Source organism: Methylobacterium sp. WL1, from assembly GCF_008000895.1.
Taxonomy (GTDB): domain Bacteria; phylum Pseudomonadota; class Alphaproteobacteria; order Rhizobiales; family Beijerinckiaceae; genus Methylobacterium.
The window spans coordinates 5737010-5790776 of sequence record NZ_CP042823.1 but is presented as its reverse complement, the minus strand read 5'-3'; the positions used below and the strand labels follow the sequence as shown (position 1 = coordinate 5790776).

General features: G+C 70.2%; 59 protein-coding genes and 2 pseudogenes (2 of these 61 cut by a window edge). 28 read left to right on the top strand and 33 right to left on the bottom strand.

Annotation, left to right across the window (positions count from 1 at the left end):
• Window positions 1-38, bottom strand: the 5' end (the start) of a protein-coding gene (locus tag FVA80_RS28225; RefSeq protein WP_147907500.1) for a capsule biosynthesis protein. The gene continues 1276 nt to the left of window position 1, outside the view; only the first 38 of its 1314 coding nucleotides appear in the window; its start codon is at window positions 36-38; the stop codon falls past the left edge of the window.
• Between the two features lie 191 nt (window positions 39-229).
• Here FVA80_RS28225 and FVA80_RS28220 point away from each other — a divergent pair, with 191 nt between their 5' ends.
• The 6 genes from FVA80_RS28220 to FVA80_RS28195 all read left to right on the top strand — a co-directional run bounded on the left by FVA80_RS28220 (window position 230) and on the right by FVA80_RS28195 (window position 5554).
• Window positions 230-679, top strand: a complete 450-nt coding sequence (locus FVA80_RS28220; protein ID WP_246692180.1) for a hypothetical protein — start codon at window positions 230-232, stop codon at window positions 677-679.
• Between the two features lie 101 nt (window positions 680-780).
• On the top strand, window positions 781-1848 hold the full coding sequence (locus FVA80_RS28215; RefSeq protein WP_147907501.1) for a flippase-like domain-containing protein: 1068 nt from the start codon (window positions 781-783) through the stop codon (window positions 1846-1848).
• 77 nt (window positions 1849-1925) lie between these two features.
• Complete coding sequence (gene fliP, locus FVA80_RS28210) at window positions 1926-2630, top strand: flagellar type III secretion system pore protein FliP (RefSeq protein ID WP_147907553.1); 705 nt, start codon at window positions 1926-1928, stop codon at window positions 2628-2630.
• 247 nt (window positions 2631-2877) lie between these two features.
• On the top strand, window positions 2878-3354 hold the full coding sequence (locus FVA80_RS28205) for a pilus assembly protein (protein ID WP_246692476.1): 477 nt from the start codon (window positions 2878-2880) through the stop codon (window positions 3352-3354).
• Complete coding sequence (locus FVA80_RS28200; protein WP_246692179.1) at window positions 3354-4115, top strand: TadE/TadG family type IV pilus assembly protein; 762 nt, start codon at window positions 3354-3356, stop codon at window positions 4113-4115. The genes FVA80_RS28205 and FVA80_RS28200 overlap by 1 nt, the downstream gene beginning before the upstream one ends.
• Window positions 4100-5554: a pilus assembly protein TadG-related protein gene (locus FVA80_RS28195; RefSeq protein WP_147907503.1), complete on the top strand. Its 1455-nt coding sequence runs from the start codon at window positions 4100-4102 to the stop codon at window positions 5552-5554. Before FVA80_RS28200 ends, FVA80_RS28195 begins: the two co-directional genes overlap by 16 nt.
• A 9-nt stretch (window positions 5555-5563) precedes the next feature.
• On the opposite strand, the gene FVA80_RS28190 is transcribed toward FVA80_RS28195, so the two are convergent.
• The 5 genes from FVA80_RS28190 to FVA80_RS30810 form a co-directional block, all read right to left on the bottom strand.
• Window positions 5564-5881, bottom strand: coding sequence for an AAA family ATPase (locus tag FVA80_RS28190; RefSeq protein WP_246692178.1), 318 nt, complete (start codon window positions 5879-5881; stop codon window positions 5564-5566).
• 160 nt (window positions 5882-6041) lie between these two features.
• Complete coding sequence (locus tag FVA80_RS28185; RefSeq protein ID WP_246692177.1) at window positions 6042-8879, bottom strand: tetratricopeptide repeat protein; 2838 nt, start codon at window positions 8877-8879, stop codon at window positions 6042-6044.
• A gap of 8 nt (window positions 8880-8887) precedes the next feature.
• On the bottom strand, window positions 8888-9385 hold the full coding sequence (locus FVA80_RS31745; protein ID WP_246692176.1) for a hypothetical protein: 498 nt from the start codon (window positions 9383-9385) through the stop codon (window positions 8888-8890).
• Window positions 9386-9525: 140 nt separating this feature from the next.
• The gene (locus FVA80_RS28180; protein WP_147907505.1) at window positions 9526-10194 is read right to left on the bottom strand and encodes an invasion associated locus B family protein; all 669 of its coding nucleotides are present in this window, start codon (window positions 10192-10194) and stop codon (window positions 9526-9528) included.
• Window positions 10195-10296: 102 nt separating this feature from the next.
• Window positions 10297-10473 (bottom strand): hypothetical protein, encoded by a 177-nt coding sequence (locus FVA80_RS30810; RefSeq protein ID WP_187193533.1) that lies wholly within the window; start codon window positions 10471-10473, stop codon window positions 10297-10299.
• Window positions 10474-10847: 374 nt separating this feature from the next.
• Here FVA80_RS30810 and FVA80_RS28175 point away from each other — a divergent pair, with 374 nt between their 5' ends.
• Together FVA80_RS28175 and FVA80_RS28170 are read left to right on the top strand one after the other, a co-directional pair.
• Window positions 10848-12293 carry a saccharopine dehydrogenase NADP-binding domain-containing protein gene (locus FVA80_RS28175; protein ID WP_147907506.1) on the top strand — a complete coding sequence of 482 codons (1446 nt, stop codon included), beginning with the start codon at window positions 10848-10850 and terminating at the stop codon, window positions 12291-12293.
• 96 nt (window positions 12294-12389) lie between these two features.
• A complete protein-coding gene (locus FVA80_RS28170) occupies window positions 12390-12704 on the top strand; it encodes a TM2 domain-containing protein (RefSeq protein WP_147907507.1) in 315 nt (104 codons plus the stop codon).
• A 12-nt stretch (window positions 12705-12716) separates the two neighbouring features.
• On the opposite strand, the gene FVA80_RS28165 is transcribed toward FVA80_RS28170, so the two are convergent.
• The 3 genes from FVA80_RS28165 to FVA80_RS28155 all read right to left on the bottom strand — a co-directional run bounded on the left by FVA80_RS28165 (window position 12717) and on the right by FVA80_RS28155 (window position 15259).
• On the bottom strand, window positions 12717-13601 hold the full coding sequence (locus FVA80_RS28165) for a transporter (protein ID WP_147907508.1): 885 nt from the start codon (window positions 13599-13601) through the stop codon (window positions 12717-12719).
• Between the two features lie 174 nt (window positions 13602-13775).
• Complete coding sequence (locus FVA80_RS28160; protein WP_147907509.1) at window positions 13776-14630, bottom strand: metallophosphoesterase; 855 nt, start codon at window positions 14628-14630, stop codon at window positions 13776-13778.
• 8 nt (window positions 14631-14638) lie between these two features.
• The gene (locus tag FVA80_RS28155) at window positions 14639-15259 is read right to left on the bottom strand and encodes a cation transporter (protein WP_147907510.1); all 621 of its coding nucleotides are present in this window, start codon (window positions 15257-15259) and stop codon (window positions 14639-14641) included.
• Between the two features lie 178 nt (window positions 15260-15437).
• Between FVA80_RS28155 and croR the strand changes: the two genes are divergently transcribed.
• The 10 genes and pseudogenes from croR (at window position 15438) to FVA80_RS28105 (ending at window position 25811) form a co-directional block, all read left to right on the top strand.
• On the top strand, window positions 15438-15911 hold the full coding sequence (gene croR, locus FVA80_RS28150; protein ID WP_147907511.1) for a 3-hydroxybutyryl-CoA dehydratase: 474 nt from the start codon (window positions 15438-15440) through the stop codon (window positions 15909-15911).
• Between the two features lies 1 nt (window position 15912).
• Window positions 15913-16758, top strand: a complete 846-nt coding sequence (locus tag FVA80_RS28145; protein ID WP_147907512.1) for an RNA methyltransferase — start codon at window positions 15913-15915, stop codon at window positions 16756-16758.
• Window positions 16759-16873: 115 nt separating this feature from the next.
• The gene (gene crtI, locus FVA80_RS28140; RefSeq protein ID WP_147907513.1) at window positions 16874-18463 is read left to right on the top strand and encodes a phytoene desaturase family protein; all 1590 of its coding nucleotides are present in this window, start codon (window positions 16874-16876) and stop codon (window positions 18461-18463) included.
• Between the two features lie 71 nt (window positions 18464-18534).
• On the top strand, window positions 18535-18906 hold the full coding sequence (locus FVA80_RS28135; protein ID WP_147907555.1) for a DUF2141 domain-containing protein: 372 nt from the start codon (window positions 18535-18537) through the stop codon (window positions 18904-18906).
• 4 nt (window positions 18907-18910) lie between these two features.
• Window positions 18911-19893, top strand: a pseudogene (locus FVA80_RS28130) (ABC transporter ATP-binding protein).
• Entirely contained in the window at window positions 19890-21098 is a 1209-nt protein-coding gene (locus tag FVA80_RS28125) for an ABC transporter permease (protein ID WP_147907515.1), read from the top strand. Before FVA80_RS28130 ends, FVA80_RS28125 begins: the two are co-directional and overlap by 4 nt.
• Window positions 21099-21204: 106 nt before the next feature.
• Window positions 21205-22047 (top strand): type 1 glutamine amidotransferase, encoded by an 843-nt coding sequence (locus tag FVA80_RS28120; RefSeq protein WP_147907516.1) that lies wholly within the window; start codon window positions 21205-21207, stop codon window positions 22045-22047.
• Between the two features lie 103 nt (window positions 22048-22150).
• The gene (crtI, locus tag FVA80_RS28115) at window positions 22151-23680 is read left to right on the top strand and encodes a phytoene desaturase family protein (RefSeq protein ID WP_147907517.1); all 1530 of its coding nucleotides are present in this window, start codon (window positions 22151-22153) and stop codon (window positions 23678-23680) included.
• A 242-nt stretch (window positions 23681-23922) separates the two neighbouring features.
• Window positions 23923-24678: a lysophospholipid acyltransferase family protein gene (locus tag FVA80_RS28110; protein ID WP_147907518.1), complete on the top strand. Its 756-nt coding sequence runs from the start codon at window positions 23923-23925 to the stop codon at window positions 24676-24678.
• Entirely contained in the window at window positions 24675-25811 is a 1137-nt protein-coding gene (locus FVA80_RS28105) for a glycosyltransferase (RefSeq protein WP_147907519.1), read from the top strand. Before FVA80_RS28110 ends, FVA80_RS28105 begins: the two co-directional genes overlap by 4 nt.
• Before the next feature lie 69 nt (window positions 25812-25880).
• Here FVA80_RS28105 and FVA80_RS28100 read toward each other — a convergent pair whose 3' ends face one another.
• From FVA80_RS28100 to cutA, 5 genes are all read right to left on the bottom strand, one after another.
• Window positions 25881-26489, bottom strand: coding sequence for a hypothetical protein (locus FVA80_RS28100; RefSeq protein WP_147907520.1), 609 nt, complete (start codon window positions 26487-26489; stop codon window positions 25881-25883).
• 90 nt (window positions 26490-26579) lie between these two features.
• On the bottom strand, window positions 26580-26918 hold the full coding sequence (locus FVA80_RS30805; RefSeq protein ID WP_187193532.1) for a hypothetical protein: 339 nt from the start codon (window positions 26916-26918) through the stop codon (window positions 26580-26582).
• A 121-nt stretch (window positions 26919-27039) separates the two neighbouring features.
• On the bottom strand, window positions 27040-27474 hold the full coding sequence (locus tag FVA80_RS28090) for a DUF4440 domain-containing protein (RefSeq protein ID WP_147907521.1): 435 nt from the start codon (window positions 27472-27474) through the stop codon (window positions 27040-27042).
• A 32-nt stretch (window positions 27475-27506) separates the two neighbouring features.
• Complete coding sequence (locus FVA80_RS28085) at window positions 27507-27998, bottom strand: lipocalin-like domain-containing protein (protein ID WP_147907522.1); 492 nt, start codon at window positions 27996-27998, stop codon at window positions 27507-27509.
• 175 nt (window positions 27999-28173) lie between these two features.
• Window positions 28174-28506 (bottom strand): divalent-cation tolerance protein CutA, encoded by a 333-nt coding sequence (gene cutA / locus FVA80_RS28080; protein WP_147907523.1) that lies wholly within the window; start codon window positions 28504-28506, stop codon window positions 28174-28176.
• 146 nt (window positions 28507-28652) lie between these two features.
• On the opposite strand from cutA, the gene FVA80_RS28075 reads away from it, so the two are divergent.
• Both FVA80_RS28075 and FVA80_RS28070 read left to right on the top strand, forming a co-directional pair.
• A complete protein-coding gene (locus tag FVA80_RS28075) occupies window positions 28653-29420 on the top strand; it encodes an NAD kinase (RefSeq protein ID WP_147907524.1) in 768 nt (255 codons plus the stop codon).
• A complete protein-coding gene (locus FVA80_RS28070; protein WP_147907525.1) occupies window positions 29417-29905 on the top strand; it encodes a GNAT family N-acetyltransferase in 489 nt (162 codons plus the stop codon). The genes FVA80_RS28075 and FVA80_RS28070 overlap by 4 nt, the downstream gene beginning before the upstream one ends.
• 12 nt (window positions 29906-29917) lie before the next feature.
• Here the strand turns inward: FVA80_RS28070 and FVA80_RS28065 are convergent, their stop codons facing one another.
• The 6 genes from FVA80_RS28065 to FVA80_RS28040 all read right to left on the bottom strand — a co-directional run bounded on the left by FVA80_RS28065 (window position 29918) and on the right by FVA80_RS28040 (window position 33210).
• Window positions 29918-30118, bottom strand: a complete 201-nt coding sequence (locus FVA80_RS28065; RefSeq protein ID WP_147907526.1) for a hypothetical protein — start codon at window positions 30116-30118, stop codon at window positions 29918-29920.
• A gap of 133 nt (window positions 30119-30251) precedes the next feature.
• Window positions 30252-30620, bottom strand: a complete 369-nt coding sequence (locus FVA80_RS28060) for a DUF6481 family protein (RefSeq protein WP_147898657.1) — start codon at window positions 30618-30620, stop codon at window positions 30252-30254.
• A 109-nt stretch (window positions 30621-30729) separates the two neighbouring features.
• Complete coding sequence (locus FVA80_RS28055) at window positions 30730-30939, bottom strand: cold-shock protein (RefSeq protein WP_007568877.1); 210 nt, start codon at window positions 30937-30939, stop codon at window positions 30730-30732.
• A 346-nt stretch (window positions 30940-31285) separates the two neighbouring features.
• Entirely contained in the window at window positions 31286-32416 is a 1131-nt protein-coding gene (locus FVA80_RS28050) for a beta-ketoacyl-ACP synthase (protein ID WP_147907527.1), read from the bottom strand.
• Complete coding sequence (locus FVA80_RS28045; protein WP_147907528.1) at window positions 32413-32880, bottom strand: 3-hydroxyacyl-ACP dehydratase FabZ family protein; 468 nt, start codon at window positions 32878-32880, stop codon at window positions 32413-32415. Before FVA80_RS28045 ends, FVA80_RS28050 begins: the two co-directional genes overlap by 4 nt.
• 21 nt (window positions 32881-32901) lie before the next feature.
• Complete coding sequence (locus FVA80_RS28040) at window positions 32902-33210, bottom strand: acyl carrier protein (protein ID WP_147856187.1); 309 nt, start codon at window positions 33208-33210, stop codon at window positions 32902-32904.
• Between the two features lie 301 nt (window positions 33211-33511).
• Between FVA80_RS28040 and FVA80_RS28035 the strand changes: the two genes are divergently transcribed.
• Window positions 33512-34624, top strand: a complete 1113-nt coding sequence (locus FVA80_RS28035) for an AI-2E family transporter (RefSeq protein WP_147898653.1) — start codon at window positions 33512-33514, stop codon at window positions 34622-34624.
• 58 nt (window positions 34625-34682) lie between these two features.
• Here the strand turns inward: FVA80_RS28035 and FVA80_RS28030 are convergent, their stop codons facing one another.
• Both FVA80_RS28030 and FVA80_RS28025 read right to left on the bottom strand, forming a co-directional pair.
• A complete protein-coding gene (locus FVA80_RS28030; RefSeq protein ID WP_246692175.1) occupies window positions 34683-35174 on the bottom strand; it encodes a thermonuclease family protein in 492 nt (163 codons plus the stop codon).
• 272 nt (window positions 35175-35446) lie between these two features.
• Window positions 35447-36127 carry a L,D-transpeptidase gene (locus tag FVA80_RS28025; RefSeq protein WP_147907530.1) on the bottom strand — a complete coding sequence of 227 codons (681 nt, stop codon included), beginning with the start codon at window positions 36125-36127 and terminating at the stop codon, window positions 35447-35449.
• A gap of 226 nt (window positions 36128-36353) precedes the next feature.
• Between FVA80_RS28025 and FVA80_RS28020 the strand changes: the two genes are divergently transcribed.
• A complete protein-coding gene (locus FVA80_RS28020; protein WP_147907531.1) occupies window positions 36354-36797 on the top strand; it encodes a VOC family protein in 444 nt (147 codons plus the stop codon).
• A gap of 2 nt (window positions 36798-36799) precedes the next feature.
• Here the strand turns inward: FVA80_RS28020 and FVA80_RS28015 are convergent, their stop codons facing one another.
• A complete protein-coding gene (locus FVA80_RS28015) occupies window positions 36800-37243 on the bottom strand; it encodes a Crp/Fnr family transcriptional regulator (protein WP_147855109.1) in 444 nt (147 codons plus the stop codon).
• 79 nt (window positions 37244-37322) lie between these two features.
• On the opposite strand from FVA80_RS28015, the gene FVA80_RS28010 reads away from it, so the two are divergent.
• The gene (locus FVA80_RS28010) at window positions 37323-38162 is read left to right on the top strand and encodes an electron transporter (RefSeq protein ID WP_187193531.1); all 840 of its coding nucleotides are present in this window, start codon (window positions 37323-37325) and stop codon (window positions 38160-38162) included.
• Window positions 38163-38173: 11 nt separating this feature from the next.
• Here FVA80_RS28010 and FVA80_RS28005 read toward each other — a convergent pair whose 3' ends face one another.
• Window positions 38174-38380 (bottom strand): hypothetical protein, encoded by a 207-nt coding sequence (locus FVA80_RS28005; RefSeq protein ID WP_147907532.1) that lies wholly within the window; start codon window positions 38378-38380, stop codon window positions 38174-38176.
• 250 nt (window positions 38381-38630) lie between these two features.
• Here FVA80_RS28005 and FVA80_RS28000 point away from each other — a divergent pair, with 250 nt between their 5' ends.
• On the top strand, window positions 38631-38819 hold the full coding sequence (locus tag FVA80_RS28000) for a KGG domain-containing protein (protein WP_147907533.1): 189 nt from the start codon (window positions 38631-38633) through the stop codon (window positions 38817-38819).
• Window positions 38820-38991: 172 nt separating this feature from the next.
• On the opposite strand, the gene FVA80_RS27995 is transcribed toward FVA80_RS28000, so the two are convergent.
• Together FVA80_RS27995 and FVA80_RS27990 are read right to left on the bottom strand one after the other, a co-directional pair.
• The gene (locus FVA80_RS27995) at window positions 38992-39366 is read right to left on the bottom strand and encodes a hypothetical protein (RefSeq protein WP_147907534.1); all 375 of its coding nucleotides are present in this window, start codon (window positions 39364-39366) and stop codon (window positions 38992-38994) included.
• A gap of 461 nt (window positions 39367-39827) precedes the next feature.
• A complete protein-coding gene (locus FVA80_RS27990) occupies window positions 39828-40631 on the bottom strand; it encodes a response regulator (RefSeq protein ID WP_147907535.1) in 804 nt (267 codons plus the stop codon).
• A gap of 170 nt (window positions 40632-40801) precedes the next feature.
• Between FVA80_RS27990 and FVA80_RS27985 the strand changes: the two genes are divergently transcribed.
• Window positions 40802-41149: a NepR family anti-sigma factor gene (locus tag FVA80_RS27985; protein WP_246692174.1), complete on the top strand. Its 348-nt coding sequence runs from the start codon at window positions 40802-40804 to the stop codon at window positions 41147-41149.
• 167 nt (window positions 41150-41316) lie between these two features.
• Here the strand turns inward: FVA80_RS27985 and FVA80_RS27980 are convergent, their stop codons facing one another.
• Window positions 41317-41493 (bottom strand): DUF1328 domain-containing protein, encoded by a 177-nt coding sequence (locus FVA80_RS27980; protein WP_007568853.1) that lies wholly within the window; start codon window positions 41491-41493, stop codon window positions 41317-41319.
• A 520-nt stretch (window positions 41494-42013) separates the two neighbouring features.
• Between FVA80_RS27980 and FVA80_RS27970 the strand changes: the two genes are divergently transcribed.
• Complete coding sequence (locus FVA80_RS27970) at window positions 42014-42934, top strand: MBL fold metallo-hydrolase (RefSeq protein WP_147907536.1); 921 nt, start codon at window positions 42014-42016, stop codon at window positions 42932-42934.
• A gap of 2 nt (window positions 42935-42936) precedes the next feature.
• On the opposite strand, the pseudogene FVA80_RS27965 reads toward FVA80_RS27970, so the two are convergent.
• Window positions 42937-43712 (bottom strand): annotated as a pseudogene (locus FVA80_RS27965) (DUF1499 domain-containing protein).
• A gap of 60 nt (window positions 43713-43772) precedes the next feature.
• On the bottom strand, window positions 43773-45578 hold the full coding sequence (locus FVA80_RS27960; protein WP_246692172.1) for an AsmA-like C-terminal region-containing protein: 1806 nt from the start codon (window positions 45576-45578) through the stop codon (window positions 43773-43775).
• 311 nt (window positions 45579-45889) lie between these two features.
• Between FVA80_RS27960 and FVA80_RS27955 the strand changes: the two genes are divergently transcribed.
• Together FVA80_RS27955 and FVA80_RS27950 are read left to right on the top strand one after the other, a co-directional pair.
• Window positions 45890-46630 carry a CoA transferase subunit A gene (locus tag FVA80_RS27955; RefSeq protein WP_147907539.1) on the top strand — a complete coding sequence of 247 codons (741 nt, stop codon included), beginning with the start codon at window positions 45890-45892 and terminating at the stop codon, window positions 46628-46630.
• Between the two features lie 22 nt (window positions 46631-46652).
• Window positions 46653-47315 (top strand): CoA transferase subunit B, encoded by a 663-nt coding sequence (locus FVA80_RS27950; protein WP_147907540.1) that lies wholly within the window; start codon window positions 46653-46655, stop codon window positions 47313-47315.
• Between the two features lie 24 nt (window positions 47316-47339).
• Here FVA80_RS27950 and FVA80_RS27945 read toward each other — a convergent pair whose 3' ends face one another.
• The 4 genes from FVA80_RS27945 to FVA80_RS27930 all read right to left on the bottom strand — a co-directional run.
• Complete coding sequence (locus FVA80_RS27945; RefSeq protein ID WP_147907541.1) at window positions 47340-49037, bottom strand: methyl-accepting chemotaxis protein; 1698 nt, start codon at window positions 49035-49037, stop codon at window positions 47340-47342.
• A 449-nt stretch (window positions 49038-49486) separates the two neighbouring features.
• A complete protein-coding gene (locus FVA80_RS27940) occupies window positions 49487-50176 on the bottom strand; it encodes a metal ABC transporter permease (protein WP_147907542.1) in 690 nt (229 codons plus the stop codon).
• A 166-nt stretch (window positions 50177-50342) separates the two neighbouring features.
• Window positions 50343-53042 (bottom strand): aconitate hydratase AcnA, encoded by a 2700-nt coding sequence (acnA, locus tag FVA80_RS27935; protein WP_147907543.1) that lies wholly within the window; start codon window positions 53040-53042, stop codon window positions 50343-50345.
• Window positions 53043-53508: 466 nt separating this feature from the next.
• Window positions 53509-53767: the final stretch of a CDC27 family protein gene (locus FVA80_RS27930; RefSeq protein WP_147907544.1), read on the bottom strand. 563 nt of this gene lie beyond the right edge of the window; the window shows 259 of its 822 coding nt (coding positions 564-822); its start codon lies beyond the right edge, outside the window; the stop codon is at window positions 53509-53511.

Below are 53767 nucleotides of genomic sequence, written 5' to 3'. Positions count from 1 at the left end.
CCTTCGCGCGTGTCGTCCTTGACGTCGTCGAAGCTCATCCGCTCACTGTTCCTGGGTCTGCGCCGGATCCGCCACTGCGAAACCGGCCGGAGGGCGGCCCGTGCGCGGCTCCGGAATCCCGTTCTTTTCGGCCCTTTTTAAGGCACCCGCCCCCCACCCCGCCCCGGCGGGCCGCACCGCGGCGACGGGCAAGGTAGCCGGGCCCGGTATCGCACCGTACAGTCACCCGATGATGACAGACCCCAGCGTCTCTCCCGGCCACCCGGCCGCGGCGAAGGTCGACAAGACCAAGCTTGCCAAAAATCAGATCGCCGAGACGCAGGTCGCCAAGACCCAGCTCGCCAAGACCAAGCTGACCGAGGTCGTGGTGGTGTGCGCCAAATGCGCCAAGCGCCAGGGCCTGCGTCCGCGCGCGGTGCGGGCGCTGCTGAAGGGCGCGGCCAAGCAGGCCGCCAAGGACGGGCTGCTCGCCGACCGGACCAAGCTCTGCATCGTCGAGTCCGGCTGCCTCGGACCCTGCCCGAAGCGGGCGGTGGCGGTGGCTACGGGGGCGAGCCTGGCGGCCGGACGCGTCGTGCTGCTCGATCCCGATTCCAAGCCCGAGGAGGCCCTCGCCGCGGTACTGCGCCCCGTGCTACCGCAGCCGCGCCCCCCGAATTCGGCCCCAATACGTCCCTAGCGGCGGTGCCACATGCCGAATCGCCGCCCAGTTCCCGGCCGGCACAACCTGGAGCCCTCGCCCTTGCCCGCCACTCGGCGCACATCCCCCACGGTCCGGCCGTGAGCGGCGACCGCGCCGCCCCGGCGCGTCGCGTCGGCTTGGCCGTGCTGCGCCGGCTGCCGCTGATCGGCACGCTGATCGGCCTGGGCCTCGCGGTCTGGTTGGTGGCCACCAACGATCTGTCCGCGGTCGCGGCGGCGTTCGGGCGAATCGGGTTCGTCGGCTTTGCCGGCGTCACGCTCGTCCGCGCGCTCGTGGTCCTGATCTGCGGCTTCGCCTGGGCCCGCATCCTTGATGGCCTGTCGCCCGCCCCGGCTTCGGCCTGCCTGATCCTGCGCTTCGTGCGCGAGGGCATCAACGTGCTGCTGCCGGTGGCCTCGGTCGGCGGCGACGTCCTCGGGGCGCGGCTCCTGACCTTCTGGGGGGTGGCCGGCTCGCTGGCTGCGGCCTCCGTGCTGGCCGACATGCTGTTCCAGGTGGGCACGCTGGCGCTGTTCGCAGGCCTCGGCGCCGGGCTGCTGAGCCAGGTCGAGGGGCCGGCCGCCGCCGAGCTCGCGAACTGGACGCTGCGCACCCTCGCGGTGGCGGGACTGGCGGTCGGGGCGTTCTTCGCGCTCCAGCGGACCGGGATCGTGCGCGTGGTCGAGGACCGTATCGCAGCCCTGGGCCGGCGCTTCGTGCGCGAGACGGAGGCGCGTCCGGAACCCGCCCCGCGGATCCAGGGGGCGCTCGACACGGTCTGGGCGGCGGGACGGCGCGGCCGCCTCGTGCAGTCGTTCGCGCTTCACGCGCTCGCCTGGCTGCTCGGTGCCGCCGAGGTCGCGGTCGTGCTGACCTGCATCGGCGTCGATCAGGTCACCCTGTCGGAGATCCTGGTGATCGAGGCGCTGAGCCAGGCGATCAAGGCGGCGGCCTTCCTGGTGCCGAGCGGCCTCGGCGTGCAGGAGGGCGGCCTCGTGCTGGTCTGCGGCCTGTTCGGCATCGATGCCGGGACGGCGATCGCCCTCTCGCTCGCCCGCCGCGTTCCCGATGTCGTGCTCGGCCTGCCGGCCCTCCTGGTCTGGCAGAACCTCGAGGCGCGGCGCACGGGGGTCCGGCCGGCGACGCCCACCTGCGACCGCCCGTGACCCCGATGACCGACACGCCGCATCGCGACACTCAGGGCCGCCCGGCCCGTAACCGCCGCACGCTGCTGGGCCTCGCCATGCTGGCCGGGGCCGTGCTGGCCGCCGGACCGGCCCTGTCCCAGAGCCTCAGCGTCGATCTCGGCGCCGGCGGCACCACCGAGCGGGCGCTCCAGCTCGTCGCGCTGATCACGATCCTGGCGGTGGCGCCGTCCGTGCTGGTGATGGCGACCGCGTTCACCCGGATCGTCGTGGTGCTGTCGATCCTGCGCTCGGCGCTCGGCACCCAGACCGCGCCGCCCACCGCGGTGATCGTCAGCCTGGCGCTGTTCCTCACCGCCTTCGTGATGGCGCCCACCGGCCGCGTGGCCTACAGCGCCGGGATCGAGCCGCTGGTCGCCGGGCGGATCACGCAGGCTCAGGCCTTCGAGCGCGCCTCGGCGCCGTTCAAGACGTTCATGCTGAAGAACGTCCGCGAGAAGGACCTGAAGCTGTTCCTCGACCTCGCCAAGGTGCCGGTGCCGAAGGGACCGGAGGATGTCGGCCTCGAGATCGTGACCCCGGCCTTCATGATCTCGGAGCTGCGCCGCGCCTTCGAGATCGGCTTCCTGCTGTTCATCCCGTTCCTGATCATCGACCTCGTGGTCGCCTCGGTGCTGATGGCGGTGGGCATGATGATGGTGCCGCCCGCCACCGTTGCGCTGCCGTTCAAGCTGATCTTCTTCGTGCTGGTCGACGGCTGGACCCTGGTGGCCGGATCGCTGGTCCAGAGCTACGGCGGATAGAGCGCGCGCCGCCGAAGTGGATACCGGTTCGGTGCACGCAGGTGGATCAGGACAATGACGTCGCGGCGCTAGGTCGTCGCAGTCAGGCCGGATACCTCGCAAGATTCATCCAGGCAGACGTATAGAGTCTCGAAGGCTGTTTTAACTCGGGTTTAGCAATCTCTTGCTAACAGAGCGCATGCTTCTCGTGCGCCGCTATGTTTGTGATCAGAGAGGGGCCGCAGCGGTCGAATTCGCCCTGGTGGCGATGCTGTTCATCCTGACTCTTCTGTTTATCATGACCGTAGCCACGATCCTGTTTATCAATCAATCGCTAGACTATGCCACGACCCGCGCCGCACGGCAGATCCTGACAGGGGCCGCCCAGACGAGCGCCCTCGATCAGGCCGGCTTCAAGACCGCCCTATGCCGGAACCTGCCGGCCTCGATGACATGCGCCAACCTCGTGGTGAACCTGTACCTGGTGCCGCCCGGAAGCGGGTCGAGCGGCTACTACAGCTACGTGAGATCCGATGTCAGCGGCCTGGCGATCCCGGCGCTGACCCCCGGGTCCGGCCAGTACAGTCTCGGCACGCGCGGACAGTACCAGTACCTCCTGGTGATCTATCCGATCACGTTCCTGCCCTCCGCCTTCGCGAAGATGCTGGGCGGCGGCGCGGTGTTCAATGGCGCCCCGGCCTACCTGGCGGTGTCGACGGCGGCGTTCCGCAACGAGCTGTTCTGATGCACGGGCGCTCGCCGACGAACCGGATGGCCCGCGTCGCGGGATCGCGACCGGCTCAGGTCGAGCCGCCATCGGCGAAGGGCTTCCTGCGCGACAGGCGGGCGGTCTCCGCGATCGAGTTCGCCCTGATCCTGCCGGTGCTGCTGATCCTGATGCTCGGCGGGACCCAGCTGATCACGTATATCAACGCCAGCCGCAAGGTCGGGCTGGTCGCCCAGTCGATCAGCCAGATGATGTCCCAGGCGATGCCGCCCGCGGGCTCGACGGTGGCGACCGTCAACGCCACCGACCTGCATTTCAGCTTCGATTCCGCCCTGGTCCTGTTCCCGTACCTGATGACGGACGCGCCGCGGCAGGGTCTGCAATGGTGGCAGGACATCGCCATCACCTACGCCGCCGTCGCGTTCACCCAGACGGCGGCAAACTGCACCGGCGGCGACCTGAGCGCCTGCTACACGGCCGCCGTCGCCTGGACGAGCTCGGGGACCAGCGGGGGCAACTACCGGCCCTGCACGGTCCCGCAGCTTCCGGCCGCCGACACGGCCCCGCCGAACCGCACCACGCTCCCCCGCTCGGTCTTCGGGCCGGGATCGATCGTGGCGATCGACGTCGTCTTCAACTTCAAGCCGTCCTTCGGCGCGCGGTTCATCCCCGCCGTGCGGATCGCCCGCTCGATGTACGTGCAGCCGCGCTACGCCACGCTGGTCAATTTCGACCCGGCGGGCAACGATGGGATCGCCACCAAATGCCCGGGCTTCTGAACCGCGTGCAGCGCCGCATCGTCCGGGCGACGGGTCTCTCGGGCGCACGCTCCGGCAACGTGACGATCCTGTTCGCCCTGAGCCTGCTGCCGATGGTCGGCCTGCTCGGCTACGGGATCGATTACGGCGTCGCGATCACCGACAAGTCCAAGCTCGACGCCGCCGCGGATGCGGCCGCCATCGCCGCGGTGGCGACCGCGAAGGCCTACATCGCGGCCAACCCGGGCCAGGCGAACGTCACCGCCAACGCCATCGCGGCCGGCATCGCGCAGGCGTCGAAAGCCTTCACGGTCAACGCCGGCACCGTGCCGTTCGCGCAGGTGCAGCTTCAGACGCCGCAACTCACGCGCAAGAGCCAGACGCTCGTGTCGACGGTCGTCTACAGCGCCACGGTGAAGAACAATTTCGGGCAGATCTTCCGGACCCCGACCACGAACTTCTCCAACACGGTCACGGCCTCGGCCGACCTCGCGAGCTACCTCGATTTCTACCTGCTGCTGGACGTGTCGGGCTCGATGGGCCTGCCGGCGACCACCGCCGGCATGAGCAAGCTGGCGAGCCAGAACAACGACAAGAGTTCGGACTACAAGCAGGGTTGCCAGTTTGCCTGCCATTACCAAACCTACAACGGCTGGACCCTTGCCGCCGGCAAGATACAGCTGCGCTCGGACGCACTGAACACGGCGGTCTGCTCGTTGATCCAGCGGGCCGCCAACCCGTCGGTGACGAGCCAGTACCGCGTCGGCCTGTACCCGTTCATCAACCAGATGGGTACGCTCGCCGACATCAACAGCTCCATCGCCACCCTGAACACCGTCGCCGACTGTGCCAACACGAACCCCTACCCGCTCGCCCTGACCAAGCTTCTGGATACCGGCACGACGCAGCTGTCCACGGGGGGGGACCCGAGCACCGGCACGGGGGCCGGCGGAACGCATTTCGAGGTCGTCCTGCCGCAAATGAAGGCCGCCATCACCAATGCAGGCGGATTCGGGGACGGCTCCAGCAGCGGTGCCCGCAAACCGTTCGTGTTCCTGGTCACCGACGGCATGCAGAACGGCCAGCACTATTCCATCAACAAGAACGGCAAATACTACTACCCGGGTAGCCCCTCGAAATTCCCGGGCTACGCCGCCGGCGACTTCGACGGCTCGTCTCCCGCGCAGATCGATCCGTCACTCTGCACCGCGCTCAAATCGGCCGGTGCGACGGTCTCGATCCTGTACATCCCCTACAACAGCATCGCCTTCACGGATTACGGCGGCGGCATCGCCGCAGAAAACAAGAAGGTCAACGGATTGAACCCGACGCTGGCGGCGACCGTGCAAAGCTGTGCGTCACCGGGATATTTCTACACGGCCAACAGCCCAGACGACATCACGACCTCGCTCAACGCGATGTTCGACAAAGCGCTTCAGGTCGCACGCCTGACGCAATAGGCGCCCGGATCAGGCCTCGACGATCCGCACCCGCGAGAACCCCTCCTCCACGGTCGGCGGCTCGAACAGGCTGGCGACCGTGCGGATGCTCGCCTCGGGGACGATCGCGTCGGCGCGCCGCTGCCGGTTCCGTTCGAGCGCGACGTCGAGCGGAACGCGGATCAAGACGGCCTCCACGGGGACGCCGTGACGGCGCGCGACGGCGATGATCGGCGCCCGGTGCCGAACGCCCGGGAGAGCCGCGTCGAGATAGACGGGACCGACATCGTCGGCCTGCGCGGCGATCCAGGTCGACTTGCCCGCGCCCTGCAAGCCGCAGACGACCACGACACGCCGGACGCCGCCGCCCGCCAGCGCCTGCTCGAGCGCCGCATGGGTCTGTCGCCAAGCCTCGGCGTTCCGCTCCGGCGTTCAGAGGCGGCCGGATCTGGTTTCGAGGAACCGGTCCGGATCGATCACCAGCGCGATCACCAGCGTCATCCGGCTCTCAGCCCGGGGGCGCGCCGCGGGCTTCTGCGCTGGTCTGGCGCTCGCCCGCGGCCGCGCCGCGTTCGGGGAGAGCGGTCTCGGGATAGCGCTTGCGGTACTCGGCCAGGAAGGCCGACAGGGTGTCGGCCTTGGTAGCGCGGGCCGCAATGCCGCGGAATTCCGGGGTCTTCGTCGGGTTGGCGCCCGTGAGCAGCGCGAAGGTGCGCGCGTCGGGGCTCTCGGCCATCGCCTCGGAGAACTTCGCCTTCAGCCGCTCGAGACCGATCGCCTCACCGGCGAGGTCGTACGCGATGGCGGCCCGCACCGCGTCGGCCCGGGCCTGCACGTCGAGGGGCCGGCCGGCGCGCCAGGCGTCGCCGAGCAGCGATTCGTGCGATTCGCCGGCCTCGCGCCAGCGGCGGGCGCCCCAGTAGATGTCGGCCCGCAGCCGCTCGATATCGGGGCCGCTCTCATCCTCGATCGTTTCCAGGGCCAAATCGGTGCGGGTCAGGTCCGAGAGGGCGCGGGCGCGGACCAGGGCGCGGGCGCGCTTCAACTCGCCGGGCAGCTCGGGCAGGTTGGTCGCGTCGAGGGCTTGCAGCGCCCGCATCGGCTTGTCGTCCATCAGCCGGATCGTGGCGAGCCGGGCCGCCACCGCGGAGCGGGCGGGACCGGTGAGCCGGTTGTCGATCTGGTACTGGAGCAGGTCGGCGGCCGAATCCAGGAGGTCGAGCCCGACCAGGCGGTCGGCCAGCCGGCGCACCACCTCGTCCCCGCGCCGCCCGATCGGGGCCAGCTCGCGGAAATCGAAGTAGAGCGCCACGGCCTCGATCCCGGTGAGCCGGTCACCCTTGTCGGTGAGATAGAGGTTCTCGAAGGCGGTGCGCACCTCGCGGGAAAGCGCCTGCGTGGCCGGGTCGTTCGGCGCGATAGCGTTCGCCCGGCGCAGGGCCGCGAACGCGTCGCGCCAGCGACCGGCGTCGAGGTAGAGCCGCGCCAATCCGACCGCAATGCCGGTCTCGGTGGGGCCGCCATGCCAGGTCAGCGCCAGCCGTTCCAGCCGCTCGATCGCGGCATCCGGCTCGATCTTGCCGGCGGCCCGGGCGAGCAGGGTGCTGCGCAGTTGCGCCTCGGCCGCCACCGGCCGCTGGCCGACTTGCTCCAAGCGGGCATACGCATCGAGCGCCGCGTCGGCCTGGCCGGTCGCCTCCGAGACGCGGGCTCGGACCAGGGCGAGCCGGTCGCGGATCCAGCGCGGCAGGTGGGCCGCGTCCTCCGCCCGGGCGGCGGCGGTCTCGGCGTCGCCGTTCTCGATCGCCGCCTCCGCGGCCTGGGCCCGGATCTGCTGGGCGAGGTCCGTGGGGTAGCCATCGGCGACCGGCAATGCGTTGGGGAAGCCGGTCTCGGCCGCCTTCCAGTCGCCGAGACCGGCCGACGCCATCGCGCGCCACAGGGCGGCCTCCGGGTCGCTCGCGAGTCGCGGCCCCGACAGGGCCTTCAGGGCCTCGGCGTTGCGGCCGCTGCGCACGAGGGCCAAACCGCGCAGGATCGCGACGTCGCGCTGGGTGGCGAGCAGCGGATCCTCGGCTGCCGCCGCCTCCAGGGCTGCGAGGCCTTCGAGATCGAACCCGTTGGCGATGTTGGCGCGGGCGAGCGCGAGGCGTGCCGGCCCGCGCTCAGCCGGGGGCACCATCGCGGCGGTGCCGGCCAGCGTCCGGAGGGTCTCGCGTACGTTCCCGATCCGCGCCTGCTCCCAGGGCTCGCGCGCAACCGCGAGGGTGCCGGCCTCGGCCAGGGCGGGATCGGGCTTGCGCGCGGCCGTGGAGGCAGCAAGGCCGCCTTCCCGGCCGATCGTGACCGCGTCGAGCTGGGGCCGCACCGCGAGGTCGTCGGCGCTCGCCAGCACCGCGAGCCCGTGCCGGCTCGGCAGGATCTCGAAATCCACGAAGCGCCGGCTCTTCGGATTGCCGATCGCGCGCTGCGCCGCCGAGGCGACCACCGCGATGCGCTCGCCGTCGAGGTCGAGCCAGGTGGCCGATCCGGGCCGGGGCAGCGCCAGGGACACGGTGATCCGGCCGGACGGATCCGGCTTCCGGACCGGATCGAGCGTGTCGCTCGGGCTCAGCGTGTCGCCGGCCGACAGCTCCCAGGCCGATCCGGTTCCGGTCGTGACCGCGGCCAGATCGACCAGCCGGCCCGGCGGCACCCGGAAGCGCAGGACCGTGACCGGTCCGGTCCGGGTCGGCGCTCCGACCGGTGCGAGGCCCTGGTTGCCCGCCGGGGCGGTGACGGGCTCGGCGGTCTCGAACACCAGCGTGGCGACGCCGCCACGCTCGAACAGGGCGGCGGGCGGCAAGGTCGTGAACGGGAAGACCAGGCCGGATCCGGCCTTGCGGGTCGGAGGCGCCTCGGGTGCGGCGTCCGGGGTGGCCGGAGCCTCGGCCTTTCGGGTGGGCTGAGGGACCGGCACGACAGGTTTGGCGGCGCCCGCATCGGCCGGCCCCGGCACCTCGGCCGCCTTCGATTCCGGGGCCTTGAGTGGCGTGCGGCTCACGACATCGATCGTGTAGGCCCCATCCTCCCGCTCCGTCGTGACGGTGTAGCCCTCGGCGGGGGTCAGCAGGATGCTGGCCGAACTCGCGTCCGACTCGGTGGCGAGCTTGGCGATACCCGGCCGCGGACGGCCCCGGGCCTCGTTCGAATCGATCGTCCAGGAACCGGCGACGCGCAGGCGCGTCGTCGGCCCCTCGGCGCTCACGGTCGCCACCGCCTCGTCGGGCAGGCGCAGCGACAGGCGCGTCAGGGTCGGCAGCCGGGCGAGTTCCAGCGCGAGGGCCTTGCGCGCCGGCGGGAGCATGCGCGCCTTCAGAGCTTCTCGGCCACGCGGGCCCGGCGGGCGAGCTCGGCCACAACCTCGGGGGGCAGCGGCGGCGGCAGGCCCGACCAGCCCTCCGGCAGGAGGTCGACGAAGACGCGCTCGCCGGCCAGCTGGACGTTGGCCTGGTACGGCCGCTGCAGGGCGACCCGCAGGCCCGACCCGTCGGGGTCGCGCCGGACCATCGACACGAAGGCCGGCATCTCTTCGGCGATACGCTCGGGACCGGGGGTTACCCGCTCGCCGTAGCCGAGCAGCAGGATGCCGCCGGCGAGCTTCGCCTTGACGGTGACCGGCCTATCGAAGGTGAGCACGATCCGGCCGTAGCCGCCGGGTCCGCTGCCGGCCTCGCTGCCCTTGGCTACGATCAGCCGCGCGGCGAGCGCCGGCTCGATCGCCGCCAGGAGCGCGAGCACGGGCAGCGACACGCGCAGCAGCCGCGTGCCGAGATATCCGCAGATCCCGGATCGATTGCCCCCCGAGCCCATCGCCCCGCCGATCCGATCCCGGAGCGCGACCCGACCGGGGCCGCGGCGCCGGGCGCCACACTGGGACCCACCCTGCGGCACGGCGGCTAACGCTGGCTTAACCGTAAGCCGGAGATTGGCGAGATCCGATCCGCCCGATGTCAGCCACTGAGGGCCACGGCGCGGTCGAGGGCCTGCGGGAAGCCTTGGAGGGGCACCGTGATGGTGGCGGGCTCGCTCCCGCTCGATTTCTGGCCGGTCACGAGCAACGTCTTGGCGTTGCGCATGCCGTCGAGCGCCAGGGTGGGGAAGCTGATCGGCACGAGACAGCCGTCGCTCACGCACATGCTGTAGGGCGCGCCCTTGCCGAGGGCCTGCTCGTCGAGCTTGAAACTCACACCGGCCTCGATCGACAGGCCGAAGGGCATCAGCACGATGCCTTCCGAGCGGCCGTCGTTCGGAGATTGCAGTTCTAGGCCGAACTTGCGTCGGCCGGTCTGCGAATCACCCTGGGATTGCGCGACGATGCAGGTGACCTTCTCGCTCGGGCGCGTGCAGGTCATCGTCCAGTCGCCGTAGCTCTCGCTGACGGTGCTGGCACCGGTGGGCCAGGCCGCGTGCGCTGCGGCAGGCGCTGGCGCGGCAGCCGGCTTGGCGGCCGGCTTGGAGGCGGGCGGTTTCGGCTTGGGTTTAGGCTTGGCCTTGGCCGGCGCGTTGGCAGCGGCGGGTGCCTCGGGCTCGGCATCCTGGGCACGCGGCGACGCGAACGGCACGGCAAGCAGCAGCGTCGCGGTCAGACTGAAGCGAACGACCGCTCGATACGTCGACATGGAATCACGATCCCCCAGGGCCATTGACGGCAAAGCCGCCTAACGTCCCAATCGGGGCGAGGCAATCACCCGGCGACGCAGGTCCGCGCTGTCGCCACGTCCTCAGAGCGGGTTCGGTCCGCCCGCGGCCTCGGCGAGGGCGCAGCGGCGCGCGAAGGCGGCCTCGGCCCCGTGGCGGACGACGCGGGCCAGGGAGAAGACGAGGGTGAGGATGCCGGGATCGCGGTCGGCGGTCTCGGCGACCGGGCCGGGGATGCGTGTGGCGATGATGGCGAGCATGACGACTCCGAAGATCAGGATCTCGGACGTTTCCTCGGCCTCGATCTATTGATCTTGTCGGGAGGCCTTTGCTGCGTCGCAATATGAGCCATGCGATCGACACCTGCCACGGGCCATTGCGCGCAGGACACATGCACTGCGAACATGATGTTGCCCCAGCTCGATCAAGGGCGCCTTAACCCTCGATGGTGCAGCGCGGTTGACCGCCAGCGGGTGAACGGCCATTGAGCGGCCTTCTCGACGACAAGATTCGACGAACGCGCCGATGCAGGCCGCGCGGCGTGTGCCTGTCGCCCCACTGTCACACGCGCGCCATAACCCGCTCGCGAGCCGAAGAGCGGACCTCAGGCGTCCGCCAGACAAGGACCTTCCGCATGACCGACCAGCCGTCCCGTCACCCGATCCATGGCCGCATCAGCGGCCCCATCGTGATGATCGGCTTCGGCTCGATCGGCCGGGGCACCCTGCCCCTCATCGAGCGGCACTTCGAATACGACCGCGCCCGCTTCACCGTGATCGACCCGGTCGACACCCACCGGGCGCTCGCCGAGACGCACGGCCTGCGCTTCGAGAAGGTGGCGCTGACGCGGGAGAACCTGCGCGACGTGCTCACTCCTCTGCTGACCGAGGGCGGCGGCCAGGGCTTCTGCGTGAACCTGTCGGTCGACACCTCGTCGCGGGCCATCATGGAGCTGTGCCGCGAGCTCGGCGCCCTCTACATCGACACGGTGGCTGAGCCCTGGCCGGGCTTCTACTTCGACAAGGACCGCAGCCAGGGCGACCGCACCAACTACGCCCTGCGCCAGGACATCCTCGACGCCCGCACCCAGAAGCCGGGCGGCACCACGGCGGTCTCCTGCTGCGGCGCCAATCCCGGGATGGTCTCGTGGTTCGTCAAGCAGGCGCTCCTGAACATCGCCAAGGATACCGGCGTCACCACGCCCGAGCCCAAGTCCCGCGCCGACTGGGCCGCCCTGATGAAGACCCTGGGCGTGAAGGGCGTGCACATCGCCGAGCGCGACACCCAGCGCGCCAAGAACCCGAAGCCCCGGGGCGTGTTCGTCAACACCTGGTCGGTCGAGGGCTTCGTCTCGGAGGGCAACCAGCCGGCCGAGCTCGGCTGGGGCACGCACGAGACCTGGATGCCGGCCAATGCGCGCGAGCAGGAGAAGGGCTCGCGCTGCGCGATCTACCTGCTGCAGCCGGGCGCCGACACGCGGGTGCGGAGCTGGGTACCCACCGCCGGCTCGCAGTTCGGCTTCCTGGTGACCCACAACGAGGCGATCTCGATCGCCGACTACTACACGGTGCGCGAGGGCGATAAGCCGGTGTTCCGCCCGACCTGCCACTACGCCTATCACCCGGCCGACGACGCCGTGCTCTCGCTCCACGAGATGTTCGGCAAGGCCGCCAAGGTGCAGGAGCAGCAGCACATCCTCGACGAGACCGAGATCGTCGACGGCATCGACGAGCTGGGTGTGCTCGTCTACGGCCACGCCAAGAACGCCTACTGGTACGGCTCGCAGCTCTCCATCGAGGAGACCCGGCGGATCGCCCCCTACCAGAACGCCACCGGCCTGCAGGTGACCTCGGCGGTGCTCGCCGGCATGGTTTGGGCCCTGGAGAACCCGGAGGCCGGCATCGTCGAGGCGGACGAGATGGATTTCCGCCGCTGCCTGGAGGTCCAGACCCCGTATCTCGGCCCGGTCGTGGGCGTCTACACCGACTGGACCCCGCTCACCGACCGCCCGGGCCTGTTCCCGGAGGACATCGACACCAGCGATCCCTGGCAGTTCCGCAACGTGCTGGTGCACGGCTGACGACGGCCGGGCCGGCGGATCAACCCGCCGGCCCAATCCTGCTTTCGGCAAACGGCTGCCCCAAGCTTAACCGTAACAACGGGGGGCTCGGGGCAAATGGAATCGACCACGCAAGAGAAGATCCTGATCGAGCAGCGCGTGACCAACGAAGGGCTGAGCGTCGTCCTGGCCTACCTGCTCTGGTTTTTCTTGGGCGTCTTCTCCGCGCACCGATTTTATCTCGGGCGCACAGGCTCTGCGATCCTTCAGAGCGTCCTCAACTGCATCCTGATCGGATTCATCTGGGTCGTCGTCGACCTGTTCCTCCTCCCAGGCATGGTGCGCGCCAAGCAGGCCGCCCTTCGCGCACGCTTGACGCGGGAACTCAGCCCGTCCGGCAGCCGCGCTCTGGCCTCGCCCACGCACGGTTGAGCCTCGCCCCGGCTACTCGGCCTGTCGGCGGGTCACCAGGGTGCGGTTCGGTTCGACCTCGCTCGCATCCTGCTGGTAGAGCGGTACGATCACCCGCAGCCAGCCGCGGGTCTCGCGGCCGCGATAGTTGCGCTGGGCCACGTCGCGGGTGAGGTAGGCCTGCAGGTTCACCGGCCCGAAATTGTACCCGACCAGGCCGCCCACGGCGATCTGCCCCTGCGGCCGGTCGCTGGACACGCCGGTCGGAAGGTCGCTCGATCCGAACGCGACGGCACCGACCTGCCACTTGCCGAACCTCTTCGCCGCCGTCAGGTCGAGGTTCAGGTAGTCCGGGTAGAGGGCGCCGAAGGGCGAGCGCGTCTCGAGGAAAATGCCGTGGAGCAGGTTCGCGGTCAGGTTCCACTCCTGGCCGGTGTAGCTGATCGCGAATCGGTGGGTCAGCGACGCGGATTGGGTCAGGAAGCGCGTCTCGATCGGCAGGTAGCCGCCGAAGAAGTAGCTGACGCCGACATCGTGGCCGAGATCCCAGGCGAGCTGGGCCGCCAGCAGCGGCTGGCCGATGCCGCTCTGATAGGGCGCACCCTGGAGGGTGGCGGCCACCACCGGCTGGGTGACGAAGAACTGCAGGCGCCCGCCCGCGATCTCCCACGGCGTCGCCCACGCGAAGGTCGGCAGGTTGACGTTCGTCGCGGTATCGCCCGGCCGCGCGCTCCGCGAGCCGAAGCTCGACAGGTTCACGAAGTACAGGCCCACGGGGAGCTGCGCGCCCACGGGCAGGCCGATCGTCTGCCCCGGCTGGGCCGCGGAAGCAGCCCGTGCGGGTGCCGCCGCCCCCACGCTGTAGACAGCAAGTGCAGCCGACGCGATCCCACGTAATCCCAGGCTCAATCCGGTCATCAGAACCCCGATTTAGAGCCCCGGAACGCGGGGCCGATCAGGGTGGGACGATCCGCCGAACCGCCGGCATCCCGGCTCTACGGCCAAGCCGTGCGGAACGACACGCACTCGACATGCGCGGCCATGGGGCCGGGACTAAGTGAGCCGCGACCGTTTTCCGCTGTCGCGGTCACGCTAGTCCGCCGTCCCCACCGTCACGGAGAAATCCGCCCGGTAGCTTTGCCCTTCGACCGGATTGGAAACCCAGCGGCAGCGGCCGATCCACATGTCATGCCCCGCGTGGAAATGGCCGGAGATCCACGCCTCCGGCCGGGCGGCATCGGGGAGATCGTCGAGTGCGGTGCTGGCGTAGAAGGCCGGCACCCACCAGGGTACGCCGGGCTGGTCCCGGTACCGGTCCGCCGCCAGGGGACTCGCCGGGTGATGGGTGACCACCACGGTCGGGCCATCGTGCGGCCGGGCGAGCGCGGCGTGCAGGGCGGCCCGCTCCTGCGTGTGCGCCGCCATGGCGTCGGAGGGCTGCCAGGCGGCGCCATCGGCCCTGCGGATCGATCCGAGATATTCGCGGGAGCCCGTCACCGGATCGGTCATGCGCGCGGCCGCGAAGGCGATCGGATCATCCGGGTGCCCGGGTGCGTCCGCGGCGAGCCAGCGGCCGGCGAGGCGCCAGTCGCTCCACAGGGTCGTGCCAAGGAAGCGCACGCCGTCGATCACGCAAGCCTCGGCGCCCTGAAGCAGGTGGATGCGCGCGCCGAGGGCGTTCACCCGGGCGACCTCCGCCTCCAGATCGGCCAGGAGCTCCGGCGCGGTGCGCGGGTCGCCGGTCGGCGCGTAACGCTCGTGGTTGCCCGGCACCAGGACGATCGGTTTGCCCTGCGCCAGGTGGATCAGAGCCGCCAGCCCCCGCTCGGGATGCCCCTCGTAGAGGTCCCCCGGGCAGGCGAGCAGGTCGAACGGCTCCTTGGGCAGCGCGATCAGGTCGAGCCGCCGCCGCTCCAGATGGAGATCGGAGATGGGGAAGATGCGCATGAGGGTGCCTATTTCGCAGCGGCCCGACGCTCGGCCGCGGCGGCCCGGAAGATGTCGGCGGCGGAATCGGCGTTGAGGACCGCGATGCCGGCCGCCGCGACGAGGTCCGGCCAGGGGCTCGGATGGAGGGCGGTGACCAGTCCGGCCGCGATGATCGCCAGGTTGGCGTAGGCGTCGTTGCGGGCCGAGAGATAAGCCGCGCGGGTCAGGCTGCCCGAGCCGGACCGGTGCCGGGCGAGCATCAGCGCGCAGGTGAGGTTCACCGCGAGCGCGCCGAGGCCGGTCAGCGTCAGCGGCAGGGCCGCCGGAGGAACGAAGTCGGCAAACTTCTCATAGGCGGCGTAGGCGGTCGCCAGGGCCGGCACGAGCAGGATGAACGCCATCGCGGTGCCGAGGCGCGCACGGTTGCGCGCGCTCCAGGACAGGCCGGCGAAGATCAGCAGGTTGATCGCCGCGTCTTCGAGGAAATCGAGGCTGTCGGCGATGAGCGCCACGGATCCGATGGCGAGCGCCACCGCGATCTCGATGCCGAAATAGCCGAGGTTGAGCGCCGCCACGCGGGCGACGACCGGGCGCAGGGCGGGCGGCTCGGGACGGGCGGCGGGTTCAGCGGTCACGGGGCGCGTCATCGCCGAGTGCGGGGCGCCTGTCGAGCCGCTGTTGAGAAAACCCTGGCCGCGCCTCAAGAAAGTTCAAGGATCCTGCGCCGTCGTCCGGGTGGATTCGGCGGCGCGATCGTGCGACGCGGTCTTGTTGAGCCGGCCGCGCCAGAGTTGCGACCGGCCGGAACCGGAGGTCTGCCGAGCCATGCTGCCCGAATTGCGCGTGCTCTATTTCGAGGATCTCGAGGTCGGGTTGTCGGAAACCCTCTCGAAGACCATCGCGTCCTCCGACGTCGTCGGATTCGCCGAGATCACCGGCGACCGCAACCCGATCCACCTGTCCGAGCACTTCGCCGCCCGCACGCCGTTCGGCACCCGCATCGCTCACGGCCTGTACACAGCCGGGTTGATCTCGGCGGTGCTCGGCACCCGTCTGCCGGGGCCGGGGGCCGTTTATATCTCCCAGACCCTCAACTTCCGGGCGCCGGTGCGCATCGGCGACATCGTCGACGTCACCGTCATGGTCGCCGAGCTGATGCCGGAGCGTCGCCGGGCCCGCCTCGCCTGCCGCTGCTCGGTGGCCGGGGAGACCGTGCTCGACGGCGAGGCGCTGGTGAAGGTGCCGACCAAGGCCGAGGCAGACCCGCTGGCCGTCCGCGCCGAGCGCAAGCAGAGCTGACATGGGCGGGGCCGGGGAGACGGTCGCCGCGGAGACCATCGCGGACCCGGACGACCCGCGCCTCGAACCCTACACGAAGATGCGGGAGCGCGACCTCGTAGGCCGCTCCCGGCGCTTCATCGCCGAGGGCGAGGTCACCCTGCGGCTGCTGCTCGGCCCGCGGACCCGCTTCCGGGCGGAATCGATCCTGCTCGCCCCGGAGCGCTGGCCGGGCCTCGCCCCGGACGTGGCCGCCTGCTCGGACAGGCCGCCGGTCTATCTCGCCGCCAAGGCGGTGATGAGCACGGTGACCGGCTTCCCGATCCATCGCGGCGTGCTGGCGGTGGGCCTGCGCGACTCGGGGCCCGCCCCCGCCGACCTCGTGCCGCCGGCCCCCGCCCCGGCGCTGGTGCTCGGGCTCGCGGGCCTCACCAACCACGACAATGTCGGCGCCGCCTTCCGGAATGCCGCTGCCTTCGGGGCCGACGCGGTGCTGCTCGATGCCGCCAGCTGCGATCCGCTCTACCGCAAGAGCATCCGGGTCTCGGCCGGCGCTGCGCTGATCCAGCCCTTCGCGCGGCTCGCCCCCGGGCAGGACTGGCTGGCGCTCGCCCAGGCCCTCGACCTCGAAGCCCTGGCGCTCAGCCCGGGGGCGACCGAATCGCTCGACGCCATCCCCGCACCCACGCGCGTTCTGCTGATCCTCGGGACCGAGGGACCGGGCCTCGACGTGGCCACGCTCGGACGGGCCCGCCCGGTGCGGATCCCGATGGCCCCGGGCTTCGATTCGCTCAACGTCGCCACCGCGGCGGGCCTCGCCCTCCAGGCGATCGCCCGCGGCCAAGGACGGCTCGTCACAACCGGTTAGCGCCGTCCCTTTGCGTCCGGCTCCGAACGCGCGACAAAGGGCTGCAATTGCCGTGGGGCGTTGCGAGGCTAGCTTGGCCGATAAGGTTCGGGGGTTGCGAGGGGAGTCGTCGGCGTTGCTTCAGTCTGGGGATGGTTTGCGAGCGCTGACCGGACGCCGCGTGGCCGTGGTCGGCGCCGGTCCCGGCGGCTTGGCCTCGGCCCTGCTCCTGGCACGTGCCGGGATCCACGTGACGTTGTTCGAGAAGGACGCGCAGGTCGGCGGCCGCACGAAGACCGTAACCGCACCGGGCGGCTACAAGTTCGATATCGGGCCGACCTTCTTCCTCTATCCTCAGATTCTGGCGGACATCTTCACGAGTTGCGGCGAGCGGCTCGAGGACCACGTCAAGCTCGAGCGACTCGATCCGCAGTATCATCTCGTGTTCGAGGGTGAGGACGGGATCACGGGTACGATCCGCGCCACCGGCGACATCGCCCGGATGGAGGCGGAGATCGCCCGCCTGGCGCCCGACGATGCGAAGAACGTCAAAACCTTCTTCAGCGAGAACCGGACGAAGCTCGAATATTTCAAGCCGATCCTCCAGCAGGCCTTCCATACCCTGCGCAGCATGGTGAGCCCGGCGATGCTGGCCGCCCTGCCGCACCTGCATCCCGGCCGCAGCGTCGATCGCGACCTGAAGCGTTATTTCGCAGATCCGCGGGTGCGCCTCGCCTTCTCGTTCCAGACCAAATACCTCGGCATGTCGCCATTCCGCTGCCCGAGCCTGTTCACGATCTTGTCGTTCCTCGAATACGAGCACGGGGTCTACCACCCGGTCGGCGGCTGCGGTGCGGTCTCCGAGGCGATGGCCGGCCTTGCCGGACGCATGGGCGTGGACCTCCGGCTCAATGCCAACGTCGAGCGGGTGGTGTTCGACGGCAAGCGCGCCAGCGGCGTGGTGGTGGACGGCGAGACCTTCAACGCCGACGCGGTGCTGATCAACGGCGACTTCGCCAAGGTGGTGCGTGCCCTCGTCCCGGAGCGGCACCGCCCGCGCTGGCGGGACGCCAAGATCCACAAGGCCCGGCTCTCCTGCTCAACCTTCATGCTGTATCTCGGCATCGAGGGGAAAGTGCCGGACAGTCTGGGGCACCACACGATCCTCCTGGCCGACGGCTATGAGCGCAACATCCGGGAGATCACCGAGGGGACGCTGCCGATGCAGCCCTCCCTCTACGTCCAGCATGCCGGCTACACCGACGGCGGCATGGCGCCGGCGGGGCACACCGCCCTCTACGTCCTGGTGCCGGTGCCGAACCTCAAGGCCGGGATCGACTGGGCGGCGACCCGGGAGAGCTACCGTGCCCTGATCCTGGAGCGCCTGAAGCGGCTGGGTCTCGAAGACATCGAATCCCGCATCCGCTACGAGCGGGTGATCGACCCGACCCAGTGGGAAGAGGATTTCGCAGTCCACGAGGGCGCCACCTTCAACCTCGCCCACGACCTGATGCAGATGCTGTATTTCCGGCCGCACAACCGCTTCGGGCCGGGGCTCTACATCGTCGGCGGCGGCACCCACCCAGGCTCCGGCCTGCCGGTGATCTACGAGGGCGCCCGCATCACCGCGCGTCTGCTGATCGAGGAGTTGGCCGGGGCCCGCGCTGCCGCCCAGGCCGGCATCCCCGACACGGCGCCGCTGGCGACCTCCGGCGAGGCCTCGTGATCGGCGCGCCGGGCCGGGTGACGCTGACGGCGGGTCTCTGCGCCCTCGCTCTGCTGTCCGGCTCGGCTGCGATGGCCGCGACCCTGCAGGTGGAGGTCGACGGCATCGAGCCCGGCGGCGGCCCGGTCCGGGTGGCCCTGTGCCAAGGTGGCTTGTCCGAACCGTTCTGTACCCGGGGCGACGAAGCGTCGGTCGCCGGGGGCCGGGCGCTGTTCGCCTTCCGGGACTTGGCTCCGGGCACCTACGCGGTGGCGGCTTTCCAGGACGGCAACGGCGACGGCCGGCTCGACCGGACCGGGCTCGGCCTCCCGCTCGAGCCCTACGGCTTCTCCGGCGCCGTCGCGCGCCGGGGGCGGCCGGACTTCTCCGATGCGGCTTTCGCACTCCAGGAGCCCGGCGCCGCCATAAGGGTCCGGCTCGCCCGCGCCCTGCCGCGGCGGTGACGGGGTGGACGGCAACCTCGTAAGGATCACGGGAGTCGGCCTCGACCTGCGCGGGCGGCGGGTGCTGGAACAGGTCGATCTCGACCTCGACGCGGCCGAGACCCTGGCGCTGCTGGGGCCGAACGGCGCCGGCAAGTCCTCTCTGATGCGTCTCGTGGCGGGCCGCCTCGCGCCCAGCGCCGGGACCGTACGGGTGGCCGGCGCGGATCCGTTCCGGGCGGGCAGCGCCCGCCGGAGCATCGGCTGGGTTCCCCAGGAGATCGCCCTCTATCCGCGCCTCACGGTCGCCGAGAACCTCGGCGTCTTCGGCCAGCTCGCGGGCGTGCCCCGCCGCGACCGGCGCGGGGCCGTCGCGGCGGCCCTTGAGATGGCCGACATCGCCGACGTCGCGCATCGCCCGGTCGGGGTGCTGTCCGGCGGCTACCGGCGCCGGGTCAACATCGCGGCGAGCCTGATGAACCGGCCCAGCCTCGTGCTGCTCGATGAGCCGACGAGCGGCGTCGACCTCGCCGCCCGGGCGGCGATCCACGCGGTTCTGGACCGGCTGAAGGCCGCCGGTACCGCGATCCTGATCGCCACCCACGATTTCGCCGAGGCCGAGCGCCTCGCCTCCCGGGTCGCGTTCCTGGCGCAGGGGCGGATCGTGCGCGCCGGGCGCCTCGCCGACCTGCTGGCGCAGCTGCGGGTCGGCGCGCGCCGGAACGGGAGCTGAGCCTCGCCCTGCCGGCGGATGCGGTCGCGGAGACCGTGCTGCGCCGCGGCGGGTTCGTGCCCGCCGAGCCGGACGGCCTGGTCTGGCGCTCGGTCGAGCGCTCCGGCCTCGACGGCGCCGCCCTGCTCGGGGCGCTACGCGCGCAGGGGGTTCCTGTGGCCGAGGTGCGGGTCCGCGCCCCGCGGCTGGAGGCGCTGTATCTCGATGCGATCCGGCCCCGGGACGTCGCGGACCGCGCGGCCTCCGAGCCGCGCCGGGCGGGGGCCGCCGGATGATCGGCGCCGCGTTCCGGGTGATGGCGTTGAGCCTCCTGCGCGACCGCGCCGCGCTGGTGATGGCCTTCGTGCTGCCCACCGTGATCTTCTCGATCTTCGCGGCGATCTTCTCCGGGGCGACCGGTGACCGGATCCGCATCCATCTCGGGCTCGCCGACATCGCCCGGACGGCAGCCACGCAGCGCCTCGCCGACGCCCTGGTGACCGACCCGTCCCTGCGGGTCACCCGCCTGCCCGCAACCGATCTGGCGGAGGTGACCCGGGCGGTGCGTTCCGGCGCGGTCGACGTGGCCCTGGTGCTCCGCGGCGACCTGATCGCCGCCCCGGCGGATGCCCCGCCCGGCCCCGCGGACCAGCCCGTGGTGCTGGTCGAGAACCCCGCAAAGGCGCTCGCCACCCCCATCGCGCTGGGCCAGCTTCAGCGCGTGCTGAACGAGGCGCTCCCCGACGTCGTGCTCTCGCGCATCGTCGCCGACGTGGAGCGCACCGGAAAGATCGGGCCGGACGAGCGACGCTTCCTCGACGAGGCTTTCGCCGAGCAGCGCGCCAGGAAAGAGCCGTTCAGCTTCGCCTCGCTGGTCGAGCGCCGGAGCACCGCCGCCGGCACCGCCAATGCCCGGGTCAGCTATTACGCCGGCGCGATCACCGCGGTGTTCCTGCTGTTTGCCGCCATGCAGGGGGCGCTCTCGCTGGTCGAGGAGCGGGAAACCGGTATCGCGGAGCGCCTGATGGCCGGACCCGGTGGCCTGCCGGTGGTGGTGCTCGGCAAGTTCGGATTTCTGACGCTGCAGGGCATGGTCCAGGCCGGGCTGATCTTCCTGGCCGCCGGGCTGCTCTACGGCGTCGAGATCGGCCCACACTGGACGGCCTTCCTCACCGCCTGCCTGCTGGTCTCGGCCATGGCCGCGGGCCTGGCGCTCGCCGCCTGCGCGCTGGCCGCGTCCCGCCAGCAGGCCCACCTCGCCTCGACCTTTGGGGTACTGCTGCTCTCCGCCGTCGGCGGCTCGATGGTGCCGCGCTTCCTGATGCCGCCGTGGCTGCAACAGGCCGGCTGGCTCACCCCGAACGCCTGGGCGATCGAGGCCTATCAGAACGCGCTGGGCGAGGGCTTCGGCTCCGCCGCCCCGGCCTTCGCGGTGCTGCTGGCGCTGACCCTGTGCGGGTTAGGGCTTGCGCTCGGCCTGGTGGCACGGCGGACCGTCTGATCGGACCACCGCGCCGCGACGATCCGCGCGGCGCCTGCGACCAGCCGTCCCCGGACAAGGCGTGGCCGTTCGGGCAGGGTCCGCACCCGTACAAAGTGAGAACGCCATGCTCCGCCTGCTCATCGCCGACGGCAACGATCGGGCCGCCCGCGAGCGGCATGTCGCGGCGACGGGCCGGACCTCGGCCGAGTCCTACGCCGTGGTGGTTCACGACTTCGCCCCCGAGACGGCGTGTCGATTTCTCAACCCGGCCGATGCTGACGCGGACCTGCCGCAGGACCTGTCGGACTTCGACGGGCTGATCTTCACCGGCTCGACCCTGAAGGTCTCTGAGGGCACGCCGGCGGTGACTCGCCAGCTCGATCTGATGCGGGCTGCCCTGGAGGCGGGGCTCGCGGTGTTCGGATCCTGCTGGGGCGTGCAGGTCGCCGCGACCGTGGCCGGCGGGCACGCGGCCGAGAATCCGCGTGGGCCGGAATACGGCTTCGCCCGGGCGATCACCCCAACCCAGGAAGGCCGGACCCACCCGCTGCTGGCCGGCCGTCCGGCGGTCTGGGACGCGCCCGCGATCCACTCGGACGCGGTGCTGGAGCCGCCCCCGGGTGCGCGGGTTCTGGCCGGCAACCGGGTGCTGGGCGTCCAGGCCATCGAGATCCGGCACGGGGCCGGCTGGTTCTGGGGCACGCAGTACCACCCCGAACTCGACCTCGAGGAGGTCGCCGCGATGCTGCGCCTCTGCGATACCGCGATCGTCGAGGCCGGCTTCGCCGCGGATCCGGACGCGGTGGCGGCCTATGCCGACGAAATCGCGGGCCTTCAGGGCGAGGATTTCGAGGCCGCGCGGCGCCTCGCCTGGCGCCACGGCCTCGGCCCGGAGGTGCTCGACGCACCCCTGCGCCGTCGCGAGATCGGTAACTTCCTGGCCCAGCTGTCCACAAACAAGGCCTGACCGGCCAGTACCGCGACCGGGTGGCGCGTTGACCCACGAGGTCTCGCGTCTAGCTTCGCAATGCGGGCAGCGCTCTGACGGGCCCGGGGAGCAACCTATCAGGATGAGTCAGGATTCGACGGTCGCCGTGATCGGCAGCGGGCTCGGCGGACTCGCGGCCGCGTGCGTGGCTGCGGCGCGTGGCCACCGCGTCACGGTCTACGACAAGAACGGCTGGCTCGGTGGCAAGGCGGCGGTGCTGCACGAAGGCGGCTTCCGCTTCGACATGGGCCCGACCATCCTGACGGTGCCACGGGTGCTGGAACGGATCTTCACCGAGGCCGGTCGCTCGGTCCACGATTACATGGACCTGCGCCGCCTCGACCCGCAATGGCGCTGCTTCTTCGACGACGGCTCCCGCATCGATCTGATGCAGGATATCGAGCGGATGGCCGGCGACATGGATCGCTTCGCCCCGGGCAGCGGCGACGGCTACAAGAAGTTTCTTTCCATTTCCGAACATCTCCACGGCGTGTCCGAAAAATTCTTCTTCTGGAAGCCGGTCGAGGATCTGTTCGACACGATCAACATCCGGGCCAACATGAACCCCGGCACCCTGCGCGACGTGCTGTCCCTGCGGATGCACGCCTCGGTCGCCTCGACGATCCGCGGCAAGGTCAAGGATGCGCGCCTCGCGCAGATGCTCGACCACTTCGTGCAATACGTCGGCTCCTCGCCCTACGGCGCCCCCGCGGTGCTCTGCGCCATCGCCCACATGCAGACGGCGGACGGGGTCTGGTACCCGATGGGCGGCACCCGCGCGGTGGCCGAGGGCCTGGCCAAGCTCGCGCAGGAGCTCGGGGCCACCTGCAAGACCGACACTGAGGTCACCGGGATCGAGACCGCCAACGGTGCTGTCCGCGGCATTCGCACCCAGGAGGGTGTCACGCCCTTCGACGCCGTGATCTCGAACATGGATTCGGTCCGCACCTACCGCGAGCTGGTGGGTGGCGCCGCCGGCAGGGCCTACGAGAAGAAGAACCCCGAGCCGGCCTGCTCGGGCGTGGTGCTCTATCTCGGCCTGAACAAGCGCTACGAGCACCTGAACCACCACGACTTCGTCTTCTCCCGCGACCCCGAGGAGGAGTTCGACTTCATCTACAACAAGGGCGAGCCGGCCCCGGACCCGACCGCCTACCTCGCAGCCCCCTCCTCCACCGACCCGAGCGTCGCGCCGGAAGGCGGCGAGGCCCTCTACGTCCTGGTGCACACGCCCTACCTGCGCCCGCACCACGATTGGCGTCCGGACGGCCCCCTGTTCCAGAACTACCGGCGGACCATCCTGGACAAGCTCAAGCGCACCGCCGGAATGCCCGACCTGGAGGAGCGCATCGTGGTCGAGCGCCACCTGACCCCGCAGGACATCCACGAGCGCTACCGGGTGCTCAACGGCGCGATCTACGGCCTGGCCTCGCACGGCCGGGTAATGGGGGCGTTCAAGCCTGGCAACCGCTCCCGACAGGTGCGCGGCCTCTACCTCGCCGGCGGCGCCGCCCATCCCGGCCCCGGCATGCCGATGGTGATGATGTCGGGCTGGATCGCCGCCGACGCGCATGACCAGGACGCGCGCGGAACGCTGCGCGCCTCGGCGTGAGTTCCAATCTTCCATCCCCTCCCCCCTCTGCGGGGGAGGGCGGCCCTCGCGTCAGCGAGGGTCGGGAGAGGGGCAGCGCGACGGTACGGGATGAGGCGATTGTCGCGACTTTTCCAGAAGCCTCGCTCCCCTCTCCCGACCCGCTTCGCGGGCCACCCTCCCCCGCAGAGGGGGGAGGGAAACAGCGGCGCCGTCCGCCATCCACGCCCTTGCATCCGGTCTCGCCCCTGGTCCGCCGCTTCATGGAAGCGTGGTTCGCGCGTTACCTGCACCGACACTTCGACGCGCTACGCCTGCCGCACTGGAGCCTGCCGCCGGACCAGGACCATCCTGGCCCGCTGGTGATCTATTCCAACCACCCTGCGTGGTGGGATGCGGCGGTGATCATCGTCTTGTCCGGCCGGCTCTACCCGGGTCGCGAGAACCGGGCGCCGTTCGACGCCGCCATGCTGGCGCGCTACCGGGTGTTCGAGCGGATCGGGGCCTTCGGGGTCGACCTCGACAGTCCCCGGGGCGCCGCACAGTTCCTGGCCGCCGCGCGGGCGATCCTGACGCGATCCGGCACGGCCCTCTGGATCACCGCGCAAGGGCGCTTCGTCGACACCCGCGTCCGGCCGCTCGGCCTGCGCCCGGGCGTGGCCCGGCTGGCCGAGATCGCCCCCGACGCGCTGTTCGTACCGCTCGCCCTCGAATACGCCTTCTGGGACGAGCGCGGAGCCGAGGCCTTCGCAGCCTTCGGGCCGGGGATCTCGGGCGCGGCGTTGGCGGCCCTGTCGCGGACGGATCGGCTCGCCCGCCTGGAGGCCGACCTGACCGCGACCCTCGACCGGCTCAGCAGCGACGTGATCAGCCGCGAGCCGGAACGCTTCCGGGCCCTGGTCGCGGGCCGCAAGGGCGTCGGCGGCGTCTACGATCTCTGGCGGCGCCTCGCCGCGCGGCTCGCCGGGCGCCGCTTCGATCCGGCCCACCGGGCCCGCGACGGTGAGCCCGGGCGATGATCGACCCGATCCTCACGGCGCTGGCCGTCGTCTGCCTGTTCACGGCTGCCCTACCGGCGGTCCTGACGGCGGTGAACCTGTTCGCCCTGCGCCGGCCCGCCCCGGTGGCCGACCGCGACCTGGTCTCGATCCTGATCCCGGCACGCAACGAGGCCGGCAACATCGCCGGGACTGTGCGGGCCGCCCTCGCCAGCATTGCCGTGCCCGTCGAGGTGATCGTCGGCGACGACCATTCCACGGACGGGACCGCCGAGATCGTGCGCGGCCTCGGCGATGCGCGCCTGCGCGTCGTCCCGGTGCCGCCGCTGCCTGAGGGCTGGACCGGCAAGAACCACGCCTGCGCCCATATCGCCGAGCTCGCCGACGGCCGCCACCTCCTGTTCATCGACGCGGATGTCCGCCTGGAGCCCGAGGCCGCCGCGTCGCTCGTCGCCCAGGCACGACGTGCCGGCGCCGCTCTGGTCAGCGGCGTTCCCCGGCAGCGCACAGAGACGCTCGGCGAGATGCTCACCGTGCCGATGATCGATTTCCTGCTCATCGGCTTCCTGCCGGTGCCGTTGATGCGCCGCCGCCCGGATCCCGCCCTGGGCGCGGCCTGCGGGCAGCTCATCCTGTTCGAGCGCGCAGCCTATGCGGCGATCGGCGGCCACGGCGCGATCCGCGGTTTCCTGCATGACGGCGTGCGCCTGCCCCGGCTCCTGCGCGCGGCCGGCTACCGCACCGACCTCGTGGCCGGCGCCGGGCTGGCGACCTGTCGGATGTATCGGGGCTTCGGGGAGGCCTGGGCCGGGTTCTCGAAGAACGCGCATGAGGGCATGGCCACGCCCCGGGCCCTGCCGGTCTGGACCCTACTCCTGGGCTGCGGCCAGATCCTGCCGCCGCTCTTGGTGCTGGCCGGGCTGCTCGAGCTGATCCCGCCGCTGGCCCTGACGGCGGCCGCCGCGGCCTGTGCGCTGTCGCTCGGAACCCGGGCGGCGATCACCCTGGCGGTGCGGGCACCGCTGGCGACGATCCCGCTGCACCCGGCGGCCGTGCTGGTGGCGCTGGCGATCCAGTGGAACGTGCTGCTGCGGGGCGGCCGGGCCGGCGCCGCCACCTGGAAGGGCCGCACCTACCCGGTCAGCGGCGCCTGAATGGCTTTGACGATCCGGCGGCGCGTGTCCGCCGGATCGCATCCATCGGCGGTCAGGTCAGCCCGACGATCACCGCGCGGTCGGCTGGCACGGCTCGACCGAGCGCTTCCCCTTCCGAGGCTTCAGCGACACGATCAGCTGGACGTTCGGCACGTCGCCGACCTGCCGGGTCAGGTGCCCGACATGACCCTCCGGTCCCTGGGGGGTGGATCCGGTATCGGCGTTGAACTCCACCTCACCGGGCCCCTGCTCCAGCACGGACCCGTCCGTCGCCTCCACCGACCAGCGCCCTGACAGGGTGATCACCCATTGCGGGCCGGGGGCGGTGTGCCAGGTGCCGACGTAGCCGACCGGCAGGATCGCGTACTTGACCGACGCAACCTCGCCCGGCGGGAAGCCGACATACTGAGGCGCGGCGGGCGGCGCGTAGCTCTTGAAGATGAAGTTCTTGAGGTCGCAATACTGGACGTGGCTCTGGCCCTTGGCGTCGGCGTAGAGGGTGCCGTAGCGGAGCGCCGGCGGATTGGCCGCCGTCAGCCCGGCCGGGCCCGACGGGGCCGCCTCGATGGTCATCAGCAGCTCGCTCGGCTTGCCGCCAGCCGCCAGCACGGCCGTCCCACCCGCACCGGAAGCCAGCAGCACCATCGCGATGCGGCCGGCGGTCTTGAATGCATTCATGGTCTCGACGTCCCGAGTTTGCGGCGCCGAAGACGACGCCACGCGCCCTATAGTCGCGGCCATCGGAGAGACCAAATCAAAGGGCCGGTACTATATGCGGAACGTCCAATTCAATCTCAAGATATCAGCTTGAATATGAAGTTTACCCTCAAGTGATTCGTGAGACATCTTGATTTTTTCGTGGAACGTCGAATTCAGATCCTGAGCCGCAACCCTGTCATCGGCGCATGGCATCGTCGGGCCGGGCTGCCTCTTGGCGGCCGACGCCGATCTGCGCGCGGGCTGCTGGCTGGAAGCGGAGAGCATCGTCGGCCCCGGCGCGGAGCTGAAATCCGCCTTCCTGTTCGCCGAGGCGGCCGCCGCACAGTTCAACGTCGTCGGCGACAGTATCCTGAGCGCGAACTTGAACCTGGAGGCCGGCGCGATCATCGCCAACCACCGCAACGAGGCGCCGGACCGGCCGATCGCGCTCCGGCTGGCTGGCGTGTCGAGACTGGAACGCCGTGGTGCCGCGCCTCGGTTTGGCCGACCAGGGTGGTTGAGGCGCCGCTCAGTTCCAAGTGTGCAGCACCGTCCGCCAACCATCCTTCTGCCGTTCGAGGACGTTCACCCAGTTACCCTCGAACTTCTTCTTGGGGCCGCCTTCCACCGGACCGGTCATCTCCCAGCGTCCTGAAACAATGAGCAGGTTGTCCTTCGCGACCGCGTTCTTCACCGTCGTCTTGTGGTCGTCCCAGCCCTTCGCCTTCAGGCCGGAGAAGAATTTCTGGATGCCGTCGCGGGTCTGGGTCGCGCCCTTCGTCACCACGAGCGCGTCGGGCGCGTAGAGCTTGCCCAGCGTCTCCATGTCGTCGCGGTTGTAGGCCTCGTCCCACTTGGTCGCCGCGCTCTGGGCATCGGCCTCCAACGCTTCCGCCAGGCACAAGCCGGGCAGGATCGCGGCGGCAGCGAAAACCAGGACCGGCAGAACGTAATTGCGGGGCATGATGTCCTCCCAAGACTGCTGCGAACAGGAAATCAGGGAACTTTCTCCCAAACCAGCGTGATGATGCTCAGCCTCCCGTCGACGTTGAACTTGAACGGCGTGGTTGTGTAGACGAGTTGCCGCCCCCGTTGCTCGACCTGCCGAACCTGCGAGGTCCCCGTCCAGGCCTCGTTCCACGACGTATCAATGCTATGGGTGACGCGGTCGGCCTCGAAACGGTACGTCCCCGCATAGGCGAAGAACGTCCTGTGCAGGTGGACCCGATCCGCATCGGACATCGCCTCGTTGGCGGCGGGCCTGTTGCGCCCTTCGAAGGCGCAGACCACCATCATCCGTCCATCGCGGCCGTAGGTGATCCAGCCATTCGGCTTCGGGCCGCCATAGGCGTCCACGACTTCTCCGGTCTCGACGATCTTGCGCGTGGCGGTGACGAGCCGCCAGGTTCCGACCACCTCGTCGGCCTCCAGGGCATGCGCGTCCGGCAGGCCGACGCCGATCGCTAGGATTGCAAACAATCCCCTCATCGCGAATCACCGCAAGTCGTGGAGGCGCATACGCCGCACGCCTCCCTTCAAATGCAGCATTGAAAGATTAGGAAGTCAATTCTTCCTGCGCAAATATTGCAGACACCGAGCACCAGCATTCAGCGAATGTCTGGATACTTCGCCGTGAGACCCGGTGCGGGTGCGGCGGCCCAGCTTACTCTGTGCCTCCGGCTCCGGTCTCGGACAGGATCCAGGCGGCGGTGTCGGCATCGGCGCCCGCGATCGGCCAATGCAGGATGATCGGCGTCTCGTAGGGATGACGCGCCTTCAGGGCGGCCGACAGGACATCGGCCAGGCCCTCACGGCTCTTGAGGATCGCCGCGACCTCCTCACCTCGTTCCACCGCGCCCTTCCAGCTGTAGACCGACAACATCCCAGGCAGGACGTTGATGCAGGCGATGAGGCGCTCGCGGACCAGGGCCTCGCCGATATTCAGCGCGGAGGCGGCGTCGGGAAAGGTGGTGTAGACGAGGAGCGGACGCTCCATGCTATGCCTCCAGGATCGCGCATGTGCCCGAGGAGTCAGACGCATGCGGGGCACCGACGTCAACCGGGCGGTTCGCTCATCAGACTGGAGCCGTGACGTGACCCCCGACGCGACCCCGACGCGCCTGCCCGGCATCGCCTGACGCCATGCCGACATCCAAGAAGATCGCTTTCGTCGCGAGCCCCACCGGGTATGCCCGCGAGGCCGCCGCCGCCCTGATGCGGCGCTACGATCACGTCTCTCCCGAGGAGGCGGATGTCGTGGTCGCGCTCGGCGGCGACGGGCTCATGCTGCAGGTGCTGCACCGTTTCATGGATCGGCCGAAACCGATCTACGGGATGAACCGCGGGACGGTCGGCTTCCTGATGAACGAGTTCCGGGATGACGATCTCCTGGAGCACCTGGAAGCCGCCCAGCGCAGCGTGATCCACCCGCTGGTGATGGACGTGACCGACACGGAGGGCCGCAGCCACCGGGCCCGGGCGATCAACGAGGTCTATCTGCTGCGCCAGACGCACCAGACGGCCAAGCTGAAGATCGCCGTGGACGGGCATGTGCGGCTGGACCTGCTGATCGCCGACGGCGTGCTGGTCGCAACGGCGGCCGGCTCGACCGCCTACAATCTCTCGGTCGGCGGCCCGATCCTGCCGCTCGACGCCAAGCTCCTGGCGCTGACCCCGATCTCGGCGTTCCGCCCCCGGCGCTGGCGCGGCGCCCTGCTGCCGGATTACGCGAAGATCCGGATCGACGTTCTCGACGCCCCACACCGCCCGGTGGCCGCAGTCGCCGACCACACCGAGTTCCGGCGGGTCTGCACGGTAGAGACCTCGCTGGACCGCGCCACAGAGCTCGTGCTGCTGCACGATCCCGGGCACAGCCTCGACGAGCGCATCCTGCGCGAGCAGTTCGGTTGAGCCCGGAGATCAGACCGGCGCGCGCCTCGAACCACGGGGCGATCGCCCGGATCATCGTGCCGACCGTACGGGCGGGTGAGACCTACGCGCTCGATCCTCGGCTCGGCGAGGTCGAGGCCGTCGCCTATTGGACCGGCGCGGATCGCGAAACTTTCGTCGCCGAACGGGACGGGGCGGTGCGCGGCACCTATTACCTGCGCGCCAATCAGGCGGGCGGCGGGGCCCATGTCGCCAATTGCGGCTTCATGACCGACCCGGCTGCAGCCGGTCTCGGCATCGGCAGGGCGATGGGCCTGCACGCCCTCGATCGGGCGCGCGAGCGCGGTTTCGCGGCAATGCAATTCAACTTCGTGATTTCGACGAACCTGCGGGCCGTTGCACTGTGGCAGAGCCTCGGGTTCGACATCGTCGGCCGACTTCCGGACGCATTCCGGCATCCGGGTCTCGGCTTGGTCGACGCACTGGTGATGTATCGCAAGCTTTGAACGACGAGCCGATCAGAGACGCGAGACAGCCACCAGCTCGCTCTCGCGAATCGCCCGCTCGCCAGCTTCCGTACGGATCCGGTAGGAACGCTCGCCGGTCTGATCCTCGGGCATGAGACGAAGGATCTCGAACACCTCGCCGCCGCCCTTGTCGCCCGGTAGCCCGAGCTGCACCCGGCAGACGCGCTGGCCGATCTTGAATTTGTGGGTCATGCCAAGCTCCTGAGGCGGGGTCTCGAACGGGGCGCTCGAGGGTGGCCGACCGCATCGCGATCGGACCGGTCCCCAATGTCTTGATGCTGACGCGCCCGCGTGCCGGATCGGCAGCTGCTTCGGCGTTGAGACCTTACCGCTTCTTGGCCGCCTTGGCCTTGCGGGCAAGGTAGCGTGCATCGCGCTGGAGCTTCTGCTCGGCCTGGAGGGCCTTGGCACGCTCCTGGGCGGCGAGCTGCTCGGCAGCCTTGCGCTCGGCCTCGGCCTGACGCTCGGCCTCGGCCTGGGCGGCGGCACGCGCGAGGTCTGCCTCGCGCTGGGCGGCGCGCTCGGACGCGCGGGCCTCGCGGGCATCAACCACGGCGCGGCGCGCGGACTGGCGGGCGAGGACGGCCGGATCATCGGCAGTCGGGCGAGCCCGGAACCGGGCCAGCATCTCGGACCGCGCCTTGGCAGCGGCCTCCAGTCGATCGACGACGCCTTGCTTGTTCGGAAAGCTCACAGACACTCCTGAGTTGGGCGCGGCGGGCCGCCGTCACCCCGGGATCGAATGCAGATACGAAGAAGCCGCTCCCTCGGGAGCGGCTTCAACACGGGCCGTCTAGCGGCGATCAGACCGTCTGAAGCTGGCCGGCCGACTCCTTGCCGCTGCGGCGGTCGGTTTCCAGCTCGTAAGAGACCTTCTGGCCCTCGTTCAGGCCACGCAGGCCGGCGCGCTCGACAGCCGAGACGTGAACGAACACGTCCTTGCCGCCGTCATCCGGCTGGATGAAGCCGTAGCCCTTGGTCTCGTTGAACCACTTGACGGTTCCGGTGCTCATGGAATTCCTCGATCTTCGCAGGCGTAGTGAGAAATGGCATCCGCTCGTAAAAGCAAATGCCGGTATCGACCGATAGCGATAGGAAAGTCAGAACCGCCCTGCGAAGGCGTAACGGTCCAAGATATCCGGACACGTGCCGATGCGGCTGAGATAGCCCCTCACCCGCGCATTGGCAAGTCCGCCGAACTATTTCGGCGCGGATCAGGATCGACGAGGCTGGCTTCGTTTCGACCGGCAGTGAACCGAGAGACGGCTGGAAGATGCACGCCTCCAGGCAGATGGCGGCCGCTGTCGAAGGGCCGCGTGGCCCGGCGTCCAGGCACTTCGGACCGTTTCTGCAGGCTGATCAGGCCGTCTGCAGGCGCAGGACCCCTTCGCCACGGCGATGGCCCACCGTCGTTACCGCCACCTCGCGGGCCGACCCTGCCGCGACGAGACCCGCCGCGAGAGCCGCCCCGAGCGGGGCGACGACCTCGAGACCGTGCCCGATCACGTCGCCGAGCGCCCGGATATCGGCACCCGGCACGAGCCGCGTGAGCGCGTCCCGCTCCTCCTCGGTGATCACGGTGACGCCCGAGGCTCCGGACAGGACGCGGTCCGGGGCCGAGAGGCCGGCCTGCAGCCAGAGCGCTTCGAGGCTGGCGGCGACGCTGCCGGGGACGCGCCGCGTGCGGTCGCTCGCGACACGGTCCAGCCGGGCGAGCGCCCGAGCCCCGCGAGCAGCCGCGTGTGCTTCCGATTCCAGCATCAGGAAGGCTGCGCAGCTCCCCAGGATGAAGCCGGGCGCCGCCGCAGCCCGCTCGAAAACCGGACGGTACGGTGCGCGGGTGAGGTAGCCGCCCATCTCGTGGACCACGAGCACGTCCGGCCGTTCCGCGCTGTAGGAGCCGCCGACCAGGATCGCGTCGATCTGCCCCGAAGCGATTCGCGCCTGCGCAATCCGCAGCGCATCCACGCCGGCCGCCTCCTCCCCCATGAAGGTCCGCGAGGCCCCCGTGACCCCGTGCACGATGGCGATGTTGCCGGCGAGCAGGTTCGAGAGCTGGGCGAGGAACAGCGTCGGCCGCAGGTCGTTCTGCAGCCGCTCATTGAGATAGGCGCCCGGATCGGCGGCATCGCGCAGACCCGTCAGGATCGCGCCATCGACGGCGTAGTCGCGCTCGCCCCCGCCCGCCGCGACGACGAGATGGAGCGCCTGCTTGAGGGCGGCATCGTTCTTCACGCCCGCGGAATCCAGGGCCAGGCCGGCGGCGTAGACACCCAGACGCTGCCACGCCTCCATCTGCCGCTGGTCGCTGCGCTTTGGGATCTGCTGGTCCCAGGTGATCGGCGGTGCCGGATGTACACAATAGGGGGCGAACGTCTCGGTGTCGGTCCGGGGCGCCGCGCCGGCATCGAGGGCCGCGAGATGCGCGTCGATCCCTTCGCCCGCGCAGGAGACGAGGCCGAGGCCGGTGACGACGACCGGACGGCTCATGGCTGCGCCGGGTCCGCGAACAGGCCGATTGCCTGGGCCCGCGCGCGCATCGGCACGTCGAGCCCATCCGGGAACGGCATGGTGCGGAAGCGCAGTTCGGCGTCGCACAGCGCCGTCCCGGCATGGCTGATCGCCGCCTTCGTCACGGCGTAGCCCGAGCCGTCATGCTCCAGCGTCGCGGTCACGATCAGGTCCGCGCCAGGCCCGACGAAGGACCGGAACCGGGCCTTGTCCACGCCGGTGAGGAACGGCATCCGGGTGAAATCGAGATGGGCGAGCACGAGGTAGCCGGAGGCCTGCGCCATGGTCTCGGTCAGCAGCACCCCGGGGACCAGCGGATGGCCGGGGAAGTGTCCCTCGAAGACAGGGCTTTCCATCGGAACCCGAGCCAGCGCCTCGATCCGGCCAGCGGCCCGATCGAGGTGCCGGACGGAATCGATCATCTCGAAATATTCGAGGCGCATGGGGCGTCGGGCTCTGGCGCGTCAGACCTTGGCGGCCTTCTCGGCCACCAGGCCGTCGATGCGCGCGCACAGGTTCTTGAGGACGAAATACTGCTCGGCCGGGACCTTGCCCTCGTTGACTTCCTGGGTCCAGCGCTCGAGCGGCAGCTTGATCCCGAAAGCCTTGTCCACCGCGAAGGCGATGTCGAGGAACGCCAGGCTGTCGATGCCGAGGTCGTCGATGGCGTGGCTCTCCGGGGTGATCCTGTCCCGGGGGATGTCGGCGGTCTCGGCTATGATGTCGGCCACGCGCTGGAAGGTGGCGCTGCCGTGGGCGGGCTCGTCGGACATGTCTTCTCGCGGGCTGTTCGGTTTCCGGATCGGTCGGGCGGGGAGCCCCCCTCGACGCCGGGCGACCCGGCGCTCACGCCCCGAGCGGCCACCAATACGCGTACGGGGCCCGCTACGGGCCCGTCGGACGGCCGCGACCTCTACACGAGGGGGTCAGGGGCGGCAACCGCGGCGGTTCCCGGTGCGTTGCAGCGCTGGTTCGGGGTCGTGCACCGGATCGTGTGCGCGGACGCCCCCTGCGCCGCGACGAATTCGGCCTATGTGCGCGGCATCGGTTGCGCGGCGTCAGGAGACGAGACGGATGTTACCCACGGTCCAGCCCGTCACGGCTCCGGCCCATCCCGGCCCCCCACCGCCGCCGGAGCGGGCGCGCTCCCAGGGCGCGGCCCGGGTCGTGCTGGTGCTGGCGCTCTCGGCGCTCGGGCTCTGGATCCTGCACGGGTTCCTGCCGGCGCTGGCCTGGGCGGTGGTGCTGGCGATCGCGCTATGGCCGCTCTACGCCCGCCTGGAGCGCCGCTTCCCACCGGGCCGGCACAATCTGCTGCTGCCGACCCTGATGACCACCGCGGTGGCCCTGGTGTTCCTCGCGCCCCTGGCGATCCTGGGGGTTCAGGCGGCACGCGAGGCCCACGACGTCGCCGAGTTCGTGCGCAACGCCGAGGCGAGCGGCATCCCGGCCCCCGAATTCCTGCAGCACCTGCCCTACGGCGCCGCACAGGCGACCGCGTGGTGGAACGACAATCTCGGGCACGCCCAGGCGGGATCCGACCTGCTGCACCGGTTCGACAACCACTCGGTGGTCGGCGCCTCACGGAACTTCGGACGCGAGGTGGTGCACCGGATCGTGCTGTTCGGTTTCAGCCTGGTCGCCTTGTTCTTCCTGTTCCGCGACTGGCGCACGATCACCGAGCAGGCCCGCTCCGCCTGCGACCGGCTGTTCGGCCCCCGGGGCGAGCGCGTCGCCCGGCAGATGGTGGCTTCGGTGCACGGGACCGTCGACGGCCTCGTTCTGGTCGGACTCGGCGAGGGCTTCATCCTCGGGGTGGTCTACTACTTCGCCGGGGTACCGCATCCGGTGCTGCTCGGGGCCTTCACGGCGGTGGCCGCCATGATCCCGTTCGGCGCGGCGCTCGCAATCGCGATCGCGGCGCTCCTCTTGGTGGCGGCGGGTTCGATGAAGGCCGCGGTCGTCGTGGCCGTGGCCGGATTCGTGGTCACGTTCGCGGCCGACCACTTCGTTCGGCCGGCGCTGATCGGGGGCACCACGAAGCTGCCGTTCCTGTGGGTGCTGCTCGGGATCCTGGGTGGCGTCGAGACTTTCGGGCTGCTCGGCCTGTTCGTCGGCCCGGCCGTCATGGCGGCGCTGGTCCTGCTCTGGCGGGAATTCACCGAGGGCCACGACAAGACGGCGTGATCGCGTCTACGGCGTCGCCGTGTCTCGAAGGCGTGCGGGCGCCGTTCGGGACGATGCCCTAATCAGCCGCGCTCGCACCGGCCGAGGCTTCCATGCGACGCCGGTCCTGGCGCCAATCGGCGGGCTTCTCGAAGGTCCCGGCCCAGAGGCCGCGCCGCGTCGCCCAGGCGTGGCCCTCCTGCGGGGTGTAGGCCACCGTGACCTGGCGGCTGGCCAAGGCATGGCCCTGGGCGACCATCCAGGCCGAGAGGTCCTCGCCATGCGCGCGGCAGACGCCCGCAATGCCGCTGACGGGCGTACCGTCGCGGCGCTCGCAGGTGACGACGCCGCTGCCGATATGGGCGGTCAGCGCCAGGGCGGCGTCGCGACCGCAGCGGTATTCCCGGCCGGTGACGGTCTGGCAGCTCTGCGCCGTCTCCGGCGCGTCGATCCCGTAGAGGTTGATGCGGGTGCCGTGCACCTCGATCGTGTCGCCGTCGATCACCGTCGCCGGTCCGCTGATCGTTCCGGCCGCGGCGGCGGGGGAACAGAGGAGCAAGAGGGCGAGCATCGATCTTGTCATTGGAAAGCTGTCCACGAACGACCGGCAAGGATTTCTCGAAGGGCCCGGAATCGCCGGCCATTGTGGCGCTTTTGCCGGCTCAGCCATGCGCTTTGGGAAGACCCGGGCGTCCCGCGGAGCGCGCTCGACCGACCGTTACGCGAAGAGATTGCGAAAGCGTTGCCCCTCAGCTTCCACATTTCACGCGCAGGGACGGGCATCGAGCCGGCGATCCACCGACATCCGCGACGGTATGGGACCGGAATCCGGCGAACCGAACGTCAAGTCCGGTACTTGCCGCTCCGCTTGACCAGGACCCGGGTGCCGACCGGGACGCGCTCGTAGAGGTCGGCGATGTCCTCGTTGAGCATCCGGACGCAGCCCGACGACATCTGCTCGCCGATGCTCCAGGGCTCGTTGGTTCCGTGGATCCGGAACAGGATGTCGCGGTTGCCCTGGTAGAGGTACAGGGCCCGGGCGCCCAGCGGGTTGTCGACGCCGCCCTTGCGGGTGCGGGGCAGGTCGGGGTTGAGCGAGACCATCGTGACGGTCGGGCTCCAATCCGGCCAGACGCCCTTGCGGCCGACGCGCGCCTCACCCTTCCAGGAGAAGCCGGCCTTGCCGACGCCGACGCCGTACTGCATCGCGGTGCCGTCGGCCTGGACCAGGAGGAGCTGGCGCTGGTCGATGTCGACCAGGATCGTGCCGGGCTTCTCCGGACCGTTGTAGCTCACCTGCTGGCGGCGGTACTTCGGATCGAGGCGGGCGGTGTCGACCAGCGGGATGTCGAACGGCTTGTCGGCCTTCGTCCCGATGTACCAGGCCGATTCATCGTCCTGTGCGAGCTGGGACGGGCGGGTCTGGCAGGCGGCCAGCGGCGCGATCGCCACCACGGCGAGCAGAATTCGCGAGAGCAGGAGCCGGCGAATTCGGCTCCAGGCCGACAGGTGGGATGCGATCATGGGTCCTGACATGCGGGATACGGTCCAGGGCGCTATGCCTACCGTCTCCCCGTCTGCGACGATGTAGCTTTTGCGCCGCACGGACGCGCGAGCGCCCACTGCCACGGCCATGGTTGCGCCCTAATTCGGCGCGGAAGATCGCGGACCGGTACGGCCTTCAAACGGTCGCTGCCGGTTCCTGGGCGACGACGGCGCCCCCGAGATCCGGCATCCGCGGAGGCACGACATGGCCGAGACCGAGACGCTTGCGACCGACGCGGCGGTCGTCCCCGGGGACCTTCTGCGCCCGGCCATCCACCTCGACCATTGCGTGATCCACGTCACCGACTGGTCGCGGTCCAACGCCTTCTACCGCGACGTGGTCGGCGCCGAGGTGATCGAGCGCGGGAGCGGCTTCGCCTACCGGTTCGGCGGCGTGCAGCTCAATTGCCACGGGCCGGGCGTGAAGGCGGAGCCGGTGGCGGCGCAACCCGTGCTCCCGGGGAACAGCGATCTGTGCTTCCGCTGGTCGGGCACGATCGAGGCCGCGATGGCGCATCTCGAGGCGGCCGGCGTGCCGGTGGAGCTGGGCCCGGTCGAGCGTCACGGCGCGGCAGGCCTCGGCCTCAGCGTCTACTTCCGCGACCCGGACGGCTCGCTCCTGGAATTCATCACCTATCCGACCGCGTGAGGTCAGCCCCGACTCTCAGCGAGCGCCTGGTTGGTCTGCTCCAGCCGCAGCGCCAGCACCCGCATCAGCGCAATGCTGATCTGGGGAAACTGCGCCAGCAGCTCCAGGAACACGCCGCGGTCGATCCGCAACGCCGTCACCGCCGTCTCCGCCGTCACCGTGGCGGAGCGGGGCTGGTCGGCCAGGATGCCCATCTCGCCGACCAGGGCGTCCTGCCCGAGCAGCGCCAGCCGGACCGGGCCGGCCGGCCCGTCGATGCTCACCTCGGCGCTGCCCATGAGGATCACGTAGGCGGCGTCGGCCACGTCGCCCCGAGCGAAGAAGCGTTGGCCCGGCTCGAAATGCACGCGCTCGCTGGTGAAGGCCAGAAGCTTCAGGCGGGCCGGCTCCACCTCGCGGAACAGCGGCACCTGCCGCAGGGAGGAAACCTCGGTGTCGAGGGTCATGCACTGGCTCCGCGACGGGTGTCACGCCCTCGCGGGCATGGGTGGTACTGAGAGGGCCGGACCGGCCGACGACATATCCATGCGGTTCATCAAGCCCTTGTCCAGTCCCAGGCCCGACGCAATCCGCACGGTTCAGTACCTGATCGTCAGCCTACTGACGATTGCATGCGCTGGCCTGGCGAATCCCGGGACCGCCCAGGCGCGCCTGGTTCAGGCGGACCTCGCCCGGGTGGCGGCTGCCCCTGCGCCCGGCGCCCAGGCGCCGCTCTCCGTACCGGTGACGGACGCGCGGACCGGGCGCACCACAACGCTGGGAGAGGCGCTGGGCGGGCGCGCCACCCTCCTGTTGCCGGTGGATTACACCTGCGGGAACGTCTGCGACCCGATGGTGTCGATGGCTGCAGATGCGTTGGTGGCGACCGGCCTCCCCACGGACCAGTACGCGTGGGTGCTCGTCGGGATCGATCCCCGCGACGACGCCGCGGCCGCGCGTCGCATGCTGGACGAGACGCTCGGACCGCGTGGGGCCGGCGTCACGCCCTTGCTCGTCACCGATGCCGCCCTCGCCCGGCTGACCGGAGCACTGGGTTACACGGCCGTCTACGATCCCGGGACCGACAGCTTCGCCCATCCCGCCGCCGCGATGCTGCTGACCGGCGACGGCCGGGTGGCGCGGGTGCTCTCGCCCCTGGCGCTGACCGGCCGGGACCTCCGGCTCGCCCTGACGGAGGCCGGCGAGGGGCGGGTCGGCGGCCTGGCCGACCGTCTGGCGCTGCTGTGCTACGGCTACGATGCCGCACGCGGCCTCTACACGCCGCTGGTCCAGCGCATCCTGACCGTGGCCGGCCTTGCCACGATCTTGGGGATCGGCCTGCTGGTGTTCGGCCTGTCTCGCAGGACGCGGGCGGGGCCCGGCTGACGGGCGGCGCCTCAGCGCTTCGTCGAAAGCCCCTGCTCGCCCGGTGCCGGCGCCTCACGCTTCAGGCTGGCGTTGAGGTGCGGCGAATCGATCGGCTCCTCGCGGGTGGTCGGCGTCGGCGAATCCTCAGGGGCCGGCATCGGCGGGAGCGGCGGCGTATTCGGCTTCACGGCCGGCTCGGATCCGGCCGCGTCCTTGACCATGTTGCGGTTCGTCACTGGCGGAAACCTCTCTTCATGAGCCTGCATCGCGGGATCCGGGCGCGGCCGCGCGAGAGTAGGCCGGCCTTGGGCCGGTCGGCAGCGGGCGCCTGCGGAGAAACGCGCAGATCAACCGGGGACCAACGCCGCACTCAGCCCGCGGTTGCCGCCAAGCTTAGCTTTGCCAAACTTGACCACGTCTCATGACAGGAACCTTGGTTATTGCTGAAGGTTGTTGCGGGGTGAAGCGAAGCCTGAGGAGGAACTGATGGCATCCGGAAATTCAACCTCGAAGCGGGGCTTTGCCTCGATGGACCTGTCGCGGCAGCGCGAGATCGCCAGCAAGGGCGGACGCAGCGTGCCGGCCGAGAAGCGCTCCTTCTCGCAGGACCGCGAACTGGCCTCGACGGCCGGTCGCAAGGGTGGGCAGTCCACGGGGACCGGCCGCGCCGAGTGACGCACCGGACCGAACGAGTCGCGTAACGGCGCCGTGTCCCCTGGACCGGCGCCGTCTTTTTTTGACCGACCGGCTCACGTCATCGCGGGAACTCACACTGCGGCCCAGACACCAGAAAGCCCCGCCGGACGGACGGGGCTTTCTGGTGTCTGGAAGAGGACCAGCCGGGCTATCAGGAAATGCAGCGACCCGGAATCATGCGGCGGGCCTCGGGTCCGACCAGGGAGCTGAGCGCGGTCTCGCACCCCTCGCGGACCAGACGGCGCGGCTGCTGCGGCTGCTTCAGGAGCGGCCGGATGCCGATTTCCTGCCCCTCCTCGGCGACCGAGCCCGAACGGCTGTCGACGCGCTGTACCCCGGCGACCCGAGTCGGGCTGAGAGCCAGGGAGGCCGGGCGCATGCCGGGAAGCGGCGCCTGAACGGCGGCCGCCGCGGTCAGCACCGGCGGCGTCCAGCGGTCGGCGGTCTCACGCACCACCGGCTGAATCAGCACGGTGAGAAGAGCCGCGGGAGCACTCACGCCCAGAATGAAACCCGACCGCAGCATCGCCCCGACCTCATCATGAGAGCTTGACAGGATGTTTCCACAACGCGGCGTGCAATTGCAGGTTCCACAACTATCCCGTCCCTGTGGGCACTGAGTATTCGTTCGCGTTCAAGCCGTTGGTGCGACGGCGCACCGGCGTCATCCACAACCGTCCCCTGTGCGGAAAAAGTCACGCTCGCTTAAAAAGCGCATTGTCCGGAACCTCCCGGCCCGGCGCTCGTTCTCACGACACCCGGCCACCTGGTCCTCCCCGCATTCCCCTTGTGCATCGGCCGGAACCTCTTCGACGGGCTGGAGCCATCTCCAGCCCGTTTTTTTGCGCGCCGCAGGTCAGGGGCATCGCGAGGGACACTGCAAACAAAAACCCCGGCTTTCGCCGGGGCTTGTTCGGGACAGTCCTTCGGGCCGAGCCCGGAGACGGCGGACCGCCCCCGGTTACTGCAGAGAACCGACTTTCGTGGTCACGCCGACTTGGCTTCCCGGCGGCGCGCCGTCTGCTGGAAGAACAGCGCCTGGCTGATCACCGCGGAGACGTTCGCCGGCTGGAACGGCTTGGCGATGAGGAAGGCCGGCTCGGGCCGCTCACCCGTAAGGAAGCGCTCCGGATAGGCGGTGATGAAGATCACCGGCACTTCGAAGGTTTTCAGCAGGTCGTTCACCGCGTCAAGGCCCGAGGAGCCGTCGGCGAGCTGGATGTCGGCCAGGATCAGGCCGGGACGCTTGCCGTCGCTGGCGATCTTGATCGCCTCGGTGCGGGTACGGGCGACACCGATGACGTTGTGGCCGAGGCCTTCCACCAAGGCCTCGAGGTCCATGGCGATCAGCGGCTCGTCCTCGATGATGAGGATCTCGGTGGCCATGTCGGCGGCGAGCTCGCGGCCGGCCTCGTCCACCAGGTCGCGGACCTCGGAGACGTCCACGGCCAGGATGATCGCGGCGTCCTCTTCCGAGAAGCCTTCGAGGCAGGAGAGCAGGAAGGCCTGGCGCGGCAGCGGCGTGATCTGGCCGAGGCGGACTTCGGCGGGGAGGTCGTGCTGGACCTGCTCGCTGCGTCCGTTCACCGACAGGGAGTTCCAGATCCGGGTGAACACCCGGAACAGGTCGGCCTTGATGTTGGTGCTGCGGCCGAGCGTATCCGGCTCGTTGACGAGGGTTTCCAGGGTGGCCGCGACATAGGCGTCGCCCGCCACTTGGCTCCCCGTGAGCGCCCGAGCGTAGCGGCGCAGGTACGGCAGGTGCTGTACCACGAGTTGCGATGTCGACATTCGATCCCCTGTGCCTCGCCGTGTTGCCCGGCCGCGATGCCTCGATCCGCGACCGAGGCCGTGCCGGGGCCGGCTTGTATCCTGCGCAGCCTACCGCCCAACGCGGCGGCCCGCACTCCGTTCCGCCCCCAGCGGAACCGATCCGGCGGGCGGGCGTTGCAGCCGCAGCCATGGCGTATGTCGAGCCGCAGTACAATGCGGCCCAGCGGACTTCGGCAATAAGGGGCGTGTGGATGGCGGATCAGGGTAAGGATGTAGCCCCCAATGCGGGCGATCCATATACTGGCACCGCCGCAGAACCCACGGCACCGTCCGAAGCGCGCCAATCCGGGGCTTCCCGGGGCATCGCGACATCCGCTGGTGCGCGCTCCGACGGGAGCGGCCTGAGCGACCAGACCCGCAACCGCATCGCCGCTCAGTTGCGCGCGATGTACGATACCGTCGCCCTGCAACCCGTGCCCGACCGGTTTGCCGAACTCATCGCCAAGCTGGACGGCGGTGAGCGCGAGAAAACCTGAGCGGTGGAAGTCTTCAGCGACGGAAGACTTGAGCTTGGAAGGCTCGGGCGGCACCGGTGGACCCTGTGGATCCTGATGTCGCCGCGATGAAAAAGCCGCCGTTTGGGACGGCGGCTTTTCCCAAGTCCATCGTCAGCCCGGCGCCAGCGCCGGCCTCTACGATGGCTTTAAAGCGTCGGGGAACGGCCACGCATCAGGCCGACAACGGCCGAGATCGCGAACAGGACGATCGCCACGAAGAACACAAGCTTGGCAGCTTCCATGGCGGTGCCGGCAATACCACCGAAACCGAGCAGAGCGGCGACCAGAGCCACGACGAGGAAAGTTACGGCCCAACCGAGCATTGTGCGTATCCTTTGAAAGGTCCGGCGCGGGCGGCCGCGTCGTTCTGGACTCCAAAACGCCAAGGTTTGGTTCTGGTTCCGCGCACTTGACAAAGCCCACCGGTTTCGTCTCGCTGGCGAACCGCCCCGCGACGATTGGGTGACGGAACGGGAGTCAGACGGTCGCGTTCGCTGTTAGGTCACTAGGTCCGAACCGGGATCCGAGATGCTGCAAGCTGCAAAGAGAGCCGTTCGATCCAAGCTCGCCGCCCTGGCGGCGCGTGTCACCGAGATTGTCGATGGTGCCGCCGACGCGGCGCGCGCGGCCGCACTTGGGCTCGGCGTGGCGCCGGCCCCCGTACCGGTCCCCGTTCGCGTCCGGTCCGGGCGTTCGCACCGCGCGGGCTGACGTCCCGCATGCCCTGAGGTACGGCTCCCTCCGGGACCGTTGTCCTCAGGGAAAGCCCCCTGGCCGCTGCGCCCGATTGCGCGGCGATCGCGCGCAGCCGTAGAACCACCGCCGGCACGGGACGGGGTGGCGATGACGGTCGAAGACGAGAGCGGGCCGCGTGTCGAGCGGTCCCTGCCCGAAAGCGGGCGCATGGAGCGCGTAGCCCCGCTGATCCGGCGGCGGATCGCCCCGAACGGCGGCCCCTTCACGGCAACCGGCACCTGCACCTACGTGGTGGGCCAGGATCGCGTGGCGGTGATCGATCCCGGCCCTGACGATCCCAGCCACATCGCGGCGCTCCTGGACGACCTCGGCCCCGAGCGCGTCGAGGCGATCGTGGTGACCCACACCCATCGCGATCATTCGCCGGGCGCCCGCCTGCTGGCCGCCCGGACCGCGGCGCCGATCGTCGGCTGCGGCCCGCACCGGGCCGCCCGCGCCCTGGCGGAGGGCGAGGCGCCGATGCTCGATGCCAGCTCGGACGCGGCGCACGCGCCGGTGCGCATCCTGGTGGAGGGCGACGCCGTATCCGGTCCCGGCTGGACCCTCGTGGCCGTGGAGACCCCCGGCCACACGATGAACCACCTCGCCTTCGCGCTGCCCGAGGCGGAAGCCCTGTTCTCGGGCGACCACGTCATGGCCTGGAACACCACGATCGTCGCCCCCCCGGACGGGGAGATGCGGGCCTACATGGCCTCTCTGGAGAAGCTGCGCGGGCGCGGCGAGACGATCTACTGGCCCGGCCATGGCGGCCCGGTCCGCGAGCCCGCGCGGCTCGTCCGCTGCCTGATCGGCCACCGTCGCCAGCGGGAGGCGGCGATCCGGGCCCGGCTGGTCGCCGGGGACACGCGCATCCCGGAGGTGGTGGCGGCGATCTACCAGGGGCTCGATCCGCGGCTGCGGGGCGCGGCCGCCCTGTCGGTGTTCGCCCATCTCGAGGATCTGGTCGGGCGCGGGCTGGTCGCCTGCGACGGGCCGCCGCGGCTTGATGCGACCTACGTGCCAGCCTGACCCTACTTCACCGCCAGCGCGAGGTTGGCGACGTCGTCGAGATAGGCGCGGATCCGGTCGGCGTTGGTGCCGAAGTCGCGCCCGCCGAGCCGAGAGGCCGAGCGCACGTCGATCCGGGCACCGTCGGCCCGGGGGCGGATCCGCACGGTCACGTCGTCGGGCAGGTTCAGGATGAGGCCCCGGGCCACGGCCTCGATCCGCCCGTTGCCGGTGCGTCCCCCGGGACGGATCGCCTCGACGATCTGCCAATGCCGGTTGAGGGCCGCCTTGCGGGCCAACTCGAACGCCTCGTCGGCGCCGATGTCGAGGGTCAGCGGGGCGATCTGCGGGTAGGCGGCGCGCTGGCGCTCGCGGATTGCCGGGCCGGGATCGGCCGGGTAGCGCCCACCCGGGCCGCGAAGGCGGCGCGCGAGCGCAGAAGGCCGGCGGGTTGTCGATATCGGTGGTGATGTCCGACAGGACCGGCAGGCGCAGGCCGCGCACCCCAGATAGGCCAGGTAGCCCAGCAGGAGGATCGCCAGCACCAGGCCGGCCAGCGCGGCGCCCAGGCCGCGCGCGCCCTCGCGCCAGACATGCACGAACGCGAAGACGGCCGCCACCGCCGCGGCCAGGGCGACGTACAGCCCGGCCGCGAGCGCCACCAGCGCCGCGTCGGTGTCGGCGCGCGGGTCCCGCACCAGGATCAGGGCGAGACCGGTGGCGAGGATTGAGAACACCGCGAGCTGCCGCGACAGCGGCCCGGCTCGGGTGACGGGATCTCGATAAGCTGGCGGCGCATGGGGTCACGGAGGGTTCGGGGCCGGAGCTCAGGGTCGGGCGGCAGGCGCGGAGATCGGGGTCAGGGTGCGTAGGCGCGGGCGGCACCGCTCAGCCCGAGGGCGGCCGGCACCTTGAAGGGATCGGGCAGCATCGCCTCGCCTTGAGACACGATCTGCGCCGTGGGGGCATCCAACGGACCCGTCACCTCGAACAGCAGCCCGCGGCCCGGGAGGTCGGCCAGCGGTCGCAGCGCCAAGTCGCCCCGGGCCGCGATCCGCCGGCCCGGCAGCGACACCTGACCCTGCAGGCTCGCCCCGACGCTCGGGCCCCGCAGGCCGGATTCGGCGAACTCGCCGATCCCGTCGGAGAAGCGCAGGGTGATCGCGGCACGCTCGAAGGCGGTCCGGCCGTTCCGGCGCGCCAGCGCCCCGGTGGGCACCGCACCGTTGCGGTGGACGAGCTCCGCCAGGTCGAGCCCCGTGATCGCACCGCCATCGACCGAGAGGGTCGCGCGGCCGCCGAGGCTGGCGAGCAGGGAGCCGCTGTCGCGGGCGCTACCCTCCAGGCTGAACTGGCCCTGCAGCGGGCCGCTCAGCCAGCGTCCCGCGCCGATCTCGCCCAGCAGGGAACCGATATCGACCCGGTCGAGGCTACCCTGCATCCGCACGTCGGTCTCGGCCGGATCCGCGGCGCTCGCCAGGGTCACGCGCCCCTTGAGCATGCCGTCCTGCACGCGCGCCCGGTTCACCGCGACCTCCACGGCCGCGTCCCGCACCAGGATGCTGGCGGCGAGGTCCTGTGCCAGGACCGGCCCGACGCGGCCCTCGGCCGCGGAGAGGCGCAGGTCGAGATCGCCACCGGTCAGTGGTCCCAGCGCCAGGGAGGCCGGCTCGGCCTGGAACAGCCGGATCAGGTCGGCGAGAAGCGGCGACAGGTTGAGCGTCTCGGCCGCCAGGGTGGCCTGGACCGAGAGGCGCGGCTCGGGCTCCGCCCCGAGAGTCACGGCGCCGGCCCCATCCAAGACGTCGTCGCCGAGCCCCACTCGCAGGCTCGGCCACGACACCGACCTATCCCCGGTCTCGAACCGTCCGTCGAGCGAGAAGGTGCCGGCGAGGGCGGCGAGCGGTGCGTCGCGCCCGAGCCAGGCCAGGGTCCTGGGGAGCGCACGGCTCTCGAACCGGGCGCGCCCGGCCAGGACCGGCAGGCCGCCGCCGTCGGATGGCGGTCCTGCCGTCCCCTCGGCCGCCAGGCTGCCATCCGGCCAAGTCACCGTCGCCGTGAACGGCGTGCGCAGGCCCTGCGCGATATAGGCCGGCAGCATGTGGGCCAGGGCGATCCGTGTCGGCACGCCCCGCCAGGTCATGCTGGCATGGGCCTCGGCGGTCGCGCTCCAAAACGGCCAGGCGAGATCGATGTCGATGTCCCGGGCGTCCGTGCCGTCGCCGACCCGGGCGCCGTTGAGGGCGATCCGGCGCGGGTGCTGGGTCGCGCCCGCCCGCATCCCGTCCGGCCAGCCGCGCCATCGGCTCGCGCCAGGCGGCGGCATCCGGCGACAGGCGCGCCGCGTCGAGCCGCAACCCGCCAGGGCGGCGCGGCCGGCGAGCAGACCGATCGGATCGAGCTCGATCGTCAGGCGGCCGCCCTCCGCAAGCGTCGGCCCGGCGGATCCGGCAGCGAGGCGGACACGCTCGAGGCTGAGGCGGGGAATCGGGAGGAGCGTGAGGTGCGCGGGCCCCTCGGCGGTCAGCGCGAGGCCGTACTCATCGAGTGCGGAACCCGCGAAGGTCATCGCCCGGCCGCCGTCGACCGACCAGTCCTGCAGGCCGAGCCCTGCGAGGACCAGGCATCCAAGGGCGGCAACGAAGATGGGGCGGCGCGGCGACATCATGCTCCGGATGGGCGAGCCGCAGGCGCGGCCAGTGGCCGGGTGCGGCGCCAGCCCCCTCAAGCCGTCGCGGCCCGGTAGGGTCTGCTCGTTGCGTTAACCTCATAGCGCGCTCGGGACGCCTTGTCTGCGGGGGCCCCGCCCGGCGACCCCGCTCTCCCCAGGCTCGCGGGTTACGGATCGCCCCGGACACCATGCGGGCCGTGTGCACCGGCACTGGATTTCGGCCGCGGAATCGGGGACAGCGGGCCGAGGAAACGTAGTTCCCAAGATTTCGACCGGGCCAGACCGGACGAGAAAAGGACGGTTCGATGAAGAAGGTCTACACGGATCCCACCGCGGCCTTGGCCGGCCTGCTGCGCGACGACATGATGGTCATGTGCGGCGGGTTCGGCCTCTGCGGCATCCCCGACGAGCTGATCGAGGCGGTGCGCGCCTCGGGCGTCAAGGGCCTGACCATCGTGTCGAACAATGCCGGCATCGACGGGGTCGGCCTGGGCAAGCTCCTGGACACCCGGCAGGTGCGCAAGATGATCTCGTCCTATGTCGGCGAGAACAAGGAGTTCGCCCGGCAGTATCTCGGAGGCGAGTTGGAGATCGAGTTCAACCCGCAGGGGACCCTGGCCGAGCGCATCCGCGCGGGCGGCGCCGGCATTCCGGCCTTCTTCACCAAGACCGGCGTCGGCACCAAGGTCGCCGAGGGCAAGGAGGTGCGGGAGTTCGACGGCGAGCACTACGTGATGGAGCGCGGGCTGTTCGCGGACCTCGCCATCGTGCACGCCCATACCGGCGATACCGAGGGCAACCTCCGCTACCGGATGACCGCCCGCAACTTCAACCCGATGATGGCCACGGCGGCCACGATGACGGTGGCGCAGGTGGAGCACCTCGTGCAGCCGGGCACCATCGACCCGGACACGATCCACACCCCCGGCATCTTCGTGAAGCGGATCATCGAGGTCGGCGCGCGCGAGAAGCGGATCGAGCAGCGCACCACGCGCAAGCGCGGCGACAGCACGCCGGCGGCCGCCGCCGGCGGCGGCACCCACTAGTCGAGGGAAAGGGAATAGAACGATGGCCTGGACCCGCGAGCAGATGGCGGCGCGCGCCGCCAAGGAACTGGAAGACGGCTTCTACGTGAACCTCGGCATCGGCATCCCCACGCTGGTGTCGAACTACATCCCCGACGGCATGTCGGTGCAGCTGCAATCCGAGAACGGCATGCTCGGCATGGGCCCCTTCCCGTACGAGGGCGAGGAAGACCCGGACCTGATCAACGCCGGCAAGCAGACGATCACGGCGCTGCCGACCACGAGCTACTTCTCGTCGGCGGATTCCTTCGGGATGATCCGGGGCGGGCACATCAACCTGTCGATCCTCGGCGCCATGCAGGTGGCCGGCAACGGCGACCTCGCCAACTGGATGATCCCCGGCAAGATGGTGAAGGGGATGGGCGGCGCGATGGATCTCGTCGCCGGGGTGAAGCGCGTCATCGTGGTGATGGAGCACGTCGCCAAGAACAAGGACGGCACCGAAAGCGCAAAGCTGCTCAAGGCCTGCGACCTGCCGCTCACCGGAACCCAGGTGGTCGACCTCGTGATCACCGATCTCGGGGTGTTCGAGATCGACAAGAAGGGCGACGGCGGCATGAAACTGATCGAGCTCGCCGACGGCGTCACCGAGGACGAGATCCGCGCGAAGACCGAAGCCGACTACACCGTCGCCCTCGCGGGCTGACGGCTGCCAGACACCGGGTCCGCCTCAGGCGGCCCGGATTCCAGCGAGGAAGCGGGACACCTCGGCGTTCAGGCGCCCGGACTGGTCCGAGAGCGTGGCGGCCGCCCCCAGGACCTGGGTCGCGGCCGCCCCGGTCCGCTCGGACGCATCCGCGACGCCGACGATGTTGCTCGTGACCGCACCGGTCCCCAGCGCGGCCTCGGAGACGTTGCGGACGATCTCCTGGGTCGCGGCACCCTGCTGCTCGACCGCGGCCGCGATGCTGGCGGTGACGCCGTCGATCTCGCCGATGCGGCTGGTGATCCCACCGATGGCCGCCACGGCATTCTCGGTCACGGCCCTGATCGCGCCGACCTGGCCGGTGATCTCGTCCGTGACCCGGGCGGTCTGGCCGGCGAGCGCCTTGACCTCCGTCGCCACCACGGCGAAGCCCCGCCCCGCCTCGCCGGCGCGCGCCGCCTCGATGGTGGCGTTGAGCGCCAGCAGGTTGGTCCGGTTGGCGATGTCGGCGATCAGCCCGACCATCTCGCCGATCTTCGCCGAGGTCTGGCTCAGGGCCTGAACCAGCTTGGTGGTCTGCCCGGCCTCCTGGGCCGCGATCCGGGTGAGCCCGGCCGAGCCCGTGACCTGACGTCCGATCTCCTGCACCGAGGTTCCGAGCTGTTCCGCGGCGGCCGCGACCGTCTGGACGTTCCCGGCCGCCTCCTCGGCCGCCGAGGCGACGGTGGCGGCCTGCATCGCCGCCAGGCTGGCGGTGTCGGTCATGTCCTGGGCGGCTGTCTGCAGCGCGCTCGCCGATGTCGAGACGGTGCCGACGATGCCGACCATGGCCTGCTCGAAGCTGTCGGCCAGCTCGGCACGGGCACGCCTGCGCTCGGACGAGGTCGCCTGATCGGCGCGACGCCGGATCTCGGCCTGCTCGGCAGCCTCCGCGGCGACCAGGCGCTTGATCCCTTCCACGGCGCGCCCGACGGCACCGATCTCGTCGCCGCGGGCGGCCTCGAGGATCTCGCTGTCGGTCTCTCCGCGCCCCATGCGCTCGAGGGTTTGGACCAGCCGTTTGAGCGGGGCCGTCACGCCGAGAACGACCACGGCGACGCCCGCCCCGATGGCGACGGCAAGGCCGATTGTTGCCGCCGCAACCAGGAGAAGGGTCGCCCGGGAGGCCACCCCCTCGGACTCGTCCCGCTCCCGTTGAAGGTCGCCCTTCAGGACATCGACCCGAGCCTGTATCATCTCCACCAGCTTGGCCCGGAGCGGATTGCCCTCGGCCAGCAGGATGGCGCCGGCGGCGTCGGCCTCCCCGCGCTCCGCGCTCGCGGCAACCCGATCGACCACGGCGCCGAACGCCGTCAGGATCTGCCGCAATGTCTCCCCGGCCGAGCGCCGCGCGGGCGTGTCGGCCATCTGCATCAGGGCATCGAGCAAGCTGAACGCGTGCGCCGTGTTCTGCTTGATGAGGGTCTGGTACCCCGCCATCTGCGACTCGCGCGTTTCGAGGACGAGGTTGCGCGCCTGGACGGCGATCTCACCGAAATCGATCTGGAGGCCGAGGATCATCGCGAGGCGGTTGGCCTGGACATCGACGATCTGCCGGGTCTGGGCCGATTGGGCGATCAGACTCGCACGCGCGTAGACGATCAATCCTCCGGCGGCCAAAGCCACGATGACGAGCGGAATGGCAAATTTCACGAGAATTTTTGCGTCACGCAACAATTTCATCGTGCCGATCCCGCATCTTGGAAACTCGATCCAGGATATCTCGTATCATCGCGAAAACATCAACGGCCAAAATAGCCTGGGCCACGACGGAGATACGGGCGTCATAGTAGATATTTTGTAGATCTCACCAATCCGTTCTCACATATTTTTCTAAAAAAACGGTTCCACACCCTAATGATATCATTCTTCGTCGGTTGTCGACAAATCCAGCGCGGTTCTGAGCTGTCGCCAGCCTCAGCGCGTGGGCGACAAATCCCTCGCTGGTGCGCAACGCCGCTTCGTGCCGACGATGTGTGCGATCGCCGCCGGTGTCCCGCGACAGCGAGCGTTGCCACAGTACCCTCCGCGCGGCCGGCCATGCCCCGGGAACCAAGAGAACGCCCGCGTGGATGAACAACCCGCGCGCCGCAGCCAGCCGTGCCGACCGCGGCGCGCGAGACTCCCAAACCTTACATCGGCGGGGTCAGGCCGTCCTTGCCGACCGCCACGAGCTTGCCCTCGGCCTTGGCGCCGTCCTTGGCGACGACCGCGAAAACCTTGGAGCCGGGGGCCAGGATCGCCTTGTCGGCCGGCTCGAAGGCGACGATCGGCGCCGAGGCCGGCACCACGATCTCCTTGGAGCCGTCCTTGCCGTAGCTCACCGTCAGGGTGCGCTCGCCGCCGGACGCCGCCTTGTCGGCCTTCACGGTGCCGTTGGTCATCGCGCTCTTCACCTTGGGGGCGTTGGCGGTCTCGGCCTTCACGGTGCCGTTGGTCATGGCGCTCTTCACCTTCGAGCCGGCGCCGCCGGTCTGGTCGGTGATCGAGTCCCAGCCGTAATGGCCCTCGCCGGTGCCGCGCATCGACTCGGGGAACAGCACGACTTCGAGCGCCGTCATCGGGTTCTCGCCCTTGGTGGCGGTGCCGATGAAGACGCCGTCCTTGATCGCGTCGAGGCTCGACGGGACCACCCAGGCGAACTTCGCGCCGCCGACATCCACGGTCTCGGACTTGCCGTCCTCGGTCTTGATCGTGAGGGTGGTGCCCTCGGCCTTGTCGATGGTGCCGCGGACGCGCTCGACCTGGGCGGCGAAGGCCGCGCTCGACAGGAGCGCCGTCAGTCCGGCTGCGGCGGCGAGGGTCTTGCTGAGATGCTTCATCGGGGGTCCCATCCTGGCTTCAGGAGCCGGGTTATGGGGCGCTGGCCGCGCTAAACAAGGTTGTGCGCAAACGAAACGTCCTCGTCCGAGCCAAAAAGAAGGCGGCGCCCCGGGGGCGCCGCCTTTGAAAGACCGGGTGGGCGGCGCGGACGCCGCCCGTCGTGGATCAGGCCGCGAGCGAGCGCAGCACGTAGGGCAGGATGCCGCCGTTGCGGAAGTATTCCAGCTCGTCGAGCGTATCAATCCGGCAGGTGAGCGGCACCTCCATCTTCGATCCATCGGCCGCGGTGATCGCCGCGACCAGGGTCTGGCGCGGCTTCAGCTCGCCCGACAGGCCCTTGATGGTGACGGTCTCGTCGCCCTTCAGGCCGAGCGACGCCCAGGAGGTCTCGCCCTGGAACACCAGCGGGACGATGCCCATGCCGACGAGGTTCGAGCGGTGGATGCGCTCGAAGCTCTCGGCCACCACGGCGCGGATGCCGAGCAGCTTCGTGCCCTTGGCCGCCCAATCGCGCGACGAGCCGGTGCCGTACTCCTTGCCGGCGAAGACGACGAGCGGCGTGCCGCTCTCGGCGTATCTCTGCGCCGCGTCGTAGATGAACATCTTCTCGCCGGACGGCTGGAACAGCGTCCAGCCACCCTCGACCACGGTGCCGGACGGATCCCGGACCATCTGGTTCTTGATGCGGATGTTGGCGAAGGTGCCCCGCATCATCACCTCGTGGTTGCCGCGCCTTGTGCCGTACTGGTTGAAGTCCTGCACCCGGACCTGGTGGGCCTGCAGGTACTCGCCGGCCGGCGAGGCCGCCCGGATGTTGCCCGCGGGCGAGATGTGGTCGGTGGTGATCGAGTCGAGGAAGAGCCCGAGGATGCGGGCGTCCTCGATGTCCTCCACGGGCTTGGGAGTCTTCTCCATGCCGACGAAGTACGGGGGGTTCTGCACGTAGGTGGAGCCGGGGTTCCACGCGAAGGTCTCGGCCTCGGTGACCATGACGTCCTTCCAGTTCTGGTCGCCACCGAACACGTCGGCGTAGCGGCGCTTGAACAGCTCCGAGGTGATGTTCTCCTCGATGAACTGCTGCACCTCCGCGGACGACGGCCAGATGTCCCGCAGGTAGACCGGCTTGCCGTCGGAGCCGTGGCCCAGCGGCTCGGTGGTGATGTCGATCTGCATCGAGCCGGCGAGCGCGTAGGCGACGACGAGCGGCGGCGAGGCGAGGTAGTTCGCCCGCACGTCGGGGTTCACCCGGCCCTCGAAGTTGCGGTTGCCCGAGAGCACCGCGGCGGCCACGATGTCGTTGTCGTTGATCGCCTTGGAGATCGCCTCCGGCAGCGGCCCGGAATTGCCGATGCAGGTGGTGCAGCCGAAGCCGACGAGGTTGAAGCCCAGCGCGTCGAGGGGCTCCTGTAGGCCGGACTTCTCGAGATACTCACCGACGACCTGCGAGCCGGGGGCGAGCGAGGTCTTCACCCACGGCTTGGAGCGCAGGCCCTTGGCGACGGCGTTGCGGGCGAGCAGGCCCGCGCCGATCATCACGGAGGGGTTCGACGTGTTGGTGCAGCTGGTGATCGCCGCGATCACCACGTCGCCGTGCCCGATGTCGAAGTTCGTGCCCTCGACCGCGTAGCGGCTGGCGAGGTCGGCGGCCTTCTTGAACTCGGTCTCCATCGAGGCCGCGAAGCCCGGCTTGGCGGCGTCGAGCAGCACCCGGTCCTGCGGGCGCTTCGGGCCGGCCAGCGAAGGCCGGACCTCGCCCATGTCGAGCTGCAGCGAATCGGTGAAGACCGGGTCGGGCGTGTTCGCGTCGCGCCACATGCCCTGCGCCTTGGCGTAGGCCTCCACCAGGGCGATCCGGTCGTCGGCGCGGCCGGTGACTTTCAGGAAGTCGATGGTGCGCTGGTCGATCGGGAAGAAGCCGCAGGTGGCGCCGTATTCGGGGGCCATGTTGGAGATCGTGGCCCGGTCGGCGACCGCCATGTCGTCGAGGCCGGGGCCGTAGAACTCCACGAACTTGCCGACCACGCCCTTCTTGCGCAGCATCTGGGTGACGGTGAGCACCAGGTCGGTGGCGGTGGTGCCCTCGGGCAGCTTGCCCGACAGCTTGAAGCCCACGACCTCGGGGATCAGCATCGAGAGCGGCTGGCCGAGCATGGCCGCCTCGGCCTCGATGCCGCCGACGCCCCAGCCCAGCACCGCCATGCCGTTGACCATGGTGGTGTGCGAATCGGTGCCGACCAGCGAATCGGGATAGGCGATCTCGGCCCCGTCCTCGGACTTCATCCAGACGGTCTGGGCCAGGTATTCCAGGTTCACCTGGTGGCAGATGCCGGTGCCCGGGGGGACCACGGAGAAGTTGTCGAAGGCCGATTGGCCCCACTTCAGGAAGGTGTAGCGCTCGCCGTTGCGCGAGTATTCCAGCGCGACGTTGTCGGCCAGCGCCTTGGGGGTGCCGAACTCGTCGACGATCACCGAGTGGTCGATGACCAGATCCACCGGCACCAGCGGGTTGATCTTCTGCGGGTCGCCGCCGAGCGCCACCATGGCGTCGCGCATGGCCGCCAGATCGACCACGGCCGGGACGCCGGTGAAGTCCTGCATCAGCACCCGGGCGGGCCGGAAGGCGATCTCGACCTCGGCCTTGCCCTTCTCGGCGAGCCAGCCGACCGTCGCGGCGATGTCGGCCTTGCGGACGGAGCGGTCATCCTCGAAGCGCAGCAGGTTCTCCAGCAGCACCTTCATGGAGAAGGGCAGCGCGGTGGCGGAGGCGAGGCCGTTCTTCTCGGCCTCGGGGATCGAGTAGTAGGTGTAGGTCTTGCCGCCGGCTTCGAGCGTCTGGCGGGCCTTGTAGCTGTCGAGTGATGGCACGGCTGGTTCAATCCTCGCTGCGGGTTGTCGAACACGCGCAGGCAAGACCTGCGCTACGAAGTCTGTGTTCGGCCTGTGTAGCGCCCGACGGGCGCGCGCCGCCCCGGGAGTGCCCGGGCAGGACGATGCGCGGGGGCGATTTGGACGCCCGTGGAGCCGCGCGGCGCAGCCAGATCCCGATATAGAACTTTTCGAATCTGGCCGCTACCGGGTTGCGATGACAGCCGCGCTACCCTGTCGGGCGCCGGAGCGGGTTCCGTGCCGCAGCATCCCGGGGGAAGGCGCGCATCGTGCCGGGAAGCGGGACGGCAGCCGCACGGACCTCCCCTCCCCTTCTGTGGGAGGGGGAAACCCGCCTGGGCCCGGCCTATACCCTCATGCGTCGGCGAACCGGAAACATCATAGCCCGCAGCGGGATCCGGAAGGCGCGCGGCAGATCCGGACGGTCACCGTCGCGGGATAGCCGTCACCCCCGCTCCGGCGTCGGAGCCCCCGACAACGCCTTGAACCGATTCGGCTGAGCGGCGAGCTTGCGCAGGGACGCCACGTTGGAGGCGGCCTCATCGGGACCCATGTCCCGGCGCAGGACGGTCTCGGCGTCGGCGAATCGGCCTTTCAGGCCGAGCACGAGGGCGAGGTTCGCGCGGACGCGGGCGTCGGCTCCGGGTTGGTCGGCGGCGAGCCGCAGGGTCTGCTCGGCCTGGTCGAGGTTGCGCGACAGCGCG

Excerpts from the sequence above, each read along its gene's own strand:
- FVA80_RS28220 (WP_246692180.1), top strand. The coding sequence starts at position 230 with ATGATGACAGACCCCAGCGTCTCTCCCGGCCACCCGGCCGCGGCGAAG.
- fliP (WP_147907553.1), top strand. The coding sequence starts at position 1,926 with ATGCTGGCCGGGGCCGTGCTGGCCGCCGGACCGGCCCTGTCCCAGAGC.
- FVA80_RS28205 (WP_246692476.1), top strand. The coding sequence starts at position 2,878 with ATGCTGTTCATCCTGACTCTTCTGTTTATCATGACCGTAGCCACGATC.
- FVA80_RS28200 (WP_246692179.1), top strand. The coding sequence starts at position 3,354 with ATGCACGGGCGCTCGCCGACGAACCGGATGGCCCGCGTCGCGGGATCG.
- FVA80_RS28195 (WP_147907503.1), top strand. The coding sequence starts at position 4,100 with ATGCCCGGGCTTCTGAACCGCGTGCAGCGCCGCATCGTCCGGGCGACG.
- FVA80_RS28185 (WP_246692177.1), bottom strand. The coding sequence starts at position 8,879 with ATGCTCCCGCCGGCGCGCAAGGCCCTCGCGCTGGAACTCGCCCGGCTG.
- FVA80_RS31745 (WP_246692176.1), bottom strand. The coding sequence starts at position 9,385 with ATGGGCTCGGGGGGCAATCGATCCGGGATCTGCGGATATCTCGGCACG.
- FVA80_RS28180 (WP_147907505.1), bottom strand. The coding sequence starts at position 10,194 with ATGTCGACGTATCGAGCGGTCGTTCGCTTCAGTCTGACCGCGACGCTG.
- FVA80_RS30810 (WP_187193533.1), bottom strand. The coding sequence starts at position 10,473 with ATGCTCGCCATCATCGCCACACGCATCCCCGGCCCGGTCGCCGAGACC.
- FVA80_RS28175 (WP_147907506.1), top strand. The coding sequence starts at position 10,848 with ATGACCGACCAGCCGTCCCGTCACCCGATCCATGGCCGCATCAGCGGC.
- FVA80_RS28170 (WP_147907507.1), top strand. The coding sequence starts at position 12,390 with ATGGAATCGACCACGCAAGAGAAGATCCTGATCGAGCAGCGCGTGACC.
- FVA80_RS28165 (WP_147907508.1), bottom strand. The coding sequence starts at position 13,601 with ATGACCGGATTGAGCCTGGGATTACGTGGGATCGCGTCGGCTGCACTT.
- FVA80_RS28160 (WP_147907509.1), bottom strand. The coding sequence starts at position 14,630 with ATGCGCATCTTCCCCATCTCCGATCTCCATCTGGAGCGGCGGCGGCTC.
- FVA80_RS28155 (WP_147907510.1), bottom strand. The coding sequence starts at position 15,259 with ATGACGCGCCCCGTGACCGCTGAACCCGCCGCCCGTCCCGAGCCGCCC.
- croR (WP_147907511.1), top strand. The coding sequence starts at position 15,438 with ATGCTGCCCGAATTGCGCGTGCTCTATTTCGAGGATCTCGAGGTCGGG.
- FVA80_RS28145 (WP_147907512.1), top strand. The coding sequence starts at position 15,913 with ATGGGCGGGGCCGGGGAGACGGTCGCCGCGGAGACCATCGCGGACCCG.
- FVA80_RS28135 (WP_147907555.1), top strand. The coding sequence starts at position 18,535 with ATGGCCGCGACCCTGCAGGTGGAGGTCGACGGCATCGAGCCCGGCGGC.
- FVA80_RS28125 (WP_147907515.1), top strand. The coding sequence starts at position 19,890 with ATGATCGGCGCCGCGTTCCGGGTGATGGCGTTGAGCCTCCTGCGCGAC.
- FVA80_RS28120 (WP_147907516.1), top strand. The coding sequence starts at position 21,205 with ATGCTCCGCCTGCTCATCGCCGACGGCAACGATCGGGCCGCCCGCGAG.
- crtI (WP_147907517.1), top strand. The coding sequence starts at position 22,151 with ATGAGTCAGGATTCGACGGTCGCCGTGATCGGCAGCGGGCTCGGCGGA.
- FVA80_RS28110 (WP_147907518.1), top strand. The coding sequence starts at position 23,923 with ATGGAAGCGTGGTTCGCGCGTTACCTGCACCGACACTTCGACGCGCTA.
- FVA80_RS28105 (WP_147907519.1), top strand. The coding sequence starts at position 24,675 with ATGATCGACCCGATCCTCACGGCGCTGGCCGTCGTCTGCCTGTTCACG.
- FVA80_RS28100 (WP_147907520.1), bottom strand. The coding sequence starts at position 26,489 with ATGAATGCATTCAAGACCGCCGGCCGCATCGCGATGGTGCTGCTGGCT.
- FVA80_RS30805 (WP_187193532.1), bottom strand. The coding sequence starts at position 26,918 with ATGATCGCGCCGGCCTCCAGGTTCAAGTTCGCGCTCAGGATACTGTCG.
- FVA80_RS28090 (WP_147907521.1), bottom strand. The coding sequence starts at position 27,474 with ATGCCCCGCAATTACGTTCTGCCGGTCCTGGTTTTCGCTGCCGCCGCG.
- FVA80_RS28085 (WP_147907522.1), bottom strand. The coding sequence starts at position 27,998 with ATGAGGGGATTGTTTGCAATCCTAGCGATCGGCGTCGGCCTGCCGGAC.
- cutA (WP_147907523.1), bottom strand. The coding sequence starts at position 28,506 with ATGGAGCGTCCGCTCCTCGTCTACACCACCTTTCCCGACGCCGCCTCC.
- FVA80_RS28075 (WP_147907524.1), top strand. The coding sequence starts at position 28,653 with ATGCCGACATCCAAGAAGATCGCTTTCGTCGCGAGCCCCACCGGGTAT.
- FVA80_RS28065 (WP_147907526.1), bottom strand. The coding sequence starts at position 30,118 with ATGACCCACAAATTCAAGATCGGCCAGCGCGTCTGCCGGGTGCAGCTC.
- FVA80_RS28055 (WP_007568877.1), bottom strand. The coding sequence starts at position 30,939 with ATGAGCACCGGAACCGTCAAGTGGTTCAACGAGACCAAGGGCTACGGC.
- FVA80_RS28050 (WP_147907527.1), bottom strand. The coding sequence starts at position 32,416 with ATGAGCCGTCCGGTCGTCGTCACCGGCCTCGGCCTCGTCTCCTGCGCG.
- FVA80_RS28045 (WP_147907528.1), bottom strand. The coding sequence starts at position 32,880 with ATGCGCCTCGAATATTTCGAGATGATCGATTCCGTCCGGCACCTCGAT.
- FVA80_RS28040 (WP_147856187.1), bottom strand. The coding sequence starts at position 33,210 with ATGTCCGACGAGCCCGCCCACGGCAGCGCCACCTTCCAGCGCGTGGCC.
- FVA80_RS28035 (WP_147898653.1), top strand. The coding sequence starts at position 33,512 with ATGTTACCCACGGTCCAGCCCGTCACGGCTCCGGCCCATCCCGGCCCC.
- FVA80_RS28030 (WP_246692175.1), bottom strand. The coding sequence starts at position 35,174 with ATGCTCGCCCTCTTGCTCCTCTGTTCCCCCGCCGCCGCGGCCGGAACG.
- FVA80_RS28025 (WP_147907530.1), bottom strand. The coding sequence starts at position 36,127 with ATGATCGCATCCCACCTGTCGGCCTGGAGCCGAATTCGCCGGCTCCTG.
- FVA80_RS28020 (WP_147907531.1), top strand. The coding sequence starts at position 36,354 with ATGGCCGAGACCGAGACGCTTGCGACCGACGCGGCGGTCGTCCCCGGG.
- FVA80_RS28015 (WP_147855109.1), bottom strand. The coding sequence starts at position 37,243 with ATGACCCTCGACACCGAGGTTTCCTCCCTGCGGCAGGTGCCGCTGTTC.
- FVA80_RS28010 (WP_187193531.1), top strand. The coding sequence starts at position 37,323 with ATGCGGTTCATCAAGCCCTTGTCCAGTCCCAGGCCCGACGCAATCCGC.
- FVA80_RS28000 (WP_147907533.1), top strand. The coding sequence starts at position 38,631 with ATGGCATCCGGAAATTCAACCTCGAAGCGGGGCTTTGCCTCGATGGAC.
- FVA80_RS27995 (WP_147907534.1), bottom strand. The coding sequence starts at position 39,366 with ATGCTGCGGTCGGGTTTCATTCTGGGCGTGAGTGCTCCCGCGGCTCTT.
- FVA80_RS27990 (WP_147907535.1), bottom strand. The coding sequence starts at position 40,631 with ATGTCGACATCGCAACTCGTGGTACAGCACCTGCCGTACCTGCGCCGC.
- FVA80_RS27985 (WP_246692174.1), top strand. The coding sequence starts at position 40,802 with ATGGCGTATGTCGAGCCGCAGTACAATGCGGCCCAGCGGACTTCGGCA.
- FVA80_RS27980 (WP_007568853.1), bottom strand. The coding sequence starts at position 41,493 with ATGCTCGGTTGGGCCGTAACTTTCCTCGTCGTGGCTCTGGTCGCCGCT.
- FVA80_RS27970 (WP_147907536.1), top strand. The coding sequence starts at position 42,014 with ATGACGGTCGAAGACGAGAGCGGGCCGCGTGTCGAGCGGTCCCTGCCC.
- FVA80_RS27960 (WP_246692172.1), bottom strand. The coding sequence starts at position 45,578 with ATGTCGCCGCGCCGCCCCATCTTCGTTGCCGCCCTTGGATGCCTGGTC.
- FVA80_RS27955 (WP_147907539.1), top strand. The coding sequence starts at position 45,890 with ATGAAGAAGGTCTACACGGATCCCACCGCGGCCTTGGCCGGCCTGCTG.
- FVA80_RS27950 (WP_147907540.1), top strand. The coding sequence starts at position 46,653 with ATGGCCTGGACCCGCGAGCAGATGGCGGCGCGCGCCGCCAAGGAACTG.
- FVA80_RS27945 (WP_147907541.1), bottom strand. The coding sequence starts at position 49,037 with ATGAAATTGTTGCGTGACGCAAAAATTCTCGTGAAATTTGCCATTCCG.
- FVA80_RS27940 (WP_147907542.1), bottom strand. The coding sequence starts at position 50,176 with ATGAAGCATCTCAGCAAGACCCTCGCCGCCGCAGCCGGACTGACGGCG.